Source organism: Pseudomonas sp. Seg1 (assembly GCF_018326005.1).
In the GTDB taxonomy this organism is placed as follows: domain Bacteria; phylum Pseudomonadota; class Gammaproteobacteria; order Pseudomonadales; family Pseudomonadaceae; genus Aquipseudomonas.
Genome location: NZ_AP021903.1, coordinates 2535312 through 2592982, shown reverse-complemented (window position 1 = coordinate 2592982; position 57671 = coordinate 2535312). Strand labels below are relative to the sequence as shown.

The following is a 57671-nucleotide window of genomic DNA, read 5'->3' as shown; positions in this document are numbered from 1 at the left end:
AAGTCGCAGCTGTTCGAGCAGCAACTATAGTTGTGCAACGCCGTGCCTTTTCTTTGCTGGAGACTCCGCTCATGCAAGCCATTCGCAGCATTCTGGTGGTCATCGAACCCGAACATTCGGAAAGCCTGGCGCTCAAGCGCGCCAAGCTGATCGCTGGCGTGACCCAGGCCCATCTGCACCTGCTGGTGTGCGACAAGAAGCACGACCACGCCGCCATGCTCAGCGTGCTCAAGGCCGCGCTGCTGGCCGACGGCTACAGCGCGACCACCGAACAGGCGTGGAACGAGAGCCTGCACGAAACCATCATCGACGTGCAGCAGGCCGAGGGTTGCGGGTTGGTGATCAAGCAGCACTTCCCCGACAGTTCGCTGAAAAAAGCCCTGCTGACCCCGGCGGACTGGAAATTGCTGCGCCACTGCCCTACTCCGGTACTTTTGGTGAAAACCGCTGGCTCGTGGAAGGACAAGGTGATTCTGGCGGCGGTCGACGTCGGCAATGTCGACGGTGAGCACCGGCATTTGCACACGACGATCATCGATCACGGCTATGACATTGCCAGTCTGGCCAAAGGGCATTTGCATGTGATCAGCGCCCATCCGTCACCGATGCTCTCCGCCGCCGACCCTACGTTGCAGTTGAGTGAAACCATCGAAGCACGTTATCGCGAGCAATGCCGGGCATTTCAGGCCGAATTCGACGTGGATGACGCGCACCTGCACATCGAGGAAGGTCCGGCGGATGTATTGATTCCGTTCATGGCGCACAAGCTGCAGGCTGCGGTGACCGTGATCGGCACGGTGGCGCGCTCGGGGTTGTCAGGGGCGTTGATCGGCAACACCGCTGAAGTGGTGCTGGATGCGTTGGAAAGTGATGTGCTGGTGCTCAAGCCGCAGGAGGTTGAGGATCATCTGGTAGAGCTGGCGGTGAAACACTGAGAATTACGGCGCTGATGCGGCCGTCATCGCTGGCAAGCCAGACTCCCACAGTTCTTGTGTGATTCCAAATGCACCGCAATCACTGTGGGAGCTGGCTTGCCAGCGATAGCGGTGGGTCAGTCAACATTGATATTGGATGTACCGACCTCATCGCTGGCAAGCCAGCTCCCACAGGATCTGTTTGCGCATTCAATTCCGATCACTGTGGGCGCCCTGCTTGCGAAGCTTCTAGGCGCCGAAGGCGTCTTTCAGGAAGCCGGGGGCGATGTAGCGCTGATAGTGCGCTTCCGACAGCAGGAAGAATTCCCGATCAATGGCATCGCGCAATTCCGGCAGGTTCCAGTCGCGAAATTCCGGCAGCAAGACCATCCCGTAGGCTTCGAGATTAATGATCACCCGCGCCCCCCGGGCGATCAGTTGATAGGCCCAGCAATATTCCGACTGATGCGGCACAAAGCGGATCTTGCGCTGTTCAAGCTGTTGGCGCAGGCGCGCCGAATCAAAGATCTCGACCTTGCTTGCCATCACTTGTGACAGCAATTGCTCCAGCCGCAACCAGACCGCACGCTTTTCCTCCTCGTTGTAACCATTCCAATTGATCACTTCGTGATGGAAACGCTTGCAGCCACGGCACACCAGATCTCCGTAAACAGTGGAGCAGAGGCCGACGCAGGGGGTCTTGATGGTCTGATTGGGCATAAATTGGCAAAACACTGAAACGCGGAACAGGCCGGCATGTTAGCCCTTTGTCGGGCATTGATCACCCCTCAAACGTCAGGGGCAAGCGCTCGGGCAGACTTTTAGCAGGCCCCGCACAACGCCACCAAAGTCCAATAGAGCGCGACTTACCTTTAAATTTTTTTTGCCGTAGAATCAGCCAGCCTTTTAAGGCGCCAATGTCCGTTAGAAGCTGTTTTCAAAGCGTCACGAGCACAGTCGTTCCTTCAGAGCGGTGTTGGCGAGGGGTTTTTCCAGCGGGGAAAAGCCCAACGCCAACCCTCATCAGCTCCCCGTTCTGCAGGCGTAAAACTTTGAAAGCAGCTTCTGTAAGGAATGTTCGGTAATTCTGGCTAAACGGCCCACAACGCCGTGCAGCGCATGAGTACGAGCATTTCGCGACGAGCGTCCCGGACAGCCATTTGGGACCACTGATGAGGGTAATAACTGTGCTTGAAGCCTACCGCAAACATATCGAAGAGCGCGCAGCACTGGGTATCGTTCCCCAGCCGCTTAACGCCGAACAAACTGCAGGCCTGGTCGAGCTGCTGAAGAATCCTCCGGCTGGCGAAGAAGCTTTCCTCGTTGACCTGATCACCAACCGCGTACCACCAGGAGTGGACGAAGCCGCTTACGTCAAAGCCGGTTTCCTGTCGGCTCTGGCCAAAGGCGAAGTTTCCTCCCCTCTGCTGGACAAAAAGCGCGCTGTAGAACTGCTCGGCACCATGCAGGGCGGCTACAACATCGTGACCCTGGTCGAGCTGCTGGACGACGCCGAACTGGCGCCAGTGGCCGCCGAAGAACTCAAGCACACCCTGCTGATGTTCGACGCCTTCCACGACGTCGCTGAAAAAGCCAAGAACGGCAACGTTCACGCCAAGGCCGTGCTGCAATCCTGGGCTGACGGCGAGTGGTTCAAGAAGCGCCCGGTGCTGGAAGACAAAATCAGCCTGCGCGTATTCAAGGTAACCGGCGAAACCAACACCGACGACCTGTCCCCTGCCCCGGATGCCTGGTCGCGTCCCGACATCCCGCTGCACGCCCTGGCCATGCTGAAAATGGCCCGTGACGGCATCGTTCCGGACGAGCAAGGCAAGACCGGCCCGATGAAGCAGATCGAAGAAATGCGCGGTCAGGGCTTCCCGATCGCCTACGTCGGTGACGTCGTCGGTACCGGTTCCTCGCGTAAATCCGCGACCAACTCGGTACTGTGGTTCTTCGGCGACGACATTCCTTACGTGCCGAACAAGCGCGCTGGCGGTTTCTGCTTCGGCAGCAAAATCGCTCCGATCTTCTACAACACCATGGAAGATGCCGGCGCACTGCCAATCGAGTTCGACGTTACCAACATGAACATGGGCGATGTAATCGACCTGTACCCGCACGCTGGCAAAGTCTGCAAGCACGGTACCGACGAAGTCATCACCACCTTCGAAATGAAGACCCCTGTGCTGTTGGACGAAGTCCGTGCCGGCGGCCGTATCCCGCTGATCATCGGCCGTGGCCTGACCGAGAAGGCTCGCGCCGAACTGGGTCTGCCAGCATTCGATCTGTTCAAGAAGCCTGAAGCTCCGGCTGAAAGCACCAAGGGTTTCACCCTGGCGCAGAAAATGGTCGGCAAGGCTTGCGGTCTGGCAGAAGGCCAGGGCGTTCGTCCTGGCACCTACTGCGAACCGAAGATGACCACCGTAGGTTCTCAGGACACCACCGGTCCAATGACCCGTGACGAACTGAAAGACCTGGCGTGCCTGGGCTTCTCCGCTGATCTGGTGATGCAGTCGTTCTGCCACACCGCGGCCTATCCAAAGCCGATCGACGTGACCACCCACCACACCCTGCCTGACTTCATCATGACCCGCGGCGGCGTTTCCCTGCGTCCGGGCGACGGTATCATCCACTCGTGGCTGAACCGCATGCTGCTGCCGGACACCGTCGGTACCGGTGGTGACTCGCACACCCGTTTCCCGATGGGCATTTCGTTCCCGGCCGGTTCCGGTCTGGTTGCGTTTGCTGCGGCCACCGGCGTTATGCCGCTGGACATGCCGGAATCGATCCTGGTGCGCTTCAAAGGCAAAATGAAACCTGGCATCACCCTGCGTGACCTGGTTCATGCCATTCCTTACTTCGCCATCCAGAACGGTCTGCTGACCGTCGAGAAGAAAGGCAAGAAAAACGCCTTCTCCGGCCGCATCCTGGAAATCGAAGGTCTGGAAGGTCTGACCCTGGAACAGGCGTTCGAACTGTCCGACGCCTCGGCCGAACGTTCGGCTGCCGGTTGCACCATCAAGCTGTCGAAAGAGTCGATCACCGAGTACCTGAACTCCAACATCACCCTGCTGCGCTGGATGATCGGCGAAGGCTACGGCGATGCCCGTACCCTGGAACGTCGTGCGCAAGCGATGGAAGCCTGGGTAGCCAACCCGGAACTGATGGAAGCCGATGCCGACGCCGAATACGCCGAAGTCATCGAAATCGATCTGGCCGACATCAGCGAGCCTGTACTGTGCGCGCCGAACGATCCGGACGACGCCCGTCTGCTGTCCAGCGTTGCTGGCGAGAAGATCGACGAAGTGTTCATCGGTTCGTGCATGACCAACATCGGTCACTTCCGCGCTGCCGGTAAACTGCTGGATCAGGTCAAGGGTCAGCTGCCAACCCGTCTGTGGCTGTCGCCGCCGACCAAAATGGACGCTCACCAACTGACGGAAGAAGGCTACTACGGCATCTACGGCAAGGCTGGCGCACGCATGGAAATGCCAGGCTGCTCGCTGTGCATGGGTAACCAGGCACGCGTTGAGCCAAACAGCACCGTGGTGTCGACGTCGACCCGTAACTTCCCGAACCGTCTGGGCGACGGCGCGAACGTCTACCTGGCTTCGGCCGAGCTGGCGTCCGTGGCTTCGATCCTGGGTCGCCTGCCGACCGTCGAGGAGTACATGGAATACGCTGGCAAGATCGACAGCATGGCGGCCGATATCTACCGCTACCTGTCCTTCGACCAGATCGCCGAGTTCCGTGAAGCTGCTGCGAACGCCAACATCCCGGTCGTTCAAGCCTAACGCTGCAACGCACTGAAAAACGCCGCCCATCGTGAGATGAGCGGCGTTTTTTTATGCCTGCTGAATAGTCAGTGCCTGTCCCGGCCTCATCGCTGGCAAGCCAGCTCCCACAGGTGAGCTGTGCTGAGGTTCACCCCAATCCCTGTGGGAGCTGGCTTGCCAGCGATGGGGCCAGTCCATTCAACCTGTTCAAGTGTTGAGCTTGAGGGCTTTCTGCACAGCGCCATCAACGCTCAAGCCACTGAGGATCACGCCGTTGGCCTGCACCTCCGGCAACGCCTCCAGCACCACCAACGCCCCATGCTTGAGTCGCGCCAGAATCAATCGCTTGCCTTCCTGACGCACCCGCAAAAAGAATTCCTGCATCGCCTCGATGCTGGTGCCATCCAGATCCGGAGTTTCCTCCAGACTCAAAATCACTGTGTGCACAGGCGCATCCGAATGCCGAGTCAAGCGTAACGCCGCGCCGAGGATCCGCTCGACATTGGCGAAGAACAACGCCTCGCCCGGCCGGACGATCAACACCCCCGGCTCGCTGGTTGCCGTCGGATGGCGCTGTTGATCGACAAAGTCATGCCCGCCATCAATTCGCCCCAGCACCTGAATATCCGCCGACGACATTTGCTTGAGCATCAGCAAGACACTGATCGCCACCGCCACCAGCAAACCGTCGAGTACACCGAGCACCAGCACCGCCGCCACTGCGCACAACACCAGCACACGGTCGCGACGCCATACGAAGTAACGCCCCAATGGCTGCAGACTCAAACCGCGCCCCAACGCGTGCAAGACAATCGCCGCCAAAACCGGTTCAGGGGTCAACGCGATCCACGGCAACACGGTCAGCACGATGATCAGCACCACCAACGCCGCCACCCCGCCGGCCCAACGTGAAGTGGCGCCCGCCGCTTCATTTGCCGACGTCGCCGAATAACCCGCTCCCGCCGGCATGCCATGGAACAACCCGGACAACAGGTTTGACGCGCCCAGCGCCAGCAAATCGCGATTGGACGTCACGCGGTCACCATGTTTGAGCGCGTACGAACTGATCGAGCCGTAAGACTCCGCGTACAGAATCATCACCAGCGCAAAGCCCACCTCCCCCAACCGCAGCCAGTCGGCGAACGGCAGCACCGGCAGGTTGGGGACTTCCAGGCTGAGGTCGATCATGCCGATCATCTTCACACCGTACGCCGGCAAGTTCAGCCATTGGCCGGCGGCGATGCCGATCACCACTACCAGCAAACCACCGGGCAATCGTGGCAACCGCGAAAACGCCGCCAACAGAATCAACGCCACTGCCGCCACAGCCGCCGCCGGCCAGTTCCACTGCGGCAATTGCTCCAGCAGTTGTGGAGCGAAGCGCACCAGATTGGCGTCGGTCAGGTGCACGCCGACCACACTGGCGACCTGCTTGAGAATGATCGTCAGCGCCAGGCCGAAGGCAAACCCGCGCAACACCGGTTTGGCAATGAACGCCGTGACGCTGCCCAGACGAAAGATCCCGGCCAGCACAAACAGCGCGCCCGTGACCAATACCAGACCGACCGCCAGCGTCGCGCGCAATTGCGGATCACCATTGGCCAGCGTTGCCGTGGCCGCCGCCAGTACGGCCGCGGAGGATGACGTCGCCGAAACAATGGCAAAACGACTGGTACCGAACAGCCCGTAACAGAGCAACCCGGCAAACAGGGCGATCACCCCGGCCTGCGGCGCCAGCGCGGCGATGGTCGAGTAGGCTACGGCTTCGGGCAGCAACAGCCCGGCAATCGACAGACCGGCGAGTACATCCTGCCAGCGATTGGGTGATTCAACAGGTTGTGGGGCGCTCGACAATCCACTGTCTCCAGACGAAAAAAAACCGCTGTGCGCATCACGCACAGCGGCCACTGTAGCTGAGTCTTCGAGGCTTTGGCTTACGCCGTCAGCGAATAAATCACCGCCGAAATTGCCACCAGACCTACTGCGGTCACGAACACGTTCGACGCCTTGCCGCGATAGCGCGCCATCGCTGGCACTTTACGAATCGCGTACATCGGCATCAGGAACAGGATCGCCGCGATCACCGGACCACCAACGGCCTCGATCATGCCAAGAATGCTCGGGTTCCAGGTTGCGACGATCCAGCAGATCACCAGCATGAACGCCGCCACAATGCGATCCAGAGCCTTTGCGCCCGGACGCTTGCCGCTTTTGATGATCAAGCCCTTCAGGCCTTCGCTGGCACCGATGTAGTGACCGAGGAACGACTTGGAGATCGCCACGAACGCAATCAACGGCGCCGCGAACTCAATAGTCGGATTGTTGAAGTGGTTGGCCAGGTACGACAGGATCGACAGGTTCTGCGCCTTGGCTTCAGCCAGTTGTTCCGGCGACAGGGTCAGCACGCAACTGAAGACGAAGAACAGCACCATCACCACCATCAACAGGTGGGCACGGCAGAGGATCTGCGAGCTGCGCTGGTCGGCGTTAACGCCGTAACGACGCTTCTGATCCACCGCAAACGCCGAGATGATTGGCGAGTGGTTGAACGAGAACACCATCACCGGAATCGCCAGCCACATCGTGTGCAGCAACGCCGATGGCGCCGGCACTTGCGAAGCGGTGGCGAGGATGCCGCCGTTCCAGTGCGGAATCAGGTACACGGCGAGGAACAACAGCGCAACGATGAACGGGTACACCATCAGGCTCATCGCCTTGACGATCGCCTGCTCGCCGCAACGCACCACGGCCAGCAGGCCGAGGATCAGCACCAACGACAGCCAGATGCGCGGTGGCGGCATGATATGCAATTGATGTTCGAGGAAACTGGCGACCGTGTTGGTCAGGCCGACGCTGTAGATCAGCAGGATCGGGAAGATCGCGAAGAAGTACAGCAAGGTGATCAGCGCACCGGCCTTGATGCCGAAATGCTCCTCGACCACGTCGGTGATGTCAGCGCCTTCGCGACCGGAGAGCACAAAACGGGTCAGGCCACGGTGTGCGAAGAACGTCATAGGGAAGGCCAGCAGCGCGAGGATCACCAGCGGCCAAAAGCCACCCAGCCCTGCGTTGATCGGCAAAAACAGGGTACCGGCGCCGATGGCCGTCCCGAACAGTCCCAACATCCAGGTGGTGTCCTGGCGATTCCAGCTCGAAAGTTCAGCGGGTGCTGCTGCATCAAAGCGTTGGTCAACGCTTTTGGCCTGATCATTCATCCGGTCGGATCTCCGCATTCCGGTCACTTGCCACTCGGTCAGGACGCGTCGGAAAAAACCGACAGACATGCTCCGGCCGAAACAGGGGCGCGATTCTCCGCGATAAATGAGCAGAAGCAAAGACTTAGCTGAGGAATGGTTGTGCGGAGCAGATCAGTGGGGTGTCGTTTTTGGGAAAATGGCTGTCGGCATCAGATACGCTTCATGTCGTTTTCCGGCAAGCTCCAATGCCGAGCGGGATAAAAAATTTTGATCAGATCGATCGAGCCAGGATGAATCCCATTGACATGCAAAAGATTCCGAAAGCCAGCATGCCCCAGATTGGATACATATCGCCCTTGTTCTTGAGACGCACTTTTTCAGCCCATTCATCGTGCTCTCGGTCTGATCGCTCCATCATGGCCTTACGGTCAAATGTGTTCATGCTGATTCCTGTTTGAGTCATGGATCTGATTGTTGTGAGGCGCCTGCTCAAAATTTGAAAAAAACACCCGCTACTGCCGTGACAGCGGTCACCACTCCACCTAACACTGCAAGCGGATATAAGCTTGTCTCCCTCGTTAGCTTTTTTGCCTCCGCCAGAAGCTTTTGCCTTTCTGCCACAAGTTTCCGTGTTTCATTCATTAGCCTTTCGAGTTCCAGCTGTTCCCGATCGTTCTGAAGCATGCGCCTTCCTTGGCTGTTGGCAGTGGCTGCCGGGGCTACTTTGTACCCTCATGATTTCCTATTCATCCCGTGCCAGATAGCGGATGAATCCGGCGGTTTTGTAGGCAATATCCGGGAGTCAGGTAGGCCGACTCATACAACATCGCCATAGAGATTGCGGAGGGCTAATCGCCCCGGCGCAAGCCAGGCTTATTCCGTCGGCCCCATTTATCGAGCACTGATTCACCGTCAGCTCCGCCAGCACCACGTGCTGCGCAATCACCAGCGCCGTTTCGCTTTTATCCGTCACAAAATCAACGAGTCTTCTGACAGATTGCAGGCAAGCAAGTGTGCTGTGTGAAGGCTGCCTACCCCATCGCTGGCAAGCCAATTCCCACAGGGATTTGGGACCTGGTCACGATTATTTGAGCAGCGCAGGACCTGTGGGAGCTGGCTTGCCAGCGAAGGCGTCCGATCGAACACCCGAGTCTTCCAATCCGGCCCAAATGGTCTAGCGTGAATGAATCCCCTGCCTCCCCGGAGTTCCCATTCATGCCGCTCGTTCGCGTCGAACTCAAAAAACGCACCGATCCCACCTTCGCCAAGCGCGTCGGCGAGCAGATCTACGCTGCCATGCGCAGCACAATCAATGTGCCGGAGCACGATAACTTCCAGATCCTCAACGAACACGACGGCGAACATTTCATCTTCGACCCGCAATATCTGGGCATCCAGCGCAGCGACCAACTGGTGATCATCCAGATCACCCTCAACGAAGGTCGAACGCTGGAGCAGAAAAAAGCCCTGTACCAGACCATCGCACAAAGCCTGAACACGCAACTGGGCGTTCGCCTCGAAGACGTGTTCATCAATCTGGTGGAAGTGAAAAAGGAGAACTGGTCGTTTGGCAACGGCATCGCCCAATACGCCAGTTGACAGCCCGTGGACGCCGCCAGCATGATCAGCCCCATGAACCTTCGCGCGCTGCACCTCACCCGCACCACCACGACCGCCACCGGCGGGTCGTGGTGTTTGTGCCTGGGGTAAAACCAGCGCAGCAAACCCAGGGCCCCGCCAGCAATGGACGGGGCCTTGTTGTTTCTCCCGTCCGTGCGGCTGCTTTTGTCACTCAAGGAGAAACACATGTCTGCAGCACTGTTGATCATCGATATGCAGGTCGGTCTGTTCCACGGCCCGGAAAAACCCTACGACGGCGAACGCATTCTCGCCAACATCCGGCAGTTGGTTGCAAAGGCGCGCCAACACCACGTGCCCGTCTTCGCCGTACGACACACCGGCCCCGAAGGCTCGCCGATTGCTGCGGGCAGCCCCTTCTGGCAATTGTTGCCAACGCTTGAACTGGACGCAGAAGTCGATCACCTGTTCGACAAGTCCCGACCCAACGCCTTCCACGACACTGACCTTGCGCAGCAGCTCAGCAATGGAGACATAAAAGACCTGTACCTCGTTGGCATGAAGACTCAGTTCTGCATCGACAGCACCTGCCGTGCCGCTGCCGATCTGGGCTTCAAACCGCTGCTGGTGGCTGACGCCCACACCTGCATGGACACTCCGGCGTTGACCGCCAAAGCCATCATTGACCACCACAACGCAACCCTCGGCGGCGCGTTCGCCCGGTTGATCAACAGCGCCGACGTGACCTTCTGACGAAGCGCCCGCGCGCTCCCCGTTTCAGCTCCTACACTGGCTGGAACGGGGCAGCGCTCGGCCATTGCCAAACCGCTCTGGAATCAGCACTCTGCAACGACTTTCGCGACCGAACCGCCGACGATCAAAGGAGCCGCGCAATGCCCGCAACCGTTCTGGTACTGGTTGAAACCATCAATGATTACTTGCCGATTCTCGAGCATCAGGGCTTTCATCTGATCCTCGCCCCCACGCCTGCCGAACGTGCGCAAGCCATCGCCACCCACGGCCCGCGCATCGACGCGGTGCTGACCCGGGGCCCGCTGGGCCTGACCTCCGACGAAATCGCCGCCCTGCCCGCGCTGAAAATCATTACGGTGATCGGTGCCGGTTACGAGCAGGTCGATCTGCAAGCCGCCAGTGATCGCGGGATCACCGTGACCAACGGCGCCGGGGTCAACGCCTCGTCGGTGGCCGACCATGCGATGGCCATGCTGCTGGCGCTGGTGCGTGATATTCCGCGCTGTGACGCCGCCGTGCGCCGTGGCGAATGGCCGAAAATCATGCGTCCGTCACTCGCCGGCAAGCGCCTGGGTATTCTCGGCCTCGGTGCGGTGGGCCTGGCGATTGCCAAGCGCGCAAACCTCGGCTTCGACATGGACATCAGCTATCACAGCCGTCAGGTGCGCAGTGAGGTGCCTTACGCGTTCTGCTCAACCCCGACCGAACTGGCGCGGGCGTCGGACTTTCTCATTGTCGCCACGCCGGGCGGGATCGGCACGCAGCATCTGGTGACGCGTGCAGTGCTCGATGCGCTGGGTCCGAAAGGGTTCATCGTCAATATCGCCCGGGCCAGTGTGATCGCCACGGCGGACTTGATCACCGCACTCGAACAACGGCGCATTGCCGGCGCGGCGCTGGATGTCTTCGATCATGAGCCGCAAGTGCCGGACGCGCTAAAAACCTTGGCCAACGTGCTGCTCACGCCCCACGTCGCCGGCCTGTCACCGGAAGCCACCCAAGGCACCGTGGAACTGGTGGGAAAAAACCTCGTGGCGTTCTTTTCCGGGCAACCGGTGCTCACGCCGATTCAATTGCCGCCGAGGGTCAACAACCAGCGCGTGCACTAAAGCACCCCTAGCAACGTCCACAGGCGCCGCGATTCAGCGTCGGCGCTGATCAACTCGCCGAGCAATTCGCTCAGCGGTTTATTGCCCCACTCGACCCCGCGCCGGATCAGATAGGGCACCGGACTGTGAGGTTCGGTGCGCGCGAGGTATTCGGCGATCAGCAGCAATTGCCGGTATGCCTCTTCGCGACTGGCCGGCTCACGAAAGGCCTGCGCGAGCGGCGCGGATTCGTCTGATTGCGCGACCACCACGGGCGCTTCGACCAACGGCGGTGGCGGCGCCGGTTGTTGTGGGTGCATGGCGATAAACTCCTGAACCAGGGTCAGCAGCGCTTCAATGGTGTCCTGCAAAGGGTGCAGCCCCGGGGCCTGATCGCCCAGATAGGCATCGCTCCAGCTATCGAGCCGTTGCAGGTGTTGCAGGCTCAGCAGCAGATTGCCCTGAGTACGCAGCCAGAACGCCAGCGGCGTGGCGCGGATCTGCTCGTTGAGTTTCTTCTGTTCGTTGCGCGCGGTTTCCGCCAGGGTCTTGGCGTTTTTGCTGTCGTTGGTCTGCACCTGGTGAACCTGCAAGCGCCGCCAGACTTCCAGGGTGTAAGCCTCAAAATCGCTGTTGCGGCTGCCGAACAGCGGCACCCGCGTGAGCAGCACTTCACTGTAGCGACGCACCAGCCATTCCAGCGGAATCACCCGCCACGATTGGTCGCCGTCTTCTGCCTGCGGATGCAGTTGCTCGGGAAAACGCTCACACAAACCGGCGATCAGCGCCAGGCTGCCGGGCAAGCCGTCCAGCGCTTGCAGATGCAGCCACGCCTCGCCGAGCCAGGCGCTGAGCATCAGGTCCTTGCTGCGTTCCAGCAATAGCGTGATGGCGAGTTTCTCGACGTCCGGCCAGTTCGCCCGCTTGAGTGTCGACTGCCAGACTCCGGTCGGCAGGCTGGCGTCGTCCTCGCGGCGCAGGTCGCGCAACTGGTCGAACTCACGTTCATAGCGCAAGTCGACGCCGCACGGCGCGTCCGCGCTGATCGGCGCGAGCAACTGATCAATCAGATCCGGCAACGTGGTCGATGGCAGGCTCACAGATTTTCCTTTTGGGCTTCAAGCGCAGCCGTGGTGCCGGTCACCTGAAACGGCGAGCGCGGCGCACGGGTCGGCAATGGTGCAATCGACAACGGTAGTTTCGAGCCTTGGCTCATCAGCGAGAGGCGCACGAACATCCGCGTGAAGTCACTGGTGACACTGTCGCTGGACGCCGTCACGGGCAAACGCAAGGTCAGCGGAAACTCGGTGTAATCCATGCTCGGCTGGCGCTGTACCGAGAAATGCGCACGCATCAGACGCAGCAACGACCACGGCCCGCCGTATTCCCAACCGGCCTCCAGATCACGCACCACCAGGTTCGGTTGCAACGGGTCGTTGACCGGCCGCTCCTTGCCGTTGCGCGCCCAGCGCAGAGTCAGGCGGATGGGCTGGCCGACCATCCAGCGCAGATTCGGTTGCTCGGCCGGGACCGGATAGTTGATCTGCTGACTGCCGGCGAGCAAGCCCCAGGCGATCACCTGATCGGCGCCCTTCTCATCGTCACGATCGGTACGCCAGCGCACGTCCAGTTCGACGCCGAGGATGCCGCTCTTATCGCGCACGAACAGCGGCGTCAGCCAAATGCTGGCCTGCTTCAAGCGATTGAGAAAATCTTCCGCCGCCAGGCGTTCCGGGGTCTGGCTGAGCACCAGTCCGGCTTGCGCCACAGGCAGTCGTTTATCGATGATTTCGAGGAAATGCTGAACCCGCGCCGGGTCGGCATCTTGCGCCTGCACGCCGTTGGCAAACGGAAAACGATCGGCCAGGTATTGATTGAAATAGTTGGCCAGTTCATTCCACGCCGCTGCCGCCTGTTGCTGTTGCAAGAACTGGCAGCGCTGCATCGCCGCCTGTTGCAGTTCCACCGCGCGCATCGCCAGCGTTCCGCGCCCGCCCACCAGATTGGCGGTTTGCAAGACCTGCACGCAGGACGCGGTGTCCATGTCGATAAAATCGCGGCTGACCAGTTGCTCGATCTGTGCCGGCGAACTGGCCGGGTTGGCATCCTTGTACTTGAGCAGTTCGTCATTGAGCGCGCTGAACTGCGTCACACGTTCGTAATCCAGCGCCGACAGACTGCCTTGTTGGGTCATCAGCCACTGCAACGCCGACTGGCGTCGCTCGGTGATGCCGAGCATGGTGTTGAACTGCTGCTTGAGGCTCAGTTTCAAGTCCTGCACATCAGTGGCACCGTACAGTTGCAGGCCGAGGTTTTTCGAGCCGTCCCACTGGCTGATTTCAGTACGCCCCGCGAACAGCGGTTGCGCGGTGATTTCATCGAGGCCACTGACAACCTGCGCCATTGCCCGACGGTTCAACGCACCTTGCAGACGCGCGGCCAGATCATTGCGATGCACCTCGACGAAGGCCTTTTGCAAGGCCATGGCCTGCTCGGCCTGAACATTGAACACCGCGTACGGATGAGTCTGATCGTTGTGATCCTTGAGGCTTAACCACATTGCCTGAGCGGCGGCGGCTTCAGCCGTTTGCAGCAATGCCTCGCGATAGGCCGGCGGGATGCGTGGCAACTCTTCGGCGACATAGCTTTTATAACCGGTGAAGTAATTCAGCGAGGTATTGAGATCATCGCCATCCACGGTCTGGCCTTGCAGGTTGACGTTGTTTTGATTGGCGCGCATGGCCACCGACACAAAGTCGCGCTTGAACAGCGCCTGCACGGCGTTGTTGAGCTTGACCACATGTTCCTGCAACGCCAGTTGCCCGCTGCCTTGCTGGATCAACAGATTGCCGCGTGAACCAACCTGGGCGATCCACTGATCACGGAAACTCTGCTGCAACTTGCCAGCCTGCTGATCGAGTTGCTGCTCAACGACCGGACCGAGCAAGGTGCTTTTGCGCACCTTGTCGAGAAACTCACGATAACCCGGCACCAGTTCCTGGCCCTTGCCGCGACTCCACGTCGAGTTGGTCAGGGCAACCGCCGCTTGCAGGTCATCGATCAACGCACGCAAGTCTTCCAGCTCAGTGAGGCTGTTGCCGCTGCCAGCCTCGAGTCGTTCCAGATGCAATTTGAGGTAGCCGGCCTTGCTGACGAAGTTCTCGGCAAGAAAATACTGATCAAGCCAGCGCTGCATCAGCCCGTTGAAGTTACTGGTGACCAACGGGCGCTCGACGCTCAGATCCAGCGCTTGCACATCACCGCCATCCCCCGCCGCCAGCAAACGGTTGTAGTACGCCGAATGCGGCACGGTCGCCGCATTGAGATTCAGTGACAGCGCGCTATTGCTCAGTTGCACGAGATCGTCCAGCGGCGCCCGCTGACTGTTCTGCACCTCGGCAAACAATTGATTCTGCTGTTCCAGACGCAACGCCCGATCTACCAGATCCGTAGCCTTTTGATAATTCTGCCACTGCGCCGGGTCCTCACTTTCCACACTGGTGCGCCGATCGGTACTGCGGATCGCCTTGATTTTCGTAAGCTCGGCGACCAGCAATTGGTGCAACGGCTGGACCATCTGGCGCTGAGCAGACTTGAAGAGTGCCTGTTCGATTTTCACGTCCACCGAGGAAAACCATGAGGTCGGAAACGCCAGCGAAATGTAGTGCCAGTGCGGGGCGCGCTCCAGCACCCGCCAGAAACTCTGCACATTGCGCCGAGTCGGCTCGACCCGATGCGCGTCATCGGTGACCGCCACGTAGCTCTTCTGCGCACTCTGCATCAGCCGCGCCAGTTCATGGGCATCCTTGACCGACTGATTCCACACCCACAGCATCGCCACCGCCCAGACCACGCCCACTACCAGTGCGACCCCAGCGGTGATCCGCTGCCAGCGCTGACGCAAACGCAGCAGGCGCGGCACACCTTGGGCCAGACCGCGCTCGCCGACCAGCCGCTGGCGCCACAACTGGCGCACGAACACGCTTTGTTGCAAGCCGCTGTCGTCGGCGGAAAAACCATCCCTGGCATCTTTCGACGCCTGACTGGCAGTGAAATACACGCCGCGAAAACACGGCGCTTCGCCCTGTGCATTACCCTGAAACACCGGCTCCAGCACGCTCTGCAAACCACGGCGCAGGGTTTCCAGACGCTCCGGCAGCGCATACAGATCCGCGCTCAAATGGCCGGACAAGGTGCCGACCTCGATCACCGCTTCGGCCACGGCGCGGTGGATTCGATCCAGCGCCTGATCGCTCCACTGCCCTTGCCACACGGCGTCACGCGCGTAGGGCGATGACCAGCCCAAAGTGCGTTCGCGGGCCTCGTCGGGTAAGGCACTGATCAGTTCCTGAAACCCCGGCAACTCTTCCAGGCCGGTAATGATCACGTATACCGGCACGCTCAAACCGAAGCGTTGCAGTAGATCGATAAAGCGCCGGCGCGCCGCCAGACCGAGGCTGGCGGCTTGTTCGAGATTGCTCAGGCGACTCACCGGCACTGTCCAGATCACCCCGTCCAGCGGTCGTTTACTGCGCAAACGCAAGATCAGACCGAGCAGCCGCCACCAGCCGCCGCGCTGCAAATGCATGCCGTCGTCCGGCAAGAACAACGCCTGCGGCACCACCAGCACCGCGCCTTCGGGGTCCGACCACCAGCGGCCGAACCACGCCGGTTTGTCGGTCGGCTGCAAGCGCCACTCGCTGACCAGTTGCGTGCCCTGGGTTTCGTCGCCGAGCATAAGCAGCCACGGCATCTGATAGCGGTCGCGACTGCCCTGCTCCTGCTCCATGTGCCGCACCGAGGCATAAAAACTGCGGATCGCCGCGCCGCTCTGGGTGCGCAGCCACCACACTGCCACGGCGATGATGACCAGCAACAACAGTAACGCGAAGACCCACGCGACAATCGTCAGGGTGCTCATGAGTCTTGCTCCGCGGGCGTCACCGAATCGGTCATTTGCAATACCGGTTCCAACTCGGAACGAATGTCACGCCAGAGAAACTGACCGAGCCCGGTCAACACCAGCACCATCGCCAGAATCCCCAACGCCAGACGAAAACCGTCCGGCAGCGCTGTACGGACCGGCAACTGCAACGGTGTGACCAGCGAGGGCTGCACCAGTCGCTGGCTGACGCCTTCATAAGAGGCCTCGTCCTGCCAGGCAAAGTTGAACAGCGCCAACCGCCATTTCTCCAGTTGCGCCTGACTGTGCTCGCCGCGCAGACGCCCGTGGAAACCGAGAATCAGGCACTGCAAATACACGTTGGCGAGATCGCGGGCGGTCGGTTGCTGTTCATCGAGCAGGGTTTGAATCGCCGCCGGCACTTGCTCGCCGGCCTGCCGGCTGGAATACAGACGCGACTCCAGTGGTTTGTCCTGCCATGCCGCCTGCCCCGGCCATGGCGTAAACAACAGGGTTTCGTCGACCAGGGCGACGAAGGCATACACCAGTGCCTTGACCTGCTCGGTCGCAGAGTCGCCGACCCGCGAATACGCGGTGCGCCACAAGCGTTGCGAAGCCTGAGTGGACAACTCGACCACGGTCTCGACCAGCGCCGCTTCGTCTTCGCTGTCCTTGGGCAATTGCACCCAGTCCTGTTGCCATTGCTGCCATGTCTGGCGGAACGCGCTGCTCAACGGTGCGTCTTGCAACCCCAGGCTTGCGGCACTTCCTTGCGACATACGGCGTTCCTTGTGTGATCAGGCACTTTCACTGTTCTGCGCGACAAACAGCACCACTTGCCACGGACTGCTGGTCAGCTTTGCAGCGGGGGCGGCGATCATCAGCGGCAGTTGCGCGTCGAACCAGGCGCCCTCGGCCGTGATCACAAACAGTCGCGTGTCTTCGCCGACGCTGTAGGCCACCTGCTCGCTGCGGCTCATGGCCTGATGGGCCAGGCCGCTCATGCGCTGGCGACTGAGCAACGCAATGTGCGGCGCCGAGGCGATGATCGCGCCGCGCAACCAGTCGATCGCCGCTTGCTCGCTGGCACCGTTGGGCATGCGCAGACCGACGACCAGACGCTGGCTCGGTTGTTCGTCCGGCAACTGAATGGAAAAGCTCTGCTCACCGCGTTCGAACGGCAGGCTGCGATAGCCGGCGCGGATCAGTTCGAGGGTGGTTTCCAGCCATTGCAGCACAGCGTCATAACCGCGCTGCAGCTCAAGAAAATCCAGTGGTGCGAACGCCGGTACGCCGGCCAGTGGGTCGAGTGCCGACCACGCGCCGGCGAGGCCAAGCAAATGCACATACAAGGTTTGCGGGTGCGCGATGCGACTGTTCAGCGTGCCTTCGACTTCCGGCAGCCGCGCCCACAACGCGGTCAACTGGCGGCGGATTTCCAGGGCATCGTCCTGGTTGCCAGCCTGTTGCGCCTGCCGCAAACGGCCACCGAGAAACAGACATTTTTCCCGCGCCCGCGCGCAGAGCCCGGCGATGCGGCGTCCGAGCACGGATTCCGGCAACAGGACCGGCGTTGGCGGCGTGTACGCCAACGGCAGAAAGCCGCCGCCCTCCTTGCGGATTTTCAGCAGCGGCAGGCAGATTGAATCGGCTTTGTTCAGTTGCGTACACAGGCGTGGATTGGGTCGCCACACGGTGATCGATTCGGGGAATTCACCGCTGGTGAGATCCGGCAACGCCTCGCCGACCACCGACTGCAAGCGGCCCTTGAGCGGCAGCAATTGCCCGGCACGCCACATCGGGCTGATCGCCAGATACACGGTGACAGTGGCATCGTCGGTGGCGTTGATTGCGGCACTGACATCCAGTTCCAGCGTCGGCCCGACACCCGCCTGCAAATCCACCGGCAAACCGTCGGGCATCGTCCCTTGCAGCGACAACACCCGCACCACGCCGGCGCTCAGCGCCGACGGGTCGAACTCCATGTGGCTGACGCCCCAGAACCATGGATTACACGCCTGCGCCAGATGCGCACCGAGCGCTTCGGCTCGCAGCCCTTGCAACTGAAAATGCTGCGGCAGCAATTGCATGCCTTCGTGCCAGCAAACCGCGTCAGGTAGCAGACTCATACGACTCCTTTCGACCCTGCCGCCAGCCGGCGGCGAGCGGTGTGTTTCAGTTTTTCTGGCTGACCAGACTCATTTCACGACTGTCGAATTTGAGCCAGGCCTCACTCTGATCATCGAGGCGCAATCGGTGCGCTCCGGGAGTGTTATAGCTGGCGAAGACTAAAAGTCCAGAGGCCTTCTTGCCCCCCAGCGGGAAGGGTTGGCGGTCGATGAATTGCCCCGGCACCAGCTCCAGTCCCCATACACTCATCAACTGACGATAGTCGCGCTGGTACTGCTCGCGCTCGGCAAACCACTGACTGGCGCTGATGCCGGACAACTGCTTGAGCAGATCGGGGTCGTTGACCGCAATGAAATCCACGGCAATCGGTGTGTCGTCATTGGCCTTGGGCGCGACGTCGAGGGTCAGGCTGTCGAGGTCGACTTTCGGCCCGAAGAAAGAACAGCCCGCCAGCAGCGCCAACACCCACGTTAGAAAAAGTCGTCTACACAAAATGAATTTTCCTTTTCCCGAATCTGTCCAAAAATGTTTTTCCTTGCATTTTTATAGACCTGTTCTAGCGTCTTGGGTAGTTCGGTTCCTACAGCCGAATGAGGAAGGTTTGTCAAAGGAACGACAGGTCATCTGCCTCCCTTTCTAACCTACGGTCCAGCAAGGGAAAGCGATGAACGGGCCACCCCGATGCATTGCGCCCGCTCATCGCATCGGAGTCCGCCGTCATGGCAGAAAGTACTCAACACAAGCTCGACCGGGTGCGTCCGCCCCGAGTGCAAATCACCTACGACGTCGAAATCGGCAACGCCATCGAGAAAAAGGAATTGCCGCTGGTGGTCGGGATCCTCGCCGACCTCTCCGGTAAACCGCTCGAGCCATTGGCAAAACTGACTGAACGACGTTTCACCGAAATCGACCGCGACAACTTCAACGAGGTACTCGCCTCGATCGGCCCGCGCGCCACGCTGCAAGTCAACAACACCCTCAGCGGCGACGACAGCAAGCTCAATATCGAACTCAACTTCAAACACATCGACGACTTCGACCCGGTCAAGGTAGTGGAGCAAGTCACGCCGCTGCGCCGTTTGTTCGAGGCCCGCCAGCGTCTGCGCGATCTGCTGACCAAGCTCGACGGCAACGATGACCTGGACAAGCTGTTGCGCGATGTCATCGCCAACACCGAAGGCCTGCAGGAAATCAAATCGGCCCGCCCGGACACCGCTACCCCGGCAGCTGATGCCGAGGCGCCGGCCGAACCGCAAGCCTGATCGTCCACTTAATCGAGGGGAGAACTCACCATGCCCGCCGCCGCCCAGAATCAAGCCAGCGAAAATGCTGCAGCCGAAACTTTATCCCTGCTCGACCGGATCATCGCCGAGGGCCGCATGGCCCACGATGACAGTCAGCAGGATTACGCCCGCGACATGCTCGCGGAGTTCGCCACCCAGGTTCTTGACGAAGGCATGGCCATCGACAAGGACACCGTGGCGATGATCAACGACCGCATCAGCCAGATCGACGAACTGATCAGCGCCCAGCTCAACGAGGTGTTGCATCACCCCGACCTGCAAAAACTCGAAGCCTCGTGGCGCGGCCTGCACATGCTGGTGCAGAACACCGAAACCAGTACCCGGCTGAAACTGCGCCTGCTCAACGTCACCCAGAAAGAGCTGCAGAACGACCTGGAAAAAGCCGTCGAATTCGACCAGAGCGCGCTGTTCAAGAAAATCTACGAAGAGGAATACGGCACCTTCGGTGGCCACCCGTTCAGCTTGCTGGTCGGCGACTACACCTTCGGCCGGCATCCGCAGGACATCGGCCTGCTGGAGAAACTGTCGAACGTAGCCGCCGCAGCGCACGCGCCGTTCATTGCCGCCGCCAGCCCTCGCCTGTTCGACATGACCAGCTTCACCGAGCTGGCGGTACCGCGTGATCTGTCGAAAGTCTTCGAGAGCCAGGAGCTGATCAAGTGGCGCTCGTTCCGCGAAAGCGAAGATTCGCGCTATGTGTCTTTGGTGCTGCCGCACTTCCTTCTGCGTCTGCCTTATGGCCCTGACACTGCGCCGGTGGAAGGCATCAACTATGTCGAAGACGTCAACGGCACCGACCACAGTAAATACCTGTGGGGCAACGCCGCGTGGGCCTTGTCGCAACGCATCACCGAAGCCTTTGCCAAATATGGCTGGTGCGCGGCGATTCGTGGCGCTGAAGGCGGCGGCGCGGTCGAAGGTTTGCCAGCGCACACGTTCCGCACCAGCTCCGGCGACCTGTCGCTGAAATGCCCGACCGAAGTGGCGATCACCGACCGTCGCGAGAAGGAACTCAACGACCTCGGCTTCATCGCCCTGTGCCACAAGAAAAACAGCGACGTGGCGGTGTTCTTCGGCGGCCAGAGCACCAACAAGGCCAAGGTCTACAACACCAACGAGGCCAATGCCAACGCACGGATCTCGGCGATGTTGCCGTACGTGCTCGCGGCCTCGCGTTTTGCCCATTACCTGAAGGTGATCATGCGCGACAAGGTCGGCAGTTTCATGACCCGCGACAACGTGCAGACCTACCTCAACAACTGGATCGCCGACTACGTGCTGATCAACGACAACGCCCCGCAGGAAATCAAGGCGCAGTACCCGTTGCGGGAAGCGCGGGTGGATGTCACCGAAGTGGCCGGCAAGCCCGGTGCGTATCGGGCGACGGTGTTTCTGCGGCCGCACTTTCAGCTTGAGGAGTTGACGGCGTCGATTCGTCTGGTGGCGACGTTGCCGCCACCGGTTGCGGCCTGATCGCAGCAATATTTGAGTGAATGCCTCTCTGTGGTGGGGGAGCCAGTCTCTCCAGACCATTGAAACACCTGTGGTGAGGGGATTTATCCCCGATGGGGCGCGCAGCGGCCCTTGATTTTTTGGGGCTGCTTCGCAACCCATCGGGGATAAATCCCCTCGCCACAGGTTCACTGCTCAGTGATTAGTGCTCAGGCCAATTTGCCTAACGTGATTTTCTTCAGGAGTTTCAAGCGATGGATGCAATCATTCTCGACCTCGGCGGCGACATCAAAGGCGACAGCCTGCTCGAGGGTTATACGGACAAGATCGAAGTCATGTCCTACAGCCACAACGTCGCGATGCAGGTGACCAACGACGTCAGCAACTCGGAGCGCACTTCCGGCAAACCGCATATCGGCGAATTCACCCTGACCAAATTTGTCGACAGCTCCACCCCCACGCTTAACAGCTATTGCTGCGCGGGCAAACCGATCCCTGAAGCCAAAATCACCATCGGCCGCAACGCCGCTGAAGGCAGCGGGCAACTGATGCCCTTCATCATCTACACCCTCAACAACGTGGTGCTGTCCAACGTCAGCGTCAGCGGCGGTACGGGCGGCAAACCGGTGGAAACCCTGTCGCTGAACTTCACCAAGATCAAATGGGAACTCACCGCGCAAAAGGACGACGGCACCAAGGAAGGCACGGCGGGCACCGTGTGGGACCTGGCGGCGAACAAGGCCGGCTGACCGGGCGCATAAGCCATGGCCGGCACCGGGATTCTCCCGCCACTGTTCGAACGCCTTGCCTGGAGCGAGGACGATGCCGTGCAGGCGTTCGACCAGCAGGATCTGCTCGACTCGGTGCTTGCCGAGTTGGCGCGCCTGTTCAACACCCGCCGTGGCTCGCGCACCTTCACCACACCACCCAGCGTGATCGATTACGGCATCGCCGACTGGAGCGCCCTGCAACAGCAGCGCAGCGATGACCGCCGGCGACTGGCGCGAGACATCCGCGAAGCAATCACCCATTTCGAACCTCGCCTGTTGTTAGGCGAGGTTGAGGTCAATCCCCTGCCCGACCACCCGCAACGGTTGAGCATTCGCTTGCTGGGCGAACTGCGCAGCGGCTTGCAGCGTTGGCCAGTGGCGTTCGTCATCGAACCCGGCGGCGAAGGGCTGGAGGTACGTCATGAGCGACTCGATTGACCCGCAACTGCTCGATTACTACCAACGTGAGCTGACGTGGCTCAGGCATGCCGGGAGTCAGTTCGCCGAGCGTTATCCGAAAGTCGCCAGACGCCTGGAACTGTCACCCGGCGAATGTCCCGACCCGCATGTCGAACGTTTGCTGGAAGGTTTTGCGCTGCTGGCCGCGCGTCTGCAACGGCGCCTGGATGACGACTACGCCGAGTTCAGCGATGCGCTGCTCGAACAGCTTTATCCCTTGGCCATGCGCCCGTTGCCGTCGTGCGCCATCGTCCAGTTCGAGCCGGACCCGAGCAAAGGCAAGCTCGACGGCGGCTATCCCCTGCCCCGCGACACTCCGTTGTTTGTCACCACCAGCAAAGGCGAAAGCATCCACTTTCGCACCAGTGCCGCCGTACGTTTGTGGCCGATCGAAGTGACCGAAGCCCTGTTGCTTGGCAGCGATGAAGCACAGGCACTGACCGCTGTCGCGCAGGCGCGTTCGGCATTGCGCCTGAGTTTGCGTTGCCTCGGCGACACTCAATGGTCGGAGCTGGGCATCGACCGATTGCGCATTCATCTCGCGGCCTCGCCGGTGATCAACGCCAGCCTGTATGACCTGCTCGGTGCGCATACGGTGCAGGTGCTGGCCGGATCGCCGGGCAGCGTTCCCACGGCACTGAAGGGACTGCCTGACATCGTCGGTTTTGCCGAAGACGAGGTCCTGTTGCCCGACGAAGACGGTGTACATCCCGGCATGCGCCTGCTCGCCGAATACTTCGCATGCCCTGAGAAATTCCACTTCTTCGATCTGCCGCTGGGCGGTGCAGCCAGCGACAGTCAGACGTTGTATCTGTACATCGTTTTTGATCGCGCGCCGAGCAGTCGCCTGCATTTGCAGGCTAGCGATATCGTTCTCGGCTGCGCGCCCGTCATCAATCTGTTCCCGCGTACGTCCGAACCGCTGCGCCCTGACGGCACCCGCAGCGAGTACCGATTGATCGCCGACAGCCACCGCGAAAACAGCGTCGAGATTCACAGCATTCGCGGCGTACGCGCAAGTTCCGGCGCCGGCGTGCAACGGCTGCCGGCCTATTACGGCAGCCAGCACAGCGGCGGTGATCAACAGCGTTACTGGCATGCCCGACGGGTCAGCGGTATGACCCCGAACCGGCTCGGCAGCGATCTGTTGGTGAGCGTGGTCGACACCCGTTTCGAGCCACAGACCGATCTGCCCGATTACAGCCTGACCGCTGAGTTGCTGTGCACCAATCGTCACCTGGCGCAAAGTCTGCCCGCCGGTACGCCGCTAGGGTTTGAGCGTCCCGGCCCGGTGGCTTGGGCACGTCTGCGCAATCCACCGAGCCCACAAAGTTTGCCGCGCCTGGACGGTGATTCGCGCTGGCGACTGGTGTCGCAACTGACCCTCAATCATCTATCGCTGGTCGAAGGCCCGCAGGCGCTCGATGCACTGAAAGAGATTCTGCATCTGCACAACCTGCGCGATGAAGCCAGCGCTTTACGCCAGATAGACGGCTTGCTGAGCATCAGTTGCGAACGGGTAATCGGCCATGTCGGCGTCGATGCCTGGCGCGGTTGGCGCAATGGGCTGGAGGTGCAACTGCAGCTTGATCCGCAGCACTTTGTCGGCAGCAGCGCGGTGCTGTTTTCGGCGGTGCTGGCGCAATTCTTTTCGGTGTACGCCACGGCCAATCGCTTTGTGCGCACGGTATTGATGCAGGCCGACAAGGAGGTCAAGGCATGGCAACCGCAAGCCGGCATGCCCCTGTCGCTCTGACCCTGAGCCAGCGTCTGCGCCGCGATCCGCAGGCGTTCGAGTTGTTGCAGGCGTTGCTGTTGCTGGAGCGCGAACAACCGCAAGCCGAATCCCTCGGCAGCGGCACCTCGCCACAAGCGGAAGCGTTGAAACTGCGCGGGCCGCTGACGCCTGTGTTTGCGACCAGCCAGATTGAGAATCTGCAGGAAGCGCCGGGCGAACCACTGACCCTCGACACGCCGATCTTCGGCCTCGGCGGTCCCGACGGGCCGTTGCCCTACGCCTATCAGGAATGGCTGCAACAGCGCGCGCGAGCGAAGGATCATGCGCCGGCCGAGTTCCTCGATCTGTTCCAGCATCGACTGCTCAGCCTGCTTTACAAGGTGATGCGCAAGCACCGTATCGCCTTGGGTTTTGTCACGCCGGGCGCCTCGCCAGTGCAGGCGCAACTGCGCGCGCTAACCGGGTTGTTGCCCAAATCCTTGCAGGAACGCCAGGCGATTCCTGACTGCGCGGTGCTCGCGTGTACGGCGCTGTTTGCCGATGGCCGCCGCTCGCTGGCCGGGTTCGCAGCGATCGTGCGTGAGCAGTTTGAAGTGCCGGTCGAACTCAGTGCTTACGAAGGTGCCTGGCGCGAGATCCCCTTGGCCAGCCGCAGCCTGATGAAGGCTGGCGGGCGCAATCTGCAACTCGGACGCACGGCCGTTGCCGGCAAGCGCGTCTGGGATGAACACGCGGGTATTCGCCTGACACTCGGGCCACTGTCCTCGACGCAGGCCGGACGTTTTCTGCCGGACGGCGAAGCGCACCCGGCACTGGCGAGCCTTGCAGCGCTGTATTTCGGTCCGGATCTGGACGTCAAACTGGTGCTGCTGGTGCGCGGTGCCGGGCCAATGAAACTCGGCCGTCAGGCCCCCGCCCTGCTGAGCTGGAATGGCGGCCTGCAACGTCAGGCCAGCCTCGCTGTGCAACGCATCGAAACCCGTCTTCGTCAGCTGGAGATCACCTGAAATGGAACTGGCCAGCCTGATCGGACGCCTCAATCCGGACAACCGCCGCGCCCTCGAACGCGCCGCGCAACGCTGTCTGCAACGCGGGCATCACTTTGTCGAGATCGAACACTTGTTGCTGGAACTGCTCGACATCGAGGGTGGCGATTTTGCCTTTTTGCTGCCGCGTTTCGGCCTGGAACGCGATGCGCTGACGGTGGAGATCAACAAGGCTCTGGATCTGTTCAAGGCAGGCAGTACGCGCACGCCGGCACTGTCGTCGCACACGTTGGGCTTGCTCGAAGATGCGGTGGTGCAGGCCAGTGTGCTGGGGCTCGACAGCATCCGTTCCGGGCTGTTGTTGCTGGCGTTGATCGACCGTGACGAGCGCCGCAGTCTATTGCTCAACAGCGCTTCGTCGTTGCTGCGAATTCCCAAAGAGGCCCTGCGCGCGAATCTGCTGGAGTGGACAGAAAACTCTCGCGAACACGTCGGTGCGCGAACCGCCACGTCTAAAGGTACGGCACCGCGACAGGATTCGGTTCTCGACCAATACACCCAGGATCTGACTGCCGACGCCCACGCCGGGCGCATTGATCCGATCGTTGGCCGCGATGGCGAAATCCGTCAGTGCATCGATATCCTGCTTCGCCGCCGCCAGAACAACCCGATTCTGGTTGGCGCACCCGGCGTCGGCAAAACCGCCGTGGTCGAAGGTCTGGCCCTGCGCATCGCCGCCGGCGACGTGCCGCCGTCGTTGCAGGAAGTCAGCTTGCGCGTGCTTGACCTCGGCTTGCTGCAGGCCGGTGCCGGGGTCAAAGGTGAATTCGAACAGCGTTTGAAAGGCGTAATCGACGCAGTACGCAGCGCCGACAAACCGATCATCCTGTTCATCGACGAAGCCCACACCCTGATCGGTGCGGGTGGCGCCGAAGGTGGCAGCGATGCAGCCAACCTGCTCAAACCGGCGCTGGCCCGGGGCGAACTGCGCACCCTCGCCGCGACCACCTGGATGGAATACAAAAAATACTTCGAGAAAGATCCGGCCCTCGCCCGTCGTTTTCAACTGGTCCAGGTCGAAGAACCGGATGAAATCACCGCGGTGGAAATGCTGCGCGGGGTGGCTGCCAAACTCGAACAGCACCACGGCGTGCAAGTGCTCGACGCGGCGATCCATGAAGCGGTGAAACTTTCGCACCGCTACATTTCCGGCCGCCAGTTGCCGGACAAAGCCATCAGCGTCCTCGACACCGCGTGCGCCCGGGTCGCCCTCGGCCAGCACGACGTACCGCCTCCGCTGGAAAGCCTGCGCCACCGGCAGAACAGCCTCAAGGATGAAGTCGAACGCCTGCGCCGTGAACAGGCCACAGGGCTTGATCACCGTGAGCGAATTACCCTGCTGGAAAGCGAATCGACCAGCAACGTGCAAGCGATTCGCGAATTGGAAACCCGTTGGGGTGAAGAGCGTGTCGCCGTGCGCGAGCTGCTCGAAACCCGTCGCGAGTTACTGGCGTTGAGCGAGCGCGCCGACAGCGATAAACCCGATGAAGCCACCGACAGTCGCATCGATCATCTCGCCGCCGAACTACTGCGCCTTGAGGCTGGACTGGATGCGATTCGCCAGGACGATCCGCTGGTGCCGGAACAGGTCGACAGCAAAACCGTCGCCGCTGTCATCGCAGGCTGGACCGGCATCCCCGTCGGCAAGATGCTCGCCGACGAAGCCCACGCCGTGCGCACCCTCGGTGCGCGCATGGGCCAACGGGTGATGGGCCAGAGCACCGCGCTCAACACCATCGCTCAGCGCTTGCAGGCCTACCGCGCCGGACTGACCGACCCGCAGAAGCCAGTCGGTGTATTTCTCTTGGTCGGCCCGACCGGTGTCGGCAAAACCGAAACCGCGTATGCGCTGGCCGACGCCTTGTATGGCGGCGAACGCAACCTGATCAGCATCAACCTCTCGGAATATCAGGAAGCCCATACCGTCAGCCAACTCAAAGGTGCGCCGCCCGGTTATGTCGGTTACGGCAGCGGTGGCGTACTGACCGAAGCCGTCCGCCGCAAGCCCTACTCGGTGGTGCTACTGGACGAAATCGAGAAGGCGCATCCGGATGTATTGGAGGCGTTTTACAACGTCTTCGACAAAGGCTTGATGGAGGACGGCACCGGTCTGGTGGTGGATTTCAAGAACACCGTGATGTTGGCCACCAGCAACGTCGGCGCGGAGCTTTTACTGGATACGCCCGTGGCGCAACTCGGCTCGGAAGCCTTCAACGAAGCACTGCACAAAGTCCTCCTGCAAGCCTTCCGCCCGGCGTTTCTGGCGCGCATGACCGTGGTTGCCTATCGACCGCTGGACGAGGCGACGCTGGAAGGGATTGTGCTGGCCAAGTTGGAAAAACTGCGCGGTCGCTATAAAGCCGCGACCGGCAAGCAGTTCGAGTTTGATTCAGGAATTGTGAAAGCGGTGCTCGCCAAATGCAGCGCGGCGGGTGCGCGGGATGTCGAGAATGTGTTGATGACGCAGGTGACGGGGAAGTTGGCGGAGTGGGTGCTGGAGTAACAGAAACGACACCTCCAGTTCTGTGCAAATAAAATCAAGGATGAACTATGTTAAATACGCACACCGACACTAAAGAAACAGAACTGGCAAATGCGCTCAATCATCTGAATGCCTTGCTGTCGACAAATTTCAACATCCCCAACATTCACAGCCTGTTGAAAAGCAAAGCCATTTTACTGACCCAAGACACCGACGATGTTTCACCCAACGCAACTACTTGCCTCAACGGGCAAGTCAGTGTCCCTAGAGGAATAGAAATCAGCGTCCCCGAAGGTAATGGAATAATGATTAAGGCGAAAGGAGCTGTCAGCACCCGTCCTTGGTATGTTTTTCATTATGCAAATGGCGAGTCCACCAATGGCACCCTTGGAACGGGTTCCTGCCTGGTCCCCTATGATGCGCCGATAGGTACAGTCGTAATATCAGGAGGTTTTTGCGGTTGTGTCGCGCGCGTAGACAAGGCTAATAATGGCTTGCTGTTTACGCATGACAATAACGGTAAATGCCTCGTTGCCCCCTTACCGGGCACAACCAGAATTGCCAGCATCGATTTTAACTCATACTGCGAAAAAGGTAACAGCCACCAAAGAAACGCATTTGAAGAGGTCGTCGTCGCAGAGGTGCACATCTCGATGCCGTCAGTTGTGGCTGCTACTATTTTTTTCTTGAAAATAAACAACTCCCAGTTCTTCGCTTTCTGTTCTTCTTATTTGTTCGGCTTCTCATCCAGACCTACTTCTAGCTTTGGTTTTCTGGCACGGTTGATAACAACCCCTCAGCCGGTGCCCAATTTACACCGCTATTACTTTCCAGACCCTGAAAACTCCAAGTTTATCAGTTTGATCGATAACGCCGCTGCCAACCTGCAGGAAGTGGCCAACCCACTGCCCATTACAAATGAGACACCATAAATGAGCCAATTGGAATTCAGAATCGCAGCAGGCCGGCATACACAACCTGTGCGTCGAGTTGACAAAACGAAGTGAGAAATCAAAATGCCGCTCACGATAATGACTTGGAACGCGCAACACTTCGACGAACAGAATTCGACGCTATCCGAGGCTTACAGAGAAAAACTTGCCTTTCTGGTTTATTACCTTGAGCAAAGAAAGCCCGATATCTTCGCCTTGTTCGAAACAGGTAAATCGGGCGCAGCCAACACCCAATTAGTGAGGGACCTGACTGCACATTACAGTCCAGTAAGCATCCTTCAGCCCGAGAGCGCAAAAAACAAAATCACGACATTGGGTTCAATCGTTTTTGTAAAGAACGCGATTGCCAGTGAATTTACCGACATTTCAGAACATGTTCCACTGGATGACAAAGAGCAACGTGGAGCATTACTTATTCACCATAAAACTACCGATTTATGTTATGGCTTCTATCATGCAAACGCGTCCTGCGTGGCACTGGGAAATATCGTCAACGCAATAAATTACATTCAGGGCATGAGGGTCAAACTGGTTTTTTTTGGTGGCGATTTGAACGTACCCACTGATGGCAAGCCTGACGCAATAATGAAAATGCAGAAACTCACGCCAACAGGTGCGGGGTATACACATGTCAGCATCCTGAGTGATGACGTGAGTTCCTCCAGCAGAGAATTAAGAGACATGCAGGAGTTTGGCCACTTCCTTAATCTCACGCCAAAAAAATATTTTGAAGAAGAATACAAATGGAACCATGCCATCGATGCAAAACCTCGGCATCCAACAGCACAGTTAAGCTTGTTGGACTATGCCTATGTACATGAACTGGAGAAATGGAGCGCCGTTTGCGAAGGCAGTGCTAACACCGTTGTATCGGGAGAGTCAGTCAGGCACCGCACAACCGTCATCCAGAAAATCTGCCTGGGCATGTCCGTAAGAAGTGATCATTTCCCGGTATTTTTTACCTATGGTGTTGTGCCGTCTTCTCCCTCGACATCCTCGGGTTCCCCTCCATTACTGGCTCCGGTATCGACTGGTGCCTCGGTATCACCGTCGCTCGGCCCCGCCCCCGTTGACGGCAGTTCAATGTTTTAGCCATTGAGACCACCCCATGCCACGTTCCACCGACAGCAACACCAGTCTCTCCCTCACCGCGACTTCGCCGTCAGCGTTATTCCCTGAGTCACTGTCCGGCGATGAAGCACTGAACATGCTGGGCACGCAAATTCTTAACAATCTCAACGACGGTGCAACTCTCACCCTGAGCAGCGCCATCGCCACTCACGTCACCACTACCCTGCACAACGACGCGCAGTTGCGCCCGTTCGACGCGCTGGTCGCCGAGATCCGCCAGCTCCCGGCCGACTCAACTGCCGAACGCTATCAGCTTGTGCTTAGACCCTGGCTCTGGTGGCTGACCCTCGCCAGCAACAACCGCGTATTCCAGAACCTCGCCACCTCGGACATCGTCACGACGATCTTCAAGGCCCACGGCTTCACCGATTTCAAACTCTCGCTGACCGGCAGCTACACCCCGCGTGAATACTGTGTGCAGTATGGCGAAAGCGATTTCGCCTTCGTCTCGCGACTGCTGGAAGAGGAAGGAATCTTTTGGTTCTTCACCCACGAGGACGGCAAACACACGCTAGTGCTCGGCGACAGCAACGACGCTTTCGTGCCGATCCCCAACGGGCCGAAAGTCAGTTATCTGGGGCAAGGATTGGGCGAACGTGAACTGCACGGAATCCGCTCCGGACAAGTCTGTTTGCAGGCAGTCGCCGGGGTATATCGGGCGACGGATTACGAATTCACTACGCCGACCACATCGCTGTATGGCCAGGCCGAAGCGGTGGCCGGGCCGCGTTCGATCTATGAGCATCCCGGCGGTTACAACGCCAAGGCACGCGGCGATACGTTGACCAAGCGACGCGTCGACGGTTTGCGCAGTGAGGAAAAACGCTTTGTCGGCGAGAGTGACTGTCGCTGGTTGATTCCCGGGCATTGGTTCACCCTCGCCGGCCATGACGATGCGAGCCTGAACATCGATTGGGTGGTGACGCGGGTGACCCATGACGCCAGCCACGAAAGCTATCGCAACCGCTTCGAAGCAATCCCCAAAGCCACTCCGTTCCGCCCGCCACGCACCACCCCCAAACCGCGCATGCATCCGCAAACCGCGATTGTGGTGGGCAAGTCCGGTGAGGAAATCTGGACCGACGAATACGGGCGGATCAAGTTGCAGTTCCCGTGGGATCGCGACGGCAAGAACGATGAAACCAGTTCCTGCTGGGTGCGCGTGGTGCTGCCGTGGAGTGGCAAGGGGTTCGGCATGCAGTTCATTCCGCGCATCGGTCAGGAAGTCATCGTGACGTTTATCGACGGAGATCCAGATCGGCCGCTGGTGACCGGTTGCGTCTATAACGGTGACAACGCCCTGCCCTATGCGCTGCCGGCCAATCAGACGCAGTCGGGGATCAAGACCCAGTCGTCAAAGGGTGGCGGTGGTTTCAACGAGTTGCGTTTCGAGGACAAGAAGGACGCTGAAGAGGTGTTCTTGCAGGCGCAGAAAGACCTGAAGATCAACGTGCTCAACGACACGACCGCCACGGTCGGCCATGACGAAACCCTCACCGTGCAAAATGCCCGCACTCGCACGGTCAAGGATGGCGACGAGACCGTGACCCTGGAGAAAGGCAAACGCAGCGTCACCATCCAGACCGGCAGCGACAGCCTCGATGTGAAGGACAGCCGCACGGTGAAGGTTGGCGCCGATCAGAACCACAGCACCGGCGGCAATTACACCGACAAGGTCACCGGCGATTACAGCCTGACGGTGGACGGCAACCTGACGATCAAGGTCAGCGGCACCCTCACCCTGCAAAGCGGCGGCAGTTTCACGATCAAGAGCGGCGCCGATCTGGCGACCTCGGCCAGCACTTCGATCACCCACAAGGCCGGAACTGCCTTGACCAATCAGGCCGGGACTTCACTGGACAACAAGGCTGGCACCACGCTGACCAACGACGCCGGTATCAGCCTGACCAACAAGGGCGCGGCCTCGCAGACCGTGGACGGCGGCGGCATGCTGACCATCAAGGGCGGCCTGGTGCAGGTCAACTGACAAGGAGCAGGCATGGCAATCACACCGCTGGATTTGCAGCAAGATGACAAACAGATGAAGGGCCGTTTGCAGGATGGTCAGCTCGACGGTGCCTTGCAGATCAAGGATGACGGGCGCAAACAGGCCGATCTGAATTACAGCCACGGGGAGTTGCAGGGCATGTCGCTGCTCTATCACCCCAACGGCAAAGTCTCGGCGCAGATGCCGTTTGTGCGCGACAAGGTGCAAGGCGTCGCGAGTTTTTTTGCGCCTGAAGGTTTTTTGCAGCGCAAGGCAACGTACCGGCGCGGGTTGTTGCATGGCGAGGCGTTCAATTACTTCGCGGATGGGCAAGTGGCGGAGGCGGAGTTTTATCGCGATGGCGTGCGTGAGGGGCGCTATCAGCGCTTTCATCCGAACGGGAAAACGGCGGTGGAGGCGCGCTATGTGAATGGCCAGTTGCTGGAGCCAGAGCAAGGTTTTGCCGAGGATGGGCGGCCGTTGGGCGCGGATGGCAAACCGATTTCGCGGGTGCGTTGGTGGTTCCGCCGGTGGGCGGATCCGCAGCAGGCTTGAAGTTTTTGTTTTGTATCGACTGGCCTCATCGCGGGCAAGCCCGCTCCCACAGGGTTTGTGTTGTGAATGCAATATTGTGAACACCATCGACCATTGTGGGAGCGGGCTTGCCCGCGATGAGGCCCGCACATTCAGCACAGATTTCAGGGAATGAGCATCTGCATCTGCCCCGGCACCACAATCTTGATCACCCCCGCCCAGTTACACATCAACGTGCTGTTGGCGTCGATCGCCGGCATCCCGCCAAGCAGCAGCGTCGGCGCGCCGCCGGGAATCCACGGCGTGGCCGTCGCCGGAATGCACGGCATCGGCGTCAACACGCCCAGCGCTGCCGCAGTGGCTGCGGCGACCATCGGGTTGGCCATGCTCATGCACACGCCGAACGGCAGGATATTAACCAGCGGAATGTGATCCATGATGTTCGCCGCCGGCATCCCGCCGGTCAGCGTGCGGTTGACCGGCAGCACGTTGAGCATCGCCGGGGCGGCGCCGAAGCTGCATTGCAATGTGGCGGTGGCACAAACTTGCGGACAGCCCATTTCACGACTCCTGCGTGGACACGGCATACCCGCTAAACCTTAGTCGCCCACGGCCCGCCGCGCACATTCCCAAAGGTGATTATCGTGCAACACGCTAACCTATAAGACCGACCCGCGCTTGTGGCTGCCCGAGCGCGCCATTAGATTAGCCAATGATGTCTGGCCTCCAAAATAAGCAGAAGGGATAAGCATGGCGCTTACTGACCAGTCCACCCGTATCCGCTCTGGCGAAGAACTCGATGCCAGCCTGATCGATCCGTACCTCAAAGCGCACATTCCGGGCCTGAGCGGCTTACCTGTGATCAGCCAGTTTCCCGGCGGTGCGTCGAACCTGACTTACCTGCTGGAATACCCGGAGCAGGAATTCGTCCTGCGCCGCCCGCCGTTCGGCCACAAAGCCAAATCCGCCCACGACATGGGCCGCGAATTCCGCATTCTCAATCAACTGCGCGATGGCTTTCCGTATTGCCCGAAAGCCTACGTGCATTGCACCGACGAATCGGTGATCGGCGCCGAGTTCTATGTGATGGAGCGGGTCAACGGCATCATCCTGCGCTCGGAACTGCCGCCGGAATTGGGCCTGGATTCGGCAAAAACCGAAGTGCTGTGCAAAAGCTTCATCGACCGTTTCGTCGAACTGCACCGGGTCGACTACAAGGCCTGTGGCCTCGGTGATCTGGGCAAGCCTGAAGGCTACGTCGCCCGCCAGATCAAAGGCTGGAGCGAGCGCTACGAAAAAGCCCTGACCCCGGATGCGCCGCACTGGGAAGCGGTCAAGGCGTGGCTCAACGACAAGATGCCGGCCGACCACCCGACCTCCAGCATCGTCCACAACGACTACCGCTTCGACAACGTCATCCTCGACCCGCACAACCCGATGCAGATCATCGGCGTGCTCGACTGGGAACTGACCACCCTCGGCGATCCGCTGATGGACCTGGGCAACACCCTCGCCTACTGGATCGAGGCCGGCGACCCGGCGCCCGTGCAACTGATGCGCCGCCAGCCGAGCCACGCGCCGGGCATGCTGACGCGCCGCGAGTTCGTCGATTACTACGCCGAGCGCTCCGGCATCCAGATCGACAATTTCGACTTCTACTACACCTACGGCCTGTTCCGTCTGGCCGGCATCGTGCAGCAGATCTACTACCGCTTCTATCACGGCCAGACCCAGGACAAACGCTTCGCGCAGTTCATTCACATGAACAAACTGCTGGAGCAGATGAGCTTGCAGGTCATTGCAAAATCGAGCCTCTGACGGCCCACACCAAGGAACCCCTATGTCCAAGACTCAGTTGTTCGACCTCGACGGCAAGATCGCTTTCGTCTCCGGCGCCAGCCGTGGCATCGGTGAAGCCATCGCCAAACTGCTGGCCCAGCAAGGTGCCCATGTGATTGTTTCGAGCCGCAAACTCGAAGGCTGCCAGCACGTCGCCGATGCAATCATCGCCGCTGGCGGCAAGGCCACCGCCGTAGCCTGCCACATCGGCGAAATGGAACAGATCAGCCAGGTGTTCGCCGGGATCAAGGAACAGTTCGGCCGCCTCGACATTCTGGTCAACAACGCCGCGACCAACCCGCAGTTCTGCAACGTGCTCGACACCGACCTCGGCGCGTTCCAGAAGACCGTAGACGTGAACATTCGCGGCTACTTCTTCATGTCCGTGGAAGCCGGCAAGCTGATGCGCGAGAACGGCGGTGGCAGCATCATCAACGTCGCGTCGATCAACGGTATTTCGCCGGGGATCTTCCAGGGCATCTACTCGGTGACCAAGGCAGCGGTGATCAACATGACCAAAGTCTTCGCCAAGGAATGCGCGCAGTTCGGCATCCGCTGCAACGCCCTGCTGCCGGGCCTGACCGACACCAAATTCGCTTCGGCGCTGGTGAAAAACGATGCAATTCTCAAGCAGGCGCTGACGCAGATCCCGCTCAAGCGCGTGGCCGATCCGAGCGAAATGGCCGGAGCGGTGTTGTATCTGGCCAGTGACGCGTCGAGCTACACCACCGGCGTGGCGCTGAATGTGGACGGCGGCTTCCTGTCCTGATCGCAACCAACCCATGTAGGAGCAGCCTCGGCAGCGCCTGCACGGGTTGAATATTTATTCTAGAATTTGCATATAGAGAATTTTTATTCCATAAATAGCCTTCCTGAAAATAAAAATCCAAGGAATACGGCTATGCGCGAACTCGGTATCGGTCTCATCGGCACAGGTTTCATGGGCCGTGCCCATGCCTTGGCGTTTCGCAATGTCAGTGCAGTGTTCGAACTGCCGTTCAAACTCACCCTCGCCGCCCTCGCCGACGCCGATCCGCAGCGTGCCCGCCACTGTGCCGACGCCTGGGGCTTTGCCGCCCATCACAGCGACTGGCAACAATTGATCGATGACCCCAAGGTCAATCTGGTCGCCATCACCACCCCCAATCACCTGCACTACCCGATGGCCATGGCCGCCCTGGCTGCCGGCAAAGCGGTGTGCTGCGAAAAACCCCTGGCAGTGAACCTCGAACAAGCCAGCGCCATGCGTCAGGCGGCCAGAGACGCCGGAGTGGTGACGCGGGTCGGCTACAACTATCAGCACAACCCGATGATCACGCTGGCGCATGACTTGATTCGCGACGGCGAACTCGGCGAGATCATCAGCTTTCAGGATGAGTTCAGCGAAGATTTCATGGCCGATCCCGACTCGCCGTGGTCATGGCGCTGCGACCCGGCGCATGCCGGCGGTGCATTGGCGGATCTGGGCAGTCACTTGCTGTCGATGGCGCGTTATCTGGTGGGCGAAGTCACAGCGGTTTGCGCCGACACTCACACCGTCCACACCCAACGCCGCGACGGCACCACGCAAAAACCGATCAACGTCGACGATCAAGTCCACGCGCTGCTGCGTTTCGCCAATGGCGCCCGAGGTACGTTCAGCAGCAGTTGGCTCAAGCACGGCTACAAAAATCACCTGAGCTTTGAAATCAGCGGCACGCGCGGCACCCTGACCTTCGATCAGGAGCGCTTGAACGAACTGCGTCTGTTCCGCGCCGGACAGGACGGTTTCCAGCGCCTGCTCGCCGGCCCCGACCTGCCGGGTTATGCCGCGTTCAGTCCTGCCCCGGGTCATCAATTGGGCTACAACGAACTGAAGACGCTAGAGGTGCATGACGTGCTGATGGCGTTGGCCGGCAGCCACCAGGGCGGCACCGATTTCGAACAGGCCTGGGCCGTCGAGCGTCTGGCCACGGCGATTCGCCTCGCCGCGCGCGAGCAGCGTTGGGTGCGCATCGAGGAAGTCTGACACTCAGGCGTCAATGACCTTCGGCAACTGCCAGCCGAAATGCACGGACAACAGGCGCAGCAGCAAACACGCTGCGCCTGCCAGCAACGCCGCTGCGACCGGCGGCACACCGCAGCGCCGCGCGATGATCAACACTGCCGCACCGGTAAACGCCGAACTGGCATACAAATCCGCCTGCAACACCACCGGTATCCGCGCCAGCACAATGTCGCGAAGCACCCCACCGCCGACGCCGGTAATCGTTCCCATCAGCATGGCTACAAATGGCGTAATGCCGAAATTCAACGCCTTCTGCGCCCCCGCCACGGCAAACAGCGCCAGCCCCGCCGCATCGAGCACGATCAGCGTGGACCCGGACCAGCCCAGCACCTGTTCATGGAACACGAATGCCAGTCCACCCATGAAAAATGCCAACGCCGGATAACGCCAATCGGCCACCGCGTTCGGCGGCGTGGCGCCAATCAGCAAATCACGCGTCACCCCACCACCAAGCGCGACGATAAACGCAATCACCATCACCCCGAGCAAGTCGAGCTGACTGCGCATCGCCGCAATGGCCCCTTCCACAGCAAACACCGCCGTGCCGAGCAGATCGGCCACCAGCACAATCCGCTCAACCCGAGACCTGCGCCCCGCCGGCGTTATTGAGTGACGCAACGGGTGGTCGTGGTGTGACGAGTGACTTGTTCGTCGACGTACATGTCACCCGACACCTCAGTGTTTTCGATGACCTGGCAAGTACGTTCCGGCGGTGGAGGCGGCATTACAGGGGGCGGAGGCGGAGGACTGGCACAACCGGCCAACAGCGCCACGGAAAAAGCCAACGACAATGGCGAACACACGCGTTTCCCAAGATTGTTCATAGGATGACCCGCGAAAATGAGAGACAAACTCCCGCGACCGAACCGACCACGGAAGACCTGACCACTCATTCTTTATAGCCGACAGCCCCGCAAGCGCCAGTAAACCGGCCACACCGAAGCGCCAGAGCTGTCGATTTTGCGCCGGATTTGAAGGAAAAATGACTCATGACCAGCTACGCCATACCGACCGCCATCGCTGGCAAGCCAGCTCCCACAGGGGTGGAGTACAACCGACAAAAACAGGTCGGCTCTCAGGCAGCCTTCGGGAGCAAGCCCCCTCCCACAATTTGAACCAAGATTCACCCGCCAGAGCTTGGTCGGCTGTCAGGTCGCCATCGCTGGCAAGCCAGCTCCCACAAGGGTTGAGTACAACCGGCAGAAACAGGTCGGCTGTCAGGCCGCCTTCGGGAGCAAGCCCCCTCCCACAGTTTGAAACCCGATTCACCCGCCAGAAACAGGTCGGCCTAAAGGCCGCCATCGCTGGCAAGCCAGCTCTCACAGGGGGGGAGTACAACCGACAGAAACAGATCGGCTCTAAAGCCGCCTTCGCGAGCAAGCCCCCTCCCACAGTTTGAAACCAGACTCACCCGCCAGAACCAGGTCGGCCTAAAGGCCGCCATCGCTGGCAAGCCAGCTCCCACAACGAAATGAATACACCCAAAACGCGGCGCATGCCGCCCCACTCGACACAATGAGCGTTAGCTCGAGTACCGCTCTTGATCTAAAGCGCCCGTCGGCAGGCTGAGCGGAGGGGTTCATCCGGGGAGGACATCGAGAGGAGGTGCAGCGAAGCAAACCGGAGGCGATGCCCCGGATGAACCCCGGAGCGAAGGAACCCGAGCCACAGCGAGGGCCGTACGTCAGGGTAAAGCCTTTTTGGTTACTTTTTCGGCGTCTGGAAAAAGTGACCCGCCGTAAGGGCGGAACCCTAAGCAGCCGTTACCGCAGCATCGGATATGCACTCATCAGCCAAACCATCGACGCCCACCCCGCCGTTATCGCTGGCAAGCCAGCTCCCACAAAGGACCTAAGCCAAGTCAATATCACTGAACGAACGCAAAGAATTACTCTGCAACTCATACCGCAACTCATCAATCAACGCGTCCACCGACTCCGGCGTACGCAACACATCCAGCTTCAACCCACTGATCACCAGATCCACCTGCCCGGACACCGCGTGATACAGCTTCACCGTCAGCGAATGATCCCCATCTACCGAACACTCGCAAGCCAGCGGCGAAAAACTGTGCTCAAGCCGGGCGCGCAACTGCGCAAGATTCATCATTGAGGCCGTTCCTTTAACTGCTCGAAGGGACACGATCCCAAGCCATAAAAGGCTCGTATCGCACCCCAACAGACTAAGAACAGTCCCCGTCCGCCAACACCCGAATTTGCACCGGCTGAACTAGTGCATTTGCACCCTAACGCTGACCCTTGGCCCGCCACTCACCAGAAAACAACCCACGCTCCCGCGCCCAGACAATCGCCTCGCTGCGGCTGTGCACATCCAGCTTGGAATACACCGTCGCCACATGATTACGCACGGTATTCGGCGCCAGTTTCAACCGCGCCGCAATCTCCTTGTCCGCCAGCCCTTCGCAGATCAGCCCAAGTACATCGCGTTCACGCGCCGTCAGATCAGTGAACGACACACTCGGCAGTTGCGGCGAATTGACCTTCTTCACATTGGCCAGTTTTTCGATCAGCGTACGACTGAACCACGAGGCGTCCTTCATCACCTCTTCGATCGCCGCCACCAGCTCAAGCTCGGTACGCTTGCGCTCGGTGATGTCCATCAACACCAGCAGATAACAAGACATGTCCTGAATATTGACCGTGTCGGCGGACACCGCACACTCCAGCAGATCCGTATCTTTCTTGCGCAGCCGCACATCGACCCGGTCGATCCGTCCGTTCTTCGCCAGGGCCGTCAGCAACCGGGTGCGGGCGCCCTCGTCGTCGATAAAGTCCAGTTGCGTCACGGTTTTGCCGACCACGTCATCGCTGGCATAGGCCAGGGTATCGAGGAATGCCTGATTGACATCAATCACCTGCTGCTCGTCAGCGCTGCAAATCAGGATCGGTACCGGCGTCAGACGGAAGGCCTTGGCGAAGCGCTCTTCGCTCTGGCGCAGCGCCACTTCAGCCCTGCGCCGCAGCTCCATGTCGACGAAGGAAAACAGCATGCACTGCTCATCGTTGAGCAGCAGCGGCTGCCCGGCGACGATCACCTGCTTGGTACTGCCATCAGACAAGCGCAGCTCGGCCTGCATCTGCGGAATGGTCGCGACATCTTTCAGGCGTTGAATGGCCAGATCCTTGTGCTCAGCCTGTTCGAGGATATCGATTTCATAGGCCGAGGTGCCGATGACCTGGTCGCGGGTATAGCCGGTCATCTCGAGAAACCCCGGATTGACCTTGATATAACGCAAATCGCTGAGCCGGCAGATCACCGCCGGCGCCGGGTTGGCGTTGAAGGTTTTCTCGAAGCGCTGCTCGGCGTTGGCCCAGTCGGTGACGTCGCTCATGATCAGCACCAGCGACTCCGGCTGGCCTTCACGGTCAGTCAGCACCATGCTGCGCACGCTGTGCACCCAGACACGCTCCGGGTCATCCGCAGCGAACAGCTCGATCAGCACGTCGCTGAAAACTTCACAGCGCGCCACGCGACTGATCGGGTAATTCTCGGCGGGCACCATGTGGTTGTTGCGATAGCGCAGGCTGAAACGCTTGGCATACTCGTCGGCGTTCGCTCCCAGCTCGCCGATCCGGCTGACACCGTGCATGGCCAGCGCGGCTTCGTTGGCCCAGAGAATGCTTTGATCCAGCTCGAGCAGGATCACTCCGTCGGACAGCCCGGCAATGATTTGCTGCAACTGGCGACGATTGGTTTCGCGGGTCAGGACTTCCTGGCTCATTGGATCTCCACAAGTGATACGCCCATGTGAAGGTTACGACCGCAGCTGCCGCTGATCGTGCGAAGTGACTGAAATGGTGCGCCAGGAGCATGGATGCTGACTTTATCGGCCTCATCGCGGGCAAGCCCGCTCCCACAGGGATTTTGGTGTGACACCAATCTTCAGAACACCACGGAACCTGTGGGAGCGGGCTTGCCCGCGATGAGGCCGGCACCTCCAAAAGAAGTATGACTGTCACTCCGCCCGCTTCAGCTCACGCAACGTGTCGAGGAAGAGTTTGAGGACTGGGGAAGCATCGTCCGCGCGATAAGTGGCATACAGCGGCACTTCCGGCAGCGCCGGGGTCAGCGACTTGAACACCAGCCCCGCCGGCGCCAATTGCTCGATGGAGGCCGGCAACAGCGCCACGCCAAACCCGGCGCGCACCAGACTGAGCAAGGTCTGCACCTCGATCACCTGCTGACGGATCTGCGGAGTGAACCCGGCCTGAATGCAGCACTGATAAAGAAAATTGGCAAACCGCGACTGCTTCAACTCCAGCGCCACGAACGGCTCCTGCGCCAGATCCGCCGGGGCCAGCACCGCGCGACAGGCCAACGGATGATCCGCCGGCATCACCACATGGATCGGCTCGTAGATCAGCAATTCATTGCGCAACTGCGGATCGTCATAGCCGACGCGGAACACGCAGGCATCAATGCGTTTTTCCTTCAACGCCTTGACCTGCGCCGCCGGGGTCATCTCGTGCAGGCGCCAATTAACTTGCGGATAGCGCTGACGAAACAGGTGCAGAGCCTTGGGCAGCACGCCGACCATCACCGAACTGATCATGCCGATTTCCAGCTCACCGAGCTGCCCGCGCCCGGTTTGCCGGGTCAGGTCCAGCGCCCGTTCAAGCTGCTCAAACACCAGCGGTGCTTGCTCCTTGAGCATCTGCCCCGCCGCTGTCAGCTCGACCCGATGATGACTGCGTTCGAACAGCGGCGTGCCAAGTTCCTCTTCGAGCAAACGGATCTGCTGACTCAACGGCGGCTGGCAAATGTGCAGGCGTTCGGCGGCACGACCGAAGTGCAGCTCATCAGCCAGCGCCATGAAGTAACGCAACAGGCGCAGGTCCATGGCGGCTTACCCCAGACTCAGAGGGGTCGAGCGCTGCCGCACGCCGGTCAGCGCAAACAACGCGTTGGCAATGGCCGGCGCCACCGAAGGGCTGCCCAGTTCGCCGACACCGCCGGGTTTGCTCGGCTCACCATCCAATACGAAGATGTCGGTGGCGGGCATATCGGACATGCGCGTGACGCGGTAGTCGTGAAAGTTGCTCTGCACCACCCGCCCCTGCTTGATGTCGAGCCGATCGAACAACGCGTGGCCGAGGCCCCACATCAGGCCGCCATAGATCTGCTCTTCGACCCCGCCCGGCGACACCGCCAACCCGCAATCGACCACGCAGGTGAGCTTTTCGACTTTCGCCTTGCCATCGACGGTCGCAACCCGCGCCACCACCGCGATAAAACTGGTGTAACCCTGATTCGTGGCGATGCCCAGCGCCGTACCCGGCGGCAAAGGCTGGCCCCATCCGGCACGCTTGGCAGCCTGCTTGAGCACCGCCACATGCCGTGGCCGTTCCTGCATGTTGGCCAGGCGAAAAGCCAACGGATCGGTGCCCGCCGCATGGGCCAGTTCATCCATGAAACTTTCCACAGCAAACACGTTGGGAATAAAGCTCACCGAACGATACCAGCCACTGGGCACGTTGCTTTCGTGCTTGACCCAGTTCAGTTCCAGGTGTGGCGGACGATAGGCAAAGTCCCACGCGGTGATCGCTTCGGTGGTGCTGTAATCCATGCGATCCGGGCGTTCGAAATAACCCGGCTCCCACTGCTCCGGCGAAGCCGGCGACACGGCATGCAATTGCAGCGCGGTCAGTTTGCCCTGTGCATCCAGCGCGCCTTTGACCCGATGCAGGGTGGCCGGGTGATTGAATAACGCATGCATTTCGTCTTCGCGGCTGTTGAGCAGTTTCACCGGCACACCGGTCTGTTGCGCCAGATACGCGACTTCGAACAACCAGTACTTGGCCTCTCGCGCACCGAAACTGCCGCCGGACACCAACTCGTTGATGGTGACCCCGGCCTTGTCGATGCCGCACACGGTTTGCGCCGCTTCCAGTGCTGACGACGGCACCTGCACGCCGCCCCAGTAGGTGATCGCCTGATCCTTGACCTGCGCGGTGATACAGATCGGCTCCAGCGGGTTTTGCACCTTGTAAGGCATGGTGTAATCGGCTTCGATCAGCTTTGCAGCCCTCGGCCATTGCCCGGAGACATCGCCGTGGGTCATGGCTTTGACGGTTTGTATTTTCGGATCACCGATGGCTTTGGCTTGAGCGCTGGCCAACTGTTCGCTGTCGAACCCGGCCAGCGCTGAATCGCTCCACTGAATCGCCAGCACGTTGCGCCCCTGTTGCGCGGCCCAGAACGTGTCCGCCAGCACCGCGACGCCGTCCAGATTGCCGCCAAGCACATCCGGCCGCCCCGGTATCGCGATCACCTTGCGCACACCCGGCACCTGCAACGCTGCCGCCGAATCCACGCTGATCACCTTCGCACCAACCACCGGCGCACGCTGAATCACCGCCACCAGCATCCCCGGCAATTGCACGTCAATGCTGTACTTGAAACGCCCACAGACCTTGGCTGCTGCATCGCGCTTGTGACGCAGCTTGCCGATGTACTTGAAGTGCGCCGGATCCTTCAGCGTGACCTGCTCAGGCGCCGGCAAATGCGCCGCCACGCCGACCAGTTCGCCGTAGCCGAGGCTGCGTTTGCTCGATGGATGGACGACTCGGCCTTCTTCGGTGGTGCAACTGTCAGTGCTGACTTTCCACTGCTTGGCCGCCGCCGTGATCAACAGCGCTCGCGCCGTGGCCCCAGCCATGCGCAAACGGTCGTATTCCAGCGAGACGCTGGTGCTGCCGCCGGTGGAGAAGACTTTCCAGATCGGGTGAATGTAGGTGTCGAAGAACGGATCTTCCGGGGTGATCACCTGCACGGTCATCGGGTTGACGCCCAGCTCCTCAGCGACACACGCGGCCAGCGCCGTTTGCGTGCCCGTGCCGGAATCGTGCTTGTGCACCACCAGTTTCACCGTGCCGTCGGGGAAGATCCGCACCCAGGCGTTGGGTTCGAATTCGCTGGCCGGCGCTGGAGCCTTCGGGTCAGTGGCGGCTGCGCCGGACGGTAAATACAGGGCAATCGCCAGCCCCGAAGCCACCGTCGCCGCTTGTTTGAGAAACACTCGGCGTGACGGTTCGATCAAAGTGTCGTCGAGCAGGCGCATCACGCCTCCTTCGGCGTATTCGCCGCGCGTTTGATCGCCTTGTTGATCCGCCCGTAAGTGCCGCAGCGGCAGATATTGCCGGACATCGCGTTGCGGATCGAGTCGTCAGTCACCGCCGCCCCAGTGTTGAGCAACGCAGCCGCGGACATGATCTGACCGGATTGACAGTAGCCGCATTGCGGCACATCTTCGGCGACCCAGGCCAGTTGCAGCGGATGAGTTTCTGTCGGCGAAAGGCCTTCGATGGTGGTAATGCTGTGGCCCGCGACGGCGGCCAGCGGCACCTGGCAGGAACGCACCGCGACACCGTTCAGGTGCACGGTGCAGGCACCGCACAGGCCCATGCCGCAGCCGAATTTGGTGCCGGTAAGTTTCAGTTGATCACGCAGGACCCATAACAAGGGCATGGAGGGGGACGCCTCATCCAGCTCGCGTCGTTCGCCGTTAACCGTGAATGCAATCATTGTCAGGCTCCAAAAGAGCGGCCCGTCTTTGTGCGGGCCTGGTGACCGAATAGTGGGAGCCTTGACAACACGCGGCCAGCGACGATTTCTGCCAACCGGTGTAAGCAGGACTAACAACATGTACAAGCGATACCCGTCGGTGCAGTCCATGAGTGCGTTCATTCACGCTGCGCGCAGCGGCAGTTTTTCCAGTGCCGCCCGCAAGCTCGATCTGACCCACAGCGCGATCAGCCAGCAGATCCGCGCACTGGAAGACTTCATTGGTCAGCCGCTGTTCGTGCGTGAAGGTGGCGGCAGCAATCTGACTGACGCCGGGCAGCTCTTTGCCAGCGTGTTGTCCGACGGCCTGGCGCAGATTGATCGGGCCTTGTCCTCGGTGAAAAACCGCAGCGTGGCGCAACGCCTGACGCTGGATGTCGATAGCGAACTGGCGCAGAGCTGGCTCAATCCGCGTTTGCCGCAGTTGCTCGATGGGTTGCCGGATTACGAGGTGACGCTGCTGTCGATGCCGCGCAGTGATCGCAGCACATTCGAGCGGGTCGATCTGGCGTTGCGTTATGGCTATGGCGATTGGGACGACTGCGAGATGACGCAGATTTGCGGGGATCGGGTGTTGGCAGTGGCTTCGCCTGCTTTGCTGGAACGGCATGGGTTGCAGGTGCCGTTGAGCCCGGCGCAGATCCTCCAATTGCCGTTGTTGGGGTATACGCGGCGGTCGTGGATTCCGTGGCTGGATGCGGCGGGCATGCCGCCCGTGGAGCCGCCGGCGCGGGTGGTTTTTGATAATGCGGCGAATTTGATTGCGGCTGCCGAGGCGGGTGTCGGCGCTGGACTGGTGCGGGGATTACTGGCCGCCGATGCGTTGCGCAATGGGCGGCTGGTAGCGTTGAACGAGGCGCAGATTGCGGCGCATTACAACCTGTATGCGGTGTGGCCGCATGGGCAGGCTGAGCGGGTGGCGCCGGTGGTTGAAGTGATCAAACAATTGGCCCAGCGTACACAATCCTGACGCCATCGCTGGCAAGCCAGCTCCCACAGTTGCTGTGTTGCGCCGCAGATCGGATTAACACCTCGATCATTGTGGGAGCTGGCTTGCCAGCGATGAGGTCAGCCCCATCACCGCAAAACCATATCGAACGCATATCACCACCACGCCCAATTAATATTGTACGAACCGCTCCCCCTTTCCAATACTCGCCCCCAGCAGCCACCCACCCGGGCCGGATGCAAACAGGCGAGGGAATGCGCGTGTCCAGCGCATAGAAATGGCCGATTGCCCGGGACGTGGATGCCGAGAGCCGCAAAGCTCCCTTCCCCGCTATCAGGAGATCGACTTCAATGATCATCGATATCAGCTGCTATCCCACCGATCTGGTGGACCTCGCCTGGAGGCATGACGGTGACCCGTTCACCGGCGAGCGTCTGCTGGAGATGATGGATGGCCCGTACATGGTCAACGGCAAGCCTCGCCGCATCGACAAAGCCTTCATCCAGCCGCCGCAAGGCAACACGATTTACACCTGGACCGACGGCGAACTCTCGGGCCGCGAATCCATCGACGCCTACATGGCCTACACCCTGAAAATGGTCCAGACCTACCCGGACCGTTTCATCGGCTGCTTCGTCTACAACCCGCGTTGCGGTGTGCAGAACGGCGTCGAAGCAATCGAGCGCTACGTCAAGGAGCACGGCTTCGGCATGGTCCAGATGCAGGCCAACATGCACGCCTACCGGCCTGATCGTGCGCTCGACTGGGTGCGTCCATGCTTCGAGAAATGCGCCGAACTGGGCATCCCGGTCAAGCTGCACACCGGCGACGGGCCGTACAGCATCCCGTCGGAATGGGTGCCGATGATCAAGGAATTCCCCAACGTCAATTTCATCATGGCCCACTTCGGCGTGCAGACCGGCGGCGTCTACGTGTTCGAACCGATGCAATGGGCGATGGAGTTGCCCAACGTCTATTGCGAATCCGGCTGGTGCCTGCAATCGCGGATCGTCGAGTTCGCCAAGGTGCTGCCGACGCACAAGATCCTCTTTGGCACCGACACCCCGCCGAACGAGCCAGGCATGTGGCTGCGCCTGCTCGAAGTGCTCTGCCATGAGCCGCCACAAGGCCTGAACCTCGACGAGGACACCCTTGAAGACTATCTGGGCAACAACACCGCGCGGATGATCGGCCTCGAACCGACCCCGCCGCCGCGTTCCGTTTCCGAAGCAGAGGCGCAACTCAAGCGCCCCGTCACCACTCAACTGGCCAGGAGCTGAAGCGATGATTATCGACACCCATCTGCACCCCACCAATCTGGTCGACGAGGCCTGGCGCCACACCGGCGAACCGTTCACCGGCGAGCGCATGCTCAAGCTGATGGACGGCCCGTACATGATCAACGGCAAACCGCGCCGCATCGACATGGGCTTCATCCAGCCACCGCCGGGCAACACCGGTTATCGCGACGGCAACCGCCGTGGCCGCGAGGGCGTACGCGACTACATGTCGTACATCGCCGAACTCTGCGTGAAATACCCGGACCGCTTCATCGGCAACTTCAACTTCAACCCGCGCTGGGGACCGGAAAACGGTGCGGCGGAGCTGGAATTCCACATCAAGGAATACGGCTTCAAGATGCTCAAGCTGCACGCCAACATGCACGGCTACCGGCCGGATCGCGCACTCGATTGGCTGCGTCCGGCGATGAAGGTTTGCGCCAAATACAACATCGTCGTGCTGATCCACACCGGCGACGGCCCGTACACGATTCCGACGATGTTCTACCCGATCATCCGTGAGTTTCCGATGGTCAATTTCATCATCGGCCACTTCGGTATCCAGACCGGTGGCAACTACTCGTTCGAAGCGTTCTGGATGGCCATGGACACGCCGAACGTGTACTGCGAATCCGGCTGGTGCTTCCAGTCGCGGATCGTCGAGTTTGCCAAGGAACTGCCGCGCAACAAGATCGTCTTCGGCACCGACTCGCCGCCGAATGAGCCGGGCATGTGGCTACGCGAACTTGAGGTGTTGTGCTCACCGGCACCGCAGGGCTTGGGCATTGATGAGGATCATCTCGAGGACTACCTGGGCAACAACATCGCCCGGTTGTGCGGGATCGAACCGACACCACCGCCCAAAGACCTGGCGGAGGCGGATATTCGCCTGACCACCACATACTTGTAGCTACACACAACCCAATGTGGGAATGGAGTTTCCTGTGGTGAGGGGATTTATCCCCGATGGGCTGCGAAGCGGCCCCAAAACCTGCGACCGCGTTGTATCAGGCATATCGCGTTTACTGGTTTTACGACTGCTTCGCAGCCGATCGGGGATAAATCCCCTCGCCACAAAGGCCCTCCCACAAGGTAACAGCGCAACACACAGCGACTTTACAGGCACGAAGATGACCCGGCGTTCGTTCGACCGGCAGGCCAACGGCTGCTCGATCGAACGCCCTCTCACCCCTGCGTGCCTGCTTTTTACGAGGTGAAACCATGACCCGTTCGACGCTCGGCGATTCCCAAGACTTTCACGCTTTCATCGACGCCTATCGCCGTGAGTTTCCGGACGATGTGCTGACCATCACCCAACCGATTTCCGCCGATCAGGACGTCACCGCCCTGGTCGATGCCCTCGCCGCTCAGGGCCGCGATCCGCTGCTGATCTGCGAAAACGTCGGCGACCTGAAAGTGCCGGTGGCTACCAACCTGTTCGCCTCCCGCACTCGCATCGCCCGACTGTTCGGCGTCACCCCGGCGCTACTGCACGAAACCTTCCAGAGCCGCGCCAACCAGCCGATCCCGCCACGTTATGTGGACACCGGCCCGATCCTCGATGAAGTCTTCGAGGGCGAGGCGCTGGACCTGGCGCTGCTGCCGATGCTCAAGCATTTCGACAGTGACCGGGGGCCTTACATCACCAACGCGATCATCATTGCCGAAGACCCGCTCACCGGCATCGCCAACATGAGCTACCACCGCTCGATGCGCCATGCCCGTCAGGCCCTCGCCACCAGCCTGCACTCGCGCGGCCACCTATGGCGGATGCTACAGACCGCCCGCGAACGCGGCGAAGAATTACACGTGGCGATGGTGGTGGGTGCGCACCCACTGTTCATGCTTGCCGCTGCGGCGCGTTTGCCCTACGGCAGTGATGAACGGGCGGTGGCGGGCGGACTGTTCGGCGCGCCGCTGGAGCTGGTGAAAACTCCACGCTACGGCATCGGTGTCCCGGCTTACGCCGAGTTTGTGCTGGAGGGCGCCATCGACCCGGCGGCCTACGCCGAGGAAGGCCCGTTTGGTGAATTCAGCGGCTACTCCTCGGATCGTTCGACCAACAACGTGCTGCGTGTCGACACTCTGCTGCGGCGCAAAGATGCGTGGTTGGTGGACGTGATGGGTGGCCGTTACGCCGAACACCTGACTCTCGCCCGTCTGCCCCGTGAAGCGGAAATGAGCGAGAAGCTCAAGGCCCGATTCCCCGCCGTCACCGCCGTGCATTATCCGAACTCCGGCACGCATTTTCATTGCTACGTCGCGCTGGATCAGAGCCGCGACGGCGAGGCGCGGCAGATCATGCTGGCCCTGCTCGGCTGGGATCCGTACTTGAAAACCGTGATCGCGGTGGACAGCGATATCGACATCAGCGATGACAGCCAGGTGTTGTGGGCACTGGCCACGCACTTCCAGCCGCACCTGGATATTTTCACCATCGACGGTTTGCCCGGCAGCCCGCTGGATCCGTCGTCCTCAGTCAACGGCACCACCTCACGCATGGGCCTGGACGCCACACGCGGTTCGGCTTTTGACGGGATCAAGGCGCAGCTCGATCAGGATGTCCTCGAACGCGCCCGGGTGTTGCTCAGAGGTCTTGAGTCGTGAACCGCCAACGGATGGTGGTCGGCATCAGCGGCGCGTCCGGCTTCATCTACGGCGTGCGCCTGCTGCAGTTGCTCAATGAGCTGAACATCGAAAGCCACCTGATCATCAGCCGCGCCGCGCTGCTGACGATGGCCCACGAAACCGACTACAAACTCGCCGACGTCACCGCGCTGGCCAGCCACTACCACCGCGCCGACGACGTCGCCGCCGGGATCGCCAGCGGTTCGTTCCGCTGTCTGGGCATGGTCGTGGCGCCGTGCTCGATGCGGACGCTGGCGGAGATTGCCACCGGCACCTCATCGGGACTGATCGGCCGCGCCGCCGACGTCACCCTCAAAGAGCGCCGCACCCTGGTGCTGATGGCCCGCGAGACACCACTGACCCTCGCCCACCTGCGCAACATGACCGCCGTCACCGAAATGGGCGGAATCATCGCCCCGCCGGTGCCGGCCTTCTACGCGCGGCCTGAGAGCCTTGCGCAAATGGTCGATCACAGCCTTGGTCGGGTGCTCGACCTGTTTGGCCTCGATGCGGGCACCGCCACACGCTGGAGAGACAACCCCGGCCCCTGTGGGAGCTGGCTTGCCAGCGATAGCAATAGGTCAGTCGGCATCACTGGTGAATGACACACCGCCATCGCTGGCAAGCCAGCTCCCACAGAAAGCGTCATCACTCATTTCATCGTGCACCGGTAAATCATCAAGGAGCCTCAAATGAATACTCCCTTCAACGCCCCCACCCCGAACACCAAAATCCCCGTGACCATCCTCACCGGCTTCCTCGGTGCCGGTAAAACCACCCTGCTCAATTACATCCTCAAGGAAAACCACGGGCGCAAGATCGCCGTGATCGAAAATGAATTCGGCGAGGTCGGCATCGACGGTGATCTGGTGCTCAGCTCCGAAACCGAAGAAATCTACGAGATGGTCAATGGCTGCGTGTGCTGCACCGCCGAGGTTCGCGAGGACCTGGTGCGCATCGTCCGCGAACTGGTGGCGCGCCCGGTGCGCCTTGATCACATCCTCATCGAAACCAGCGGCCTGGCAGACCCGTACCCGGTGGCGCAGAGCTTTTTCATCAATGACCCGATTGCCGAGGAAGTCGAACTCGACGCCATCGTGACCATGGTCGACGCCAAACATATCGCCCAGCATCTGGAGGACCTGCAACTGGACGGCGTCGACAATCAGGCGGTGGATCAGATTGTTTGCGCCGACCGCATCGTCATCAACAAGGTCGATCTGGTCAGCAGCGACGAGGTGGAAGCCCTGCGCGGCAAGATCCGTGGTTTGAACGCCACAGCGGATCTGGTGACCTCGACCCATGCGCAAATCGATCTGAGCAAGATCCTCGGAATCGGCGCCTTCGAGTGCACGCAAAAACTGATGGAAATCGGCGCGGACCAGCACGATCACGATCAGCATGGCCATGACCATCACGCAGAGCACTCTATTGAAGAGCAGGATCACCAACACGACCCAAGCGTGTCATCAGTGGGCATCGCCGTGGACGGCGCGGTCAACCTGATGGCGTTCCACCGCTGGATCAGCGAACTGCGCTCCTCCCAGGCCGACAACCTGTACCGCATGAAAGGCGTGCTGGCGGTGGCCAACGAAGACCAGCGCTACGTGCTGCAAGGCGTGCACAGCCTGGTGGAGTTCCGCGCCTCGACCGCGTGGGGCACGGAACCCCGCTCAAGCAAAATCGTGTTCATCGGCCGCGACCTGGATCGCGCGGCCCTGAACCAGGGCTTTGCCGCCTGCCTGGCAGGCTGAAACAAGGCATCGGAGCCGGTGGATGGCGGTTCCGGGCACGAATGACTGATGCCAGGTCGGATGAACAACACCAGACCTGTGGGAGCTGGCTTGCCAGCGATTGCGGACTGTCAGTTGATGAATTGGTGACTGATCTACCGCCATCGCTGGCAAGCCAGCTCCCACAGGGATCTTCGGTGTTCCCAAGTCAGAGGCATCAGACGAATACCCCTCTCAACCGCATAAAAACAGCCAGAGGTGTTTCCCCATGTCGTCAGCCACTCCCTCCTCCGCCGTGCACCCCGTCGACCGGATTTTGCCGGTGCGACAAATGCTCACCCTCGGCCTGCAACACATGGCCGTCTCATACATCGGCGCCATCGCCGTGCCGTTGATTGTCGCCAGTGCCTTGAAAATGTCCCACGCCGACACGGTGGTGCTGATCAGCACAACACTGTTCTGTTCCGGCATTGCCACCATCCTGCAAACCGTCGGCTTCTGGAAATTCGGCGTACGCCTGCCGATTCTGCAAGGCGTGGCCTTCAGCAGCGTGGGACCTGTGATCGCCATCGGCAGCAACCCGGAGGTGGGATTTGCCGGGGTCTGCGGGGCGGTGATCGGTGCCGGGATTTTCACCATGCTGATGGCGCCGTTCGTGGGCCGATTGCGGCGATTTTTCCCGCCAGTGGTGACCGGTTGCATCGTCACCGTGATCGGCTTGCAACTGTTCCCGATTGCTTATGAATGGGTCGGAGGCGGTCGCAACGCCAGCAACTTCGGCGCGCCGGCGTTTCTCGGCGTGGCGGTGGTGGTGTTGCTGACCATTCTGCTGGTCAACCGTTATGGCAGTCCTTTGTTGCGCAATATGGCGGTGCTGATCGGCATGCTGATCGGCGCCGGTCTGGCGTACGGCTTGGGTATGGGCAGTTTTCACAGCGTCGAAGAAGCGCCGTGGCTGACCGTGCCCTACCCGTTCTATTTCGGATTGCCGACCTTCAGCCTGATCCCCATCGCGACCATGGTGGTGGTGATGATCGTGCAGATGGTCGAATCAATGGGCTTGTTCGTGGCCATCGGCGACATCGTCGAAAAACCGGTGGAAGACAAACAGGTGATCAACGGCCTGCGCGCTAATGGTCTGGCCAGCACTATCGCCGGAATGTTCGCAGCGTTCCCGTTTATTGCCTTCATGGAAAACGTCGGCCTGGTGATCCTCACCGGCGTGCGCAGCCGCTGGGTGGTGGCGGTCAGCGGCCTGCTGATGTGCTCGATTGCCCTGGTGCCCAAGGCCGGCGCGATCATCGCCTCGATGCCGACTGCCGCACTGGGCGGCGCCGGGATCGCCATGTTCGGCGTGGTCGCGGCGGCGGGAATTCAGACCCTCGCCAAGGTCGATTACGAGCGCAATCGCTACAACGTGCTGATCGTCGGTTTCACCATCGCCGCCGCACTGGTGCCGGTGCTCGCGCCGACCCTGTTCAAACAATTACCCGAGTGGTCGCAGCCGTTTCTGCACAGCAGCGTGGTCATCGCCTGCCTGGTGTCGGTGCTGCTCAACGCCGCGCTGAATGGCGTCAGCGTGCCGGAAACCACCGCCAGCAAATCCGCCTCGCACATTCTCTGAACTGGAGCCTGCCATGACTCAACTGCAAAACATCCTGATCAAAAACCCGGTCGCAGTGATGACCGGCCTGCGCGGCCCGCGTGCCCGAGCGGGTACCGTAGACATCCGCGTGGTCAACGGGCGCATCGCCGAAATGGCCGCCCACCTGGAACCGCAACCCGGTGAGCGGGTGCTCGATGCGCGCAACAGCGTGGTCTACCCGGGCTGGATCAACACCCACCACCACCTGTTCCAGAACCTGCTCAAAGCCGTGCCCGAAGGTCTGAATCAGGACCTGCAAGGCTGGCTGGCGAGCGTGCCCTACCCGCGTCTTAATCGCTTCACACCACAACTGGCGCAGATCGCCGCACGGCTGGGCATGGTCGAGTTGTTGCTGTCCGGCGTGACGACTTGCGCCGATCACCACTACCTCTACCACGCCCACGGCAGCACCGAGACCGGCGATTTGCTGTTCGATCTGGCCGACGAGTTCGGCCTGCGCTTCGTACTCTGCCGGGGTGGTGCGCTGGAGTCGGCGAGCGCGCATCCGGGCTTCTCGAAAACCGCACTACAACCGGAAAGCCTCGAGCAGATGGTCGGCGATATCGAGCGGCTGAAATCGCGGTATCACCAGGACACCCCGGATGCGCTGCGCCGCGTCGTGGTCGCGCCGACCACGCCAACCTTCTCGCTGCCGCCGACCCTGCTGCGCGAACTCGCTCATACCGCCCGTGGCCTCGGCTTGCGCTTGCACACGCACTTGTCCGAAACGCAAAACTACGTGAATTTCTGCCGGGAAAAGTACAACTGCCTGCCGGTGGAGTTCGTCGCCGAACACGAATGGCTCGGCCCTGACGTCTGGTTCGCCCACGCCGTGCATTTGCAACCGAGTGAAATCCGCATGCTCGCCCAGACCGGCACCGGCATCGCCCACTGCCCGGTGAGCAATGCACGCTTGGGCAGCGGTGTCGCGCCTGTGCCGCAAATGTACGAGGCCGGCGTGCCGATTTCCCTCGGCGTCGACGGCGTGGCCTCCAACGAATCCGGGAGCATGGTCGGCGAAGCCAACACCGCGTGGCTGATCCACCGCGCCGAACAAGGCGCCTCGGCAACGACCGCGGAAGATGTGATCCATTGGGGCACAGCGGGCGGCGCGCAGGTATTGGGACTCGGCGCCGTCGGCACGCTGGAAGTAGGCCAGGCGGCCGATCTGGTGATCTACAGCCTCGATCATCCACGGTTCTACGGATTCCACGACAGCGCCGTCGCCCCGGTGGTGGCGGGCGAACCGATCACGGTGAAATACAGTCTGGTCGGCGGTCGGGTCGTCGTGGATAACGGCGTGATACCCGGCCTGGACATCGAGCGCATGCGCGCCGAAGCGTGGGAAGGTGTGCAGGAAATGATGAAGGTCGACGACTAATACCAAGCCGACGAGTAACCCTGTGGGAGCTGGCTTGCCAGCGATGGCGGTGGGTCAGTTGACATTGCTTTGACTGACAGTCCGCTATCGCTGGCAAGCCAGCTCCCACAAAATCCTCGCCATTAGCGGCTTCCCGGTTTGTCGACTAAGGTTAATACCTCATCGGATTGAGCCCCTGCCCGCAACACCGGGCTCTTCATCAAGGAGAGACTGATGACGTCCCGCCGCATCATCGAACAGACCTATCGCACCTGGTCCAGCCCTATCCTGCTGGAGCTGAAAAAACGCGAGCACCAAATGAAACCCGTCGAGCGTCAGGCGCTGGAAAACGTATTGGTGGAAAGAAGGTTGCTGGACGTTGGCAATCCGGACGGTGCTGAGCGCCGCAAAGGCCCGGCCACGCAAAACGACTAGGGGCACTGATCCCGCGTTTGAATCCTTGATCCAGCGTCTGGATTGCTGCACCATCCCGCCGCTTTTCCACGGGACGCAAGGGACGCGACATCAATGAAACGACGCCAGGAATTCCTCGGTGAAAGCCAGTACGAACACTTCCTCAAAGAACATGATGAAGTCATCGAGTTCTTCAAGATCCATCGATTCAAATCCGACTCAGATGCTGAGGAAGCGTCGCTGCGTGCCCGCTACTTCCAGACGCTCGCACTCGACAGATTGATCGCGACCTACACTGCTGGCGCGCCCGTTGAGTCTCTGATCCCCCTGCTTGAAGACCTGCTCAACAAGTACGAAGTGCGCCAGCAGACCCTTGCTGACTATGAGCAATCACCAAAGATCTCTCCGCTGGCCATCGATGACTGGCCGGACCAGTACGAAGAAGCGGTTCAAGTGATGGGGTTGTGCGTTCTCCTGCACCGCCATGATTTGCTCGCACGCTTCGTCAAATTGATCGATCAAGCGGGTTACGCCGGTGACGACACGCTCTATGAAGATCTGCTGAAGAAGGTGCTGCCTGACCGTCACGATATTGATGAGTGGTACCACGACGTCTATACGCCCCTTATTCAAGCGGTTTACGTCGATACGCCCGAAGAGGCGTCGTCCCGGCTGCAACAGTACTGCGAAGGATGGTACGGCGCCTTTGAACACGCCCCGTGGCACGACACGCACTTGCAGGGTGAAGAAGGCTGTTATGTCGGTTATTGGGCGTTTGAAGCCGCTGCCATCGCGTTTTTGTACGGCATTGATGACAGCAGGATCGATCACATGGTTTATCCCAGGGATCTGGTCCAATACGCGCGGCGCTCAGCAACATGTGAAAACTGATGAACAAGAACAAACAGTTTCTCAGCGACTTCCGATACAAGGACTTTCTGGCCTACAGCGTAGAGACCAGAGAGTTCTGGGAGCACCACACCTTTGAGTCAGACTCTGCCGAACAGGAAGCCTCTCTGCGAGCGAGCCATTTCAGAAGCGTGGCCTTTAAAAAGCTGTTGATCTCCTACACCGCGGGTGTCGAATTCGTTGCGCTGCAACCCCTTCTCGAAGAGTTGATCTCGCTATACGAAGTGCGCCAGCAAAAACTGGCAATCAGTGAACAGATAGTCGATATCTCGCCTCTGGCCATCGATACCTGGCTTGATCAATATGAGGAGTGCATTCAGGTAGTCAGCCTGTGCGTACTACTGCATCGAACCGACCTCTTAAAGCGCTTTATCCGTCTTATCGACAATGCGGGCTACAAGGGGCAGGACGCGCTTTACGAAGACCTGCTGTGCAAGGTAGTCGAGGACAGAGAAGACATCGATGAGTGGTTTCACGACGTCTACACCCCGTTGATACAGGCGATTTACGCGGATGACAAGCAAGAGGCTGCCGACTTGTTGGCGACTTATTGCGAGCAATGGTATGGCGCCTTCACCCACGCGCCCTGGTACGACTCTCACCTGGACGGCGACGAAGGAAGTTATGTCGGTTACTGGGCGTTTGAAGCCGCTGCCATCGCGTTTTTGTACGGCATTGATGACAGCAGGGTCGATCACATGGTTTATCCCAGGGATCTTGTCGAGTACGCACGAAATCGTTGAGACCATGCGTCGTTGTTCTTAAAGGAGGTCGCTGCTACGTCAATCGAGCAATCCGGCGCGCTTGAGCAAATCACCCAGACCCTTCGGCACCAGAGGCGCCTGCTCGCTGAAGCTTGAGCGGTCATGCCAGCGCGCGGTAAAGGGTGCGCCGTCGCTTTCATGGCCAATGATCTGTGCCTGCGCGTACACGCCGGGGTCGGCAAACCTGGCGTCGTAGACCTGGACAATCTCGTGTCCGGGTTTGCCGTTGTAGATGAACAGGCTTTCCAGTGTGCCGAGCAGGCGCACGTCCGTCATGGACAGACCCAACTCCTCTTGCACTTCGCGCACGATGGTTTCGGCGCTGGTTTCGCCGAATTCGATACCGCCGCCGATGGGACGAAAGCAGGTCTGCTGGCTGACCGGGTCACGAAACTCGTTGACCAGAATTTTGCCATTGTGATGAAAAACGCAAAGCGCGAGGGCGCGGATCCGTTGTTCGGCCATGGGTGACGTCCATTTCGAGGTGTGAAGGCGCGGCATTTAAACACGATTCGCGCGGCACACCCCGGACATCATCTTGTGGCCGTATCTCAGACCGGAGAAATCGTCGCGAGCAGTCCAATCAGAATGGTCAGTGTCAGGAAGCCACCCAGGAAAATCGCCATTTTGTTCATGTTGCTCTCCTCAATGCTGAGCTTGCGGTGCACTGGACACTTCGGAATGAAGGTTTGTCGTGAGTGACCGAACTGCCGGGGCATTTTGATCCTGCATCTGAACCGATGACAGAGGCAGATTGAAACGAAAAAAGCGTATCAGATGAAATCTGATCTGTAGGGTGATATTCAGTAGCGACATTAAGTTTGCCCTGACAGCGCTTTGATCTAGAGTCGAAGAACAACAAAAATCCAGAGGTGCAAATGACTGACCTGAACCTGCGGCCCAATGTCGCCGAATCCCTGAACCGCTGGCACGAAATGATCCGTACCGGCGACTTGAGCGCCCTGCCCGCGCTGCTTGATGCCAACGCCGTGTTCCGCTCGCCCATGGCACACACGCCTTATCCGGGCGCCCCGGTGGTTTCGATGATTCTCAACACGGTGTTCGAAGTGTTTGAGGATTTCAGATATCACCGTGAGCTTTCGACCGCTGATGGGCTGAATGTGATTCTGGAGTTCAGTGCCAAGATAGGTTCGAAGGAGCTCAAAGGCATCGACATGATTCGTTTCGATGAGAGCGGGAAGATCGTCGAATTCGAGGTGATGGTGCGTCCCCTCAGCGGCCTGCAAGCCTTGGGCGAACAAATGGGCCAGCGCCTCGGTGCCTACCTGGCAAAAACCAGATCCTGACCCCGCTCCTACAGGATTTTCGCCACAAAAAAGCCCACTGACCGTCACCGGTTCAGTGGGCTTTGTGTGTCAGGCGTCTGGTTACAGAGCCATGTCACGTGCAGCGTTTTCCTTCGGAGCTTCAGCTTTTTCAGCCGCAGGTGCAGCCGGAGCAGCAGCCTGACCGATCACTGGAGGTGTCGGCAGTTCGAGGATCTTGGCGGTATAAGCCCACTCTGCAGCCACTTTGGCTGGATCGCTGTTCAGCTGGGTGCCGTAGCTTGGAACGATCTGGTGCAGCTTGGCTTGCCATTCTGGGGTCGCGACTTTGTCTTTGAAGACTTTCTGCAGCACGCTCAGCATGATCGGAGCAGCGGTCGACGCGCCTGGCGATGCGCCCAGCAGGCCGGCGATGGAGCCGTCTTGAGCAGCAACGATTTCGGTACCCAGTTTCAGCACGCCGCCGGCGGCTTCATCACGCTTGATGATTTGCACGCGTTGGCCGGCTTGCCACAGGCGCCAGTCTTCGGCTTTGGCGTTCGGGAAGTATTCCTTCAGCGCGTTCAGACGGTCTTCATCCGACAGCATCAGTTGGCCAGCCAGGTACTCGACCAGCGGGTATTCCTTGATGCCGACCTTGGTCATAGGCCAGATGTTGTGGGTGGTGGTGCTGGTCAGCAGGTCCAGGTACGAGCCTTCTTTGAGGAACTTGGTGCTGAAGGTCGCGAATGGGCCAAACAGGATAACGCGCTTGCCGTCCAGAACACGGGTGTCCAGGTGCGGAACCGACATCGGAGGTGCGCCAACCGAGGCTTTACCGTAGGCCTTGGCCAGGTGCTGCTCGGCGATGGCCGGGTTATCGGTCACCAGGAACGAGCCGCCTACCGGGAAGCCAGCGTATTCCTTGGCTTCGGGAATGCCCGACTTTTGCAGCAGGTGCAGTGCACCGCCGCCCGCGCCGATGAACACGAACTTGGCGTCGGTTTCGGTCTTGGTGCCGTCTTTCAGGTTTTTGTAGCTGACGCGCCAGGTGCC

General features: G+C 60.2%; 51 protein-coding genes (1 of these 51 only partly in view). 31 read left to right on the top strand and 20 right to left on the bottom strand.

Annotated elements, in window-relative coordinates; translation table 11 throughout:
- Positions 1–71 precede the first annotated feature (71 nt).
- The gene (gene uspL, locus KI231_RS11490; RefSeq protein WP_103303348.1) at positions 72–935 is read left to right on the top strand and encodes a universal stress protein UspL; all 864 of its coding nucleotides are present in this window, start codon (positions 72–74) and stop codon (positions 933–935) included.
- Between the two features lie 228 nt (positions 936–1163).
- On the opposite strand, the gene KI231_RS11485 is transcribed toward uspL, so the two are convergent.
- Entirely contained in the window at positions 1164–1634 is a 471-nt protein-coding gene (locus KI231_RS11485; protein ID WP_103303347.1) for a DUF1289 domain-containing protein, read from the bottom strand.
- A 467-nt stretch (positions 1635–2101) separates the two neighbouring features.
- Between KI231_RS11485 and acnB the strand changes: the two genes are divergently transcribed.
- Positions 2102–4711 carry a bifunctional aconitate hydratase 2/2-methylisocitrate dehydratase gene (gene acnB, locus KI231_RS11480; RefSeq protein WP_123532122.1) on the top strand — a complete coding sequence of 870 codons (2610 nt, stop codon included), beginning with the start codon at positions 2102–2104 and terminating at the stop codon, positions 4709–4711.
- A 189-nt stretch (positions 4712–4900) separates the two neighbouring features.
- Here acnB and KI231_RS11475 read toward each other — a convergent pair whose 3' ends face one another.
- The 4 genes from KI231_RS11475 to KI231_RS11460 form a co-directional block, all read right to left on the bottom strand.
- Positions 4901–6547 carry a SulP family inorganic anion transporter gene (locus KI231_RS11475; protein WP_213028292.1) on the bottom strand — a complete coding sequence of 549 codons (1647 nt, stop codon included), beginning with the start codon at positions 6545–6547 and terminating at the stop codon, positions 4901–4903.
- Between the two features lie 80 nt (positions 6548–6627).
- Positions 6628–7908: a serine/threonine transporter gene (locus KI231_RS11470; protein WP_103303344.1), complete on the bottom strand. Its 1281-nt coding sequence runs from the start codon at positions 7906–7908 to the stop codon at positions 6628–6630.
- A 253-nt stretch (positions 7909–8161) separates the two neighbouring features.
- Positions 8162–8332: a hypothetical protein gene (locus KI231_RS11465; RefSeq protein WP_177431378.1), complete on the bottom strand. Its 171-nt coding sequence runs from the start codon at positions 8330–8332 to the stop codon at positions 8162–8164.
- Positions 8333–8379: 47 nt separating this feature from the next.
- The gene (locus KI231_RS11460; protein WP_103303343.1) at positions 8380–8574 is read right to left on the bottom strand and encodes a hypothetical protein; all 195 of its coding nucleotides are present in this window, start codon (positions 8572–8574) and stop codon (positions 8380–8382) included.
- A gap of 531 nt (positions 8575–9105) precedes the next feature.
- Between KI231_RS11460 and KI231_RS11455 the strand changes: the two genes are divergently transcribed.
- The 3 genes from KI231_RS11455 to KI231_RS11445 all read left to right on the top strand — a co-directional run bounded on the left by KI231_RS11455 (position 9106) and on the right by KI231_RS11445 (position 11330).
- On the top strand, positions 9106–9489 hold the full coding sequence (locus KI231_RS11455) for a tautomerase family protein (RefSeq protein ID WP_103303342.1): 384 nt from the start codon (positions 9106–9108) through the stop codon (positions 9487–9489).
- Between the two features lie 207 nt (positions 9490–9696).
- Positions 9697–10221: a cysteine hydrolase family protein gene (locus KI231_RS11450; protein ID WP_213028291.1), complete on the top strand. Its 525-nt coding sequence runs from the start codon at positions 9697–9699 to the stop codon at positions 10219–10221.
- Positions 10222–10361: 140 nt separating this feature from the next.
- A complete protein-coding gene (locus tag KI231_RS11445; RefSeq protein ID WP_213028290.1) occupies positions 10362–11330 on the top strand; it encodes a 2-hydroxyacid dehydrogenase in 969 nt (322 codons plus the stop codon).
- Here the strand turns inward: KI231_RS11445 and tssA are convergent.
- Genes tssA through KI231_RS11420 form a run of 5 tightly spaced genes read right to left on the bottom strand, consistent with a single transcriptional unit; the run spans position 11327 to position 18834 of the window.
- On the bottom strand, positions 11327–12409 hold the full coding sequence (gene tssA / locus KI231_RS11440) for a type VI secretion system protein TssA (protein ID WP_103303339.1): 1083 nt from the start codon (positions 12407–12409) through the stop codon (positions 11327–11329). The genes KI231_RS11445 and tssA overlap by 4 nt on opposite strands.
- Positions 12406–16230, bottom strand: coding sequence for a type VI secretion system protein (locus KI231_RS11435; protein ID WP_213028289.1), 3825 nt, complete (start codon positions 16228–16230; stop codon positions 12406–12408). The genes tssA and KI231_RS11435 overlap by 4 nt, the downstream gene beginning before the upstream one ends.
- Positions 16227–16991, bottom strand: a complete 765-nt coding sequence (locus KI231_RS11430) for a DotU/TssL family secretion system protein (RefSeq protein WP_213028288.1) — start codon at positions 16989–16991, stop codon at positions 16227–16229. Before KI231_RS11430 ends, KI231_RS11435 begins: the two co-directional genes overlap by 4 nt.
- 18 nt (positions 16992–17009) lie before the next feature.
- Entirely contained in the window at positions 17010–18341 is a 1332-nt protein-coding gene (gene tssK / locus KI231_RS11425; protein ID WP_213028287.1) for a type VI secretion system baseplate subunit TssK, read from the bottom strand.
- Between the two features lie 46 nt (positions 18342–18387).
- A complete protein-coding gene (locus tag KI231_RS11420) occupies positions 18388–18834 on the bottom strand; it encodes a type VI secretion protein (RefSeq protein ID WP_103303335.1) in 447 nt (148 codons plus the stop codon).
- A gap of 227 nt (positions 18835–19061) precedes the next feature.
- On the opposite strand from KI231_RS11420, the gene tssB reads away from it, so the two are divergent.
- From tssB to KI231_RS11365, 11 genes are all read left to right on the top strand, one after another.
- Positions 19062–19604: a type VI secretion system contractile sheath small subunit gene (tssB, locus tag KI231_RS11415; RefSeq protein ID WP_064117633.1), complete on the top strand. Its 543-nt coding sequence runs from the start codon at positions 19062–19064 to the stop codon at positions 19602–19604.
- A 30-nt stretch (positions 19605–19634) separates the two neighbouring features.
- A complete protein-coding gene (gene tssC, locus KI231_RS11410; protein WP_103303334.1) occupies positions 19635–21119 on the top strand; it encodes a type VI secretion system contractile sheath large subunit in 1485 nt (494 codons plus the stop codon).
- Positions 21120–21352: 233 nt separating this feature from the next.
- Positions 21353–21847 carry an Hcp family type VI secretion system effector gene (locus KI231_RS11405; RefSeq protein WP_103303333.1) on the top strand — a complete coding sequence of 165 codons (495 nt, stop codon included), beginning with the start codon at positions 21353–21355 and terminating at the stop codon, positions 21845–21847.
- Positions 21848–21862: 15 nt separating this feature from the next.
- Positions 21863–22306: a type VI secretion system baseplate subunit TssE gene (gene tssE, locus KI231_RS11400; protein ID WP_213028286.1), complete on the top strand. Its 444-nt coding sequence runs from the start codon at positions 21863–21865 to the stop codon at positions 22304–22306.
- Complete coding sequence (tssF, locus tag KI231_RS11395) at positions 22290–24083, top strand: type VI secretion system baseplate subunit TssF (RefSeq protein WP_213028285.1); 1794 nt, start codon at positions 22290–22292, stop codon at positions 24081–24083. The genes tssE and tssF overlap by 17 nt, the downstream gene beginning before the upstream one ends.
- Positions 24047–25072: a type VI secretion system baseplate subunit TssG gene (gene tssG, locus KI231_RS11390; protein ID WP_213028284.1), complete on the top strand. Its 1026-nt coding sequence runs from the start codon at positions 24047–24049 to the stop codon at positions 25070–25072. The genes tssF and tssG overlap by 37 nt, the downstream gene beginning before the upstream one ends.
- Position 25073: 1 nt before the next feature.
- On the top strand, positions 25074–27614 hold the full coding sequence (tssH, locus tag KI231_RS11385; RefSeq protein ID WP_213028283.1) for a type VI secretion system ATPase TssH: 2541 nt from the start codon (positions 25074–25076) through the stop codon (positions 27612–27614).
- A gap of 47 nt (positions 27615–27661) precedes the next feature.
- Positions 27662–28525 (top strand): hypothetical protein, encoded by an 864-nt coding sequence (locus KI231_RS11380; RefSeq protein ID WP_213028282.1) that lies wholly within the window; start codon positions 27662–27664, stop codon positions 28523–28525.
- An 84-nt stretch (positions 28526–28609) separates the two neighbouring features.
- Entirely contained in the window at positions 28610–29638 is a 1029-nt protein-coding gene (locus tag KI231_RS11375) for an endonuclease/exonuclease/phosphatase family protein (RefSeq protein ID WP_103303327.1), read from the top strand.
- Positions 29639–29654: 16 nt separating this feature from the next.
- Entirely contained in the window at positions 29655–31664 is a 2010-nt protein-coding gene (locus tag KI231_RS11370) for a type VI secretion system Vgr family protein (protein WP_213028281.1), read from the top strand.
- 12 nt (positions 31665–31676) lie between these two features.
- Entirely contained in the window at positions 31677–32219 is a 543-nt protein-coding gene (locus tag KI231_RS11365) for a toxin-antitoxin system YwqK family antitoxin (protein ID WP_213028280.1), read from the top strand.
- A 143-nt stretch (positions 32220–32362) separates the two neighbouring features.
- Here KI231_RS11365 and KI231_RS11360 read toward each other — a convergent pair whose 3' ends face one another.
- A complete protein-coding gene (locus KI231_RS11360; RefSeq protein ID WP_103303324.1) occupies positions 32363–32758 on the bottom strand; it encodes a DUF4280 domain-containing protein in 396 nt (131 codons plus the stop codon).
- Positions 32759–32948: 190 nt separating this feature from the next.
- Between KI231_RS11360 and KI231_RS11355 the strand changes: the two genes are divergently transcribed.
- The 3 genes from KI231_RS11355 (at position 32949) to KI231_RS11345 (ending at position 36045) form a co-directional block, all read left to right on the top strand.
- Positions 32949–34016 (top strand): phosphotransferase family protein, encoded by a 1068-nt coding sequence (locus tag KI231_RS11355; RefSeq protein WP_213028279.1) that lies wholly within the window; start codon positions 32949–32951, stop codon positions 34014–34016.
- 22 nt (positions 34017–34038) lie between these two features.
- On the top strand, positions 34039–34806 hold the full coding sequence (locus tag KI231_RS11350) for an SDR family oxidoreductase (RefSeq protein WP_041480848.1): 768 nt from the start codon (positions 34039–34041) through the stop codon (positions 34804–34806).
- A 132-nt stretch (positions 34807–34938) separates the two neighbouring features.
- Positions 34939–36045: a Gfo/Idh/MocA family protein gene (locus KI231_RS11345; protein ID WP_213028278.1), complete on the top strand. Its 1107-nt coding sequence runs from the start codon at positions 34939–34941 to the stop codon at positions 36043–36045.
- A gap of 3 nt (positions 36046–36048) precedes the next feature.
- Here KI231_RS11345 and KI231_RS11340 read toward each other — a convergent pair whose 3' ends face one another.
- From KI231_RS11340 to KI231_RS11315, 6 genes are all read right to left on the bottom strand, one after another.
- Positions 36049–36645, bottom strand: a complete 597-nt coding sequence (locus tag KI231_RS11340; protein ID WP_249412120.1) for a trimeric intracellular cation channel family protein — start codon at positions 36643–36645, stop codon at positions 36049–36051.
- A 1290-nt stretch (positions 36646–37935) separates the two neighbouring features.
- On the bottom strand, positions 37936–38193 hold the full coding sequence (locus KI231_RS11335) for a DUF1652 domain-containing protein (protein WP_213028277.1): 258 nt from the start codon (positions 38191–38193) through the stop codon (positions 37936–37938).
- 136 nt (positions 38194–38329) lie between these two features.
- The gene (locus KI231_RS11330) at positions 38330–39826 is read right to left on the bottom strand and encodes a helix-turn-helix transcriptional regulator (protein ID WP_213028276.1); all 1497 of its coding nucleotides are present in this window, start codon (positions 39824–39826) and stop codon (positions 38330–38332) included.
- Positions 39827–40060: 234 nt separating this feature from the next.
- The gene (locus KI231_RS11325) at positions 40061–40945 is read right to left on the bottom strand and encodes a LysR substrate-binding domain-containing protein (protein ID WP_103303318.1); all 885 of its coding nucleotides are present in this window, start codon (positions 40943–40945) and stop codon (positions 40061–40063) included.
- Between the two features lie 6 nt (positions 40946–40951).
- Positions 40952–43165: a xanthine dehydrogenase family protein molybdopterin-binding subunit gene (locus KI231_RS11320; protein WP_213028275.1), complete on the bottom strand. Its 2214-nt coding sequence runs from the start codon at positions 43163–43165 to the stop codon at positions 40952–40954.
- Positions 43165–43629 carry a (2Fe-2S)-binding protein gene (locus tag KI231_RS11315; RefSeq protein WP_213028274.1) on the bottom strand — a complete coding sequence of 155 codons (465 nt, stop codon included), beginning with the start codon at positions 43627–43629 and terminating at the stop codon, positions 43165–43167. Before KI231_RS11315 ends, KI231_RS11320 begins: the two co-directional genes overlap by 1 nt.
- A gap of 118 nt (positions 43630–43747) precedes the next feature.
- On the opposite strand from KI231_RS11315, the gene KI231_RS11310 reads away from it, so the two are divergent.
- The 11 genes from KI231_RS11310 to KI231_RS11260 all read left to right on the top strand — a co-directional run bounded on the left by KI231_RS11310 (position 43748) and on the right by KI231_RS11260 (position 55329).
- Positions 43748–44638, top strand: coding sequence for a LysR substrate-binding domain-containing protein (locus tag KI231_RS11310; RefSeq protein ID WP_103303315.1), 891 nt, complete (start codon positions 43748–43750; stop codon positions 44636–44638).
- Positions 44639–44967: 329 nt separating this feature from the next.
- Positions 44968–45897 carry an amidohydrolase family protein gene (locus KI231_RS11305; RefSeq protein ID WP_103303314.1) on the top strand — a complete coding sequence of 310 codons (930 nt, stop codon included), beginning with the start codon at positions 44968–44970 and terminating at the stop codon, positions 45895–45897.
- A 4-nt stretch (positions 45898–45901) separates the two neighbouring features.
- On the top strand, positions 45902–46807 hold the full coding sequence (locus KI231_RS11300) for an amidohydrolase family protein (protein ID WP_064390555.1): 906 nt from the start codon (positions 45902–45904) through the stop codon (positions 46805–46807).
- A gap of 311 nt (positions 46808–47118) precedes the next feature.
- A complete protein-coding gene (locus KI231_RS11295) occupies positions 47119–48504 on the top strand; it encodes a UbiD family decarboxylase (RefSeq protein WP_213028273.1) in 1386 nt (461 codons plus the stop codon).
- Between the two features lie 11 nt (positions 48505–48515).
- On the top strand, positions 48516–49130 hold the full coding sequence (locus KI231_RS11290) for a UbiX family flavin prenyltransferase (protein WP_213028771.1): 615 nt from the start codon (positions 48516–48518) through the stop codon (positions 49128–49130).
- 87 nt (positions 49131–49217) lie between these two features.
- Positions 49218–50279 (top strand): CobW family GTP-binding protein, encoded by a 1062-nt coding sequence (locus tag KI231_RS11285; RefSeq protein WP_213028272.1) that lies wholly within the window; start codon positions 49218–49220, stop codon positions 50277–50279.
- Positions 50280–50526: 247 nt separating this feature from the next.
- Positions 50527–51882: a nucleobase:cation symporter-2 family protein gene (locus KI231_RS11280; protein WP_103303309.1), complete on the top strand. Its 1356-nt coding sequence runs from the start codon at positions 50527–50529 to the stop codon at positions 51880–51882.
- A 13-nt stretch (positions 51883–51895) separates the two neighbouring features.
- Positions 51896–53284, top strand: coding sequence for an amidohydrolase family protein (locus tag KI231_RS11275; protein ID WP_213028271.1), 1389 nt, complete (start codon positions 51896–51898; stop codon positions 53282–53284).
- A gap of 213 nt (positions 53285–53497) precedes the next feature.
- The gene (locus KI231_RS11270; protein ID WP_213028270.1) at positions 53498–53698 is read left to right on the top strand and encodes a hypothetical protein; all 201 of its coding nucleotides are present in this window, start codon (positions 53498–53500) and stop codon (positions 53696–53698) included.
- A 93-nt stretch (positions 53699–53791) separates the two neighbouring features.
- Positions 53792–54568: a PoNe immunity protein domain-containing protein gene (locus tag KI231_RS11265; protein WP_213028269.1), complete on the top strand. Its 777-nt coding sequence runs from the start codon at positions 53792–53794 to the stop codon at positions 54566–54568.
- Positions 54568–55329 carry a PoNe immunity protein domain-containing protein gene (locus KI231_RS11260; protein ID WP_213028268.1) on the top strand — a complete coding sequence of 254 codons (762 nt, stop codon included), beginning with the start codon at positions 54568–54570 and terminating at the stop codon, positions 55327–55329. The genes KI231_RS11265 and KI231_RS11260 overlap by 1 nt, the downstream gene beginning before the upstream one ends.
- A 39-nt stretch (positions 55330–55368) precedes the next feature.
- Here KI231_RS11260 and KI231_RS11255 read toward each other — a convergent pair whose 3' ends face one another.
- Both KI231_RS11255 and KI231_RS11250 read right to left on the bottom strand, forming a co-directional pair.
- Positions 55369–55815, bottom strand: coding sequence for an NUDIX hydrolase (locus tag KI231_RS11255; protein WP_213028267.1), 447 nt, complete (start codon positions 55813–55815; stop codon positions 55369–55371).
- A gap of 86 nt (positions 55816–55901) precedes the next feature.
- On the bottom strand, positions 55902–56069 hold the full coding sequence (locus KI231_RS11250; RefSeq protein ID WP_177431377.1) for a hypothetical protein: 168 nt from the start codon (positions 56067–56069) through the stop codon (positions 55902–55904).
- 159 nt (positions 56070–56228) lie between these two features.
- Between KI231_RS11250 and KI231_RS11245 the strand changes: the two genes are divergently transcribed.
- Positions 56229–56657 (top strand): nuclear transport factor 2 family protein, encoded by a 429-nt coding sequence (locus KI231_RS11245; protein WP_213028266.1) that lies wholly within the window; start codon positions 56229–56231, stop codon positions 56655–56657.
- An 81-nt stretch (positions 56658–56738) separates the two neighbouring features.
- Here the strand turns inward: KI231_RS11245 and mqo are convergent, their stop codons facing one another.
- Positions 56739–57671 carry the 3' portion of a malate dehydrogenase (quinone) gene (gene mqo / locus KI231_RS11240; protein ID WP_103303302.1) on the bottom strand. Its footprint extends 714 nt past the window's final position, so only the last 933 of its 1647 coding nucleotides appear in the window; its start codon lies beyond the right edge, outside the window; its stop codon occupies positions 56739–56741.

Excerpts from the sequence above, each read along its gene's own strand:
- uspL (WP_103303348.1), top strand. The coding sequence starts at position 72 with ATGCAAGCCATTCGCAGCATTCTGGTGGTCATCGAACCCGAACATTCG.
- KI231_RS11485 (WP_103303347.1), bottom strand. The coding sequence starts at position 1,634 with ATGCCCAATCAGACCATCAAGACCCCCTGCGTCGGCCTCTGCTCCACT.
- KI231_RS11470 (WP_103303344.1), bottom strand. The coding sequence starts at position 7,908 with ATGAATGATCAGGCCAAAAGCGTTGACCAACGCTTTGATGCAGCAGCA.
- KI231_RS11465 (WP_177431378.1), bottom strand. The coding sequence starts at position 8,332 with ATGAACACATTTGACCGTAAGGCCATGATGGAGCGATCAGACCGAGAG.
- KI231_RS11460 (WP_103303343.1), bottom strand. The coding sequence starts at position 8,574 with ATGCTTCAGAACGATCGGGAACAGCTGGAACTCGAAAGGCTAATGAAT.
- KI231_RS11455 (WP_103303342.1), top strand. The coding sequence starts at position 9,106 with ATGCCGCTCGTTCGCGTCGAACTCAAAAAACGCACCGATCCCACCTTC.
- KI231_RS11450 (WP_213028291.1), top strand. The coding sequence starts at position 9,697 with ATGTCTGCAGCACTGTTGATCATCGATATGCAGGTCGGTCTGTTCCAC.
- KI231_RS11445 (WP_213028290.1), top strand. The coding sequence starts at position 10,362 with ATGCCCGCAACCGTTCTGGTACTGGTTGAAACCATCAATGATTACTTG.
- KI231_RS11435 (WP_213028289.1), bottom strand. The coding sequence starts at position 16,230 with ATGAGCACCCTGACGATTGTCGCGTGGGTCTTCGCGTTACTGTTGTTG.
- KI231_RS11430 (WP_213028288.1), bottom strand. The coding sequence starts at position 16,991 with ATGTCGCAAGGAAGTGCCGCAAGCCTGGGGTTGCAAGACGCACCGTTG.
- tssK (WP_213028287.1), bottom strand. The coding sequence starts at position 18,341 with ATGAGTCTGCTACCTGACGCGGTTTGCTGGCACGAAGGCATGCAATTG.
- tssB (WP_064117633.1), top strand. The coding sequence starts at position 19,062 with ATGGCAGAAAGTACTCAACACAAGCTCGACCGGGTGCGTCCGCCCCGA.
- tssC (WP_103303334.1), top strand. The coding sequence starts at position 19,635 with ATGCCCGCCGCCGCCCAGAATCAAGCCAGCGAAAATGCTGCAGCCGAA.
- KI231_RS11405 (WP_103303333.1), top strand. The coding sequence starts at position 21,353 with ATGGATGCAATCATTCTCGACCTCGGCGGCGACATCAAAGGCGACAGC.
- tssE (WP_213028286.1), top strand. The coding sequence starts at position 21,863 with ATGGCCGGCACCGGGATTCTCCCGCCACTGTTCGAACGCCTTGCCTGG.
- tssF (WP_213028285.1), top strand. The coding sequence starts at position 22,290 with ATGAGCGACTCGATTGACCCGCAACTGCTCGATTACTACCAACGTGAG.
- tssG (WP_213028284.1), top strand. The coding sequence starts at position 24,047 with ATGGCAACCGCAAGCCGGCATGCCCCTGTCGCTCTGACCCTGAGCCAG.
- tssH (WP_213028283.1), top strand. The coding sequence starts at position 25,074 with ATGGAACTGGCCAGCCTGATCGGACGCCTCAATCCGGACAACCGCCGC.
- KI231_RS11380 (WP_213028282.1), top strand. The coding sequence starts at position 27,662 with ATGTTAAATACGCACACCGACACTAAAGAAACAGAACTGGCAAATGCG.
- KI231_RS11375 (WP_103303327.1), top strand. The coding sequence starts at position 28,610 with ATGCCGCTCACGATAATGACTTGGAACGCGCAACACTTCGACGAACAG.
- KI231_RS11370 (WP_213028281.1), top strand. The coding sequence starts at position 29,655 with ATGCCACGTTCCACCGACAGCAACACCAGTCTCTCCCTCACCGCGACT.
- KI231_RS11365 (WP_213028280.1), top strand. The coding sequence starts at position 31,677 with ATGGCAATCACACCGCTGGATTTGCAGCAAGATGACAAACAGATGAAG.
- KI231_RS11360 (WP_103303324.1), bottom strand. The coding sequence starts at position 32,758 with ATGGGCTGTCCGCAAGTTTGTGCCACCGCCACATTGCAATGCAGCTTC.
- KI231_RS11355 (WP_213028279.1), top strand. The coding sequence starts at position 32,949 with ATGGCGCTTACTGACCAGTCCACCCGTATCCGCTCTGGCGAAGAACTC.
- KI231_RS11350 (WP_041480848.1), top strand. The coding sequence starts at position 34,039 with ATGTCCAAGACTCAGTTGTTCGACCTCGACGGCAAGATCGCTTTCGTC.
- KI231_RS11345 (WP_213028278.1), top strand. The coding sequence starts at position 34,939 with ATGCGCGAACTCGGTATCGGTCTCATCGGCACAGGTTTCATGGGCCGT.
- KI231_RS11335 (WP_213028277.1), bottom strand. The coding sequence starts at position 38,193 with ATGATGAATCTTGCGCAGTTGCGCGCCCGGCTTGAGCACAGTTTTTCG.
- KI231_RS11330 (WP_213028276.1), bottom strand. The coding sequence starts at position 39,826 with ATGAGCCAGGAAGTCCTGACCCGCGAAACCAATCGTCGCCAGTTGCAG.
- KI231_RS11325 (WP_103303318.1), bottom strand. The coding sequence starts at position 40,945 with ATGGACCTGCGCCTGTTGCGTTACTTCATGGCGCTGGCTGATGAGCTG.
- KI231_RS11320 (WP_213028275.1), bottom strand. The coding sequence starts at position 43,165 with ATGCGCCTGCTCGACGACACTTTGATCGAACCGTCACGCCGAGTGTTT.
- KI231_RS11315 (WP_213028274.1), bottom strand. The coding sequence starts at position 43,629 with ATGATTGCATTCACGGTTAACGGCGAACGACGCGAGCTGGATGAGGCG.
- KI231_RS11310 (WP_103303315.1), top strand. The coding sequence starts at position 43,748 with ATGTACAAGCGATACCCGTCGGTGCAGTCCATGAGTGCGTTCATTCAC.
- KI231_RS11305 (WP_103303314.1), top strand. The coding sequence starts at position 44,968 with ATGATCATCGATATCAGCTGCTATCCCACCGATCTGGTGGACCTCGCC.
- KI231_RS11300 (WP_064390555.1), top strand. The coding sequence starts at position 45,902 with ATGATTATCGACACCCATCTGCACCCCACCAATCTGGTCGACGAGGCC.
- KI231_RS11295 (WP_213028273.1), top strand. The coding sequence starts at position 47,119 with ATGACCCGTTCGACGCTCGGCGATTCCCAAGACTTTCACGCTTTCATC.
- KI231_RS11290 (WP_213028771.1), top strand. The coding sequence starts at position 48,516 with ATGGTGGTCGGCATCAGCGGCGCGTCCGGCTTCATCTACGGCGTGCGC.
- KI231_RS11285 (WP_213028272.1), top strand. The coding sequence starts at position 49,218 with ATGAATACTCCCTTCAACGCCCCCACCCCGAACACCAAAATCCCCGTG.
- KI231_RS11280 (WP_103303309.1), top strand. The coding sequence starts at position 50,527 with ATGTCGTCAGCCACTCCCTCCTCCGCCGTGCACCCCGTCGACCGGATT.
- KI231_RS11275 (WP_213028271.1), top strand. The coding sequence starts at position 51,896 with ATGACTCAACTGCAAAACATCCTGATCAAAAACCCGGTCGCAGTGATG.
- KI231_RS11270 (WP_213028270.1), top strand. The coding sequence starts at position 53,498 with ATGACGTCCCGCCGCATCATCGAACAGACCTATCGCACCTGGTCCAGC.
- KI231_RS11265 (WP_213028269.1), top strand. The coding sequence starts at position 53,792 with ATGAAACGACGCCAGGAATTCCTCGGTGAAAGCCAGTACGAACACTTC.
- KI231_RS11260 (WP_213028268.1), top strand. The coding sequence starts at position 54,568 with ATGAACAAGAACAAACAGTTTCTCAGCGACTTCCGATACAAGGACTTT.
- KI231_RS11255 (WP_213028267.1), bottom strand. The coding sequence starts at position 55,815 with ATGGCCGAACAACGGATCCGCGCCCTCGCGCTTTGCGTTTTTCATCAC.
- KI231_RS11250 (WP_177431377.1), bottom strand. The coding sequence starts at position 56,069 with ATGCCCCGGCAGTTCGGTCACTCACGACAAACCTTCATTCCGAAGTGT.
- KI231_RS11245 (WP_213028266.1), top strand. The coding sequence starts at position 56,229 with ATGACTGACCTGAACCTGCGGCCCAATGTCGCCGAATCCCTGAACCGC.